The following is a 56866-nucleotide window of genomic DNA, read 5'->3' as shown; positions in this document are numbered from 1 at the left end:
TGCGCGACGCCTATGCGACCTGGAAGCGCCTCGCGGCCGCCAAGAACATCGTGCTGGAGTAATTGAGCGACGGCCCTGCCCGCCAAGGCGCGGCAGCGGCCGGGTCGTCAGCGACGGACCGCGCGGGACCGGGCGCCGCCGCGGGTCTTGGGCGCCGGCGCCGCCTCGGCAGCATCGCCCGGCGGCGGCGCATCGTCCGCTGCGGGGCTGCCTGCCGTCCCGCGCCCCCAGGTGCCGGCGCGCTCCAGCGAGGCGATCAGGTTCTCGGCGCCGCTCATGATGTGGCGGAACATCAGCGAGCGCACCGCCTCCGCATCCTTCACCCGCATCGCATCCAGGATGATCGGGTGGTACTGCAGCGTGTCCGACACCTGGCCTTCGATGCTGGCGTAGAACTGCTTCGGCAACTGCCGGGCCAGTGTGCCCAGCAGCAAGGCCAGGCGCGGCGAACCCGCCGCCAGGTTGATGAAGCGGTGGAACTCGTAGCCGAGCTGGACGTGGTTGTCATCGCCGGCCTGGAACGCCTTGTCGTGCTCGCAGTCGAGCTGCTGCAGCTTGGCGAAGTCCTCCTTGGACATCCTGGCGGTCGCCCGCGCGGCCAGCTCGGCGCCGATGACCGCCTGGGCCCAGAAGATGTCGCGCAGGTCGTCCGGGGTGAAGCTGTTGACCACGAAGCCCCGGCGCGGCAACAGGCGCACGAAGGATTCGCTCTGCAGCAGCAGCAGCCCTTCGCGCACGGGCGTCGTGCTGACCCCCATCTCGCTGGCGATGGCATCGATGCGCAGGAAATCCCCCGGCTTGAGCTGGCCGGAAATGATCTTCTCGCGCAGGTGCGACGCAACCGAGCCGGACAATTGCAGGCCCATATCCTTGGGTCGGCGAGAAATGTCGAGATCCAACGCGGGGTGCTCCAGGAAATATGATGGATCATATCGCAGCGATCTTTTCCGGGCCTGGCGGCACTGCCCTGCGCCGCCGGCCGGAGATCAGATCGCGCCGGCGCCTTCCAGTGCGGCGATGTCCTGCAGGCCGAAGCCCCAATCCACCAGCACTTCCCGCGTGTGCTGGCCGACTTCGGGCGGCGGGCCCTGCACGGCCGGCTGGCTGCGGCTGAAACGCGGCGCCGGTGCCGGCTGCACCACCCCCGCGCACTGGACGAAGTTGCCGCGCGCGGCCTGGTGCGGATGCCGGGGCGCCTCCGCCAGCGACAGCACCGGCGAGAAGCAGGTATCGGTCCCGTCGAAGGCCGTGCACCATTCGTCCCGCGTGCGGCTGCGGAACGCGCGCGCGAAGGCCTCGCGCATCGCCGGCCAGCCGGCACGCTCGTGCTGCCCGGCGAAATCCTCCTCGCGCAGGCCCAGCACCTGCAGCGTGTTGCGGTAGAAGCTGGCCTCGGTGCAGCCGAGCGCCACGTGCCGGCCGTCGCTGGTCTCGTACACGTCGTACCAGGGGGCGCCGGAGTCCAGCCGGTTCGCGCCGCGCTCGTCCTGCCAGTAGCCGGCGGCGAACAGGCCGTAGACCATCGCCATCAGCGAACCCGCGCCGTCCACCATGGCGGCGTCGACCACCTGGCCGCGCCCGGAGGACTTCGCCTCGTGCAGCGCGCACAGGATGCCGAACGCCAGGTACATGGCGCCGCCGCCGAAATCGCCCACCAGGTTCAGCGGGATCTGCGGCGGGCCGCCCTCGCGTCCGATCGCGTGCAGCACGCCGCTGAGCGCGATGTAGTTGATGTCGTGGCCGACCTCGCGCGCCAGCGGCCCGCTCTGGCCCCAGCCCGTCATGCGGCCGTAGACCAGCCGGGGATTGAGCCCCAGGCAGACGTCGGGGCCGAGGCCGAGCCGCTCCATCACGCCCGGCCGGAACCCTTCGATCAGCACGTCGGCGCCCTGCAGCAGGCGCTTGACCGCGTCGACCGCCTGCGGCTTCTTCAGGTCCATCGCCAGCGAACGCCGGCCGCGGAACATCACGTCGAAGCGCCGCTCCACCGGCAAGCCGCTCTCCGACGCGTGCTTGCGGTCGATGCGGACCACCTCGGCCCCCATGTCCGACAGCAGCATCCCGCAGAACGGCCCCGGCCCGACGCCGCCGACCTCCACCACCTTCAGGCCGGCCAGCGGCCCCGTGTGCGCTTTCTCATTCGCCATCTTCACCTCCGCCTGCTGGTTGATTCGAGAGCCGTGCTTTCATGGATGGATCTCCTGGAACAGGTGCATCACTGCGGATCGATGCCGGCCTTCTTGAGCACGCCGCGCCACAGCTCGGCCTCGTCGAGCTGGAACTTGCTCATGGCGTCGCCGCAGACGACGTGGACCGACAGCCCGCGCTTTCCGACGTTCGCCGCCGCCACGGGCGTCTGCATGGCCTGGGCCATGATCTCGCGCAGCCGCGCCACCGTCGCCGGCGGTGTCCTGGCAGAGGCATAGACGCCGAACCAGGGCTGGATCTGATAGCCGGGCACGCCGATCTCCGCAGCGGACGGCGTATCCGGCAACGCGCGGATGCGCTCGGAGCCCGACACCACCAGCGGCCGGAGCTTGCCGCTCTGGTAGAACGGCGCCGCCGAGACGTCGTCGATGAAGAACAGGTCCACCTGGCCGCCGGCGGCGTCCGTCAGCCCGGCCGAAGACGCCTTGTACGGAACGCCGGTCAGCTTGATGCCGGCCGCTTGCTGGAACAGCTCGCCGGCGAGCCGCGTCGTCGCGGACGAATAGGCGAAGGTCAGCTTGCCGGGCTGGCTTTTGGCCGCCTCGATCAGTTCGGCGGCGGACTTGATCGGGCTGGAACCCGTGATGTTCACCACGTTGCTGGTACGCCCCACCGTGCAGATCGGCGTGAAGTCCTTGAGCGGATCGAACTGCATGCCCTTCTTCATCAGCGGGTCCAGCACCGGGATGGAGCTGCTGGTGAACATGACGACATGGCCGTCCGCCGGCGCATGGAGCACCGCCATCGCACCGATGACACCCTCCGCGCCGGCCCGGTTGTCGATCACCACGGGCTGGCTCATCACGCTGCCCAGCGCCTGGGCGAAATCGCGGCCATTCACATCGACCGCGGTGCCGGCGCCGAAGGGAACGATGATCGTCACGGGACGGTCGGGGAATGCGTGCGCGACACTGGTCACGGACGAGAGCAGGCAGCCGACGACCAGGCAACAGGCTTTCAGTTTCACGAAGGTCTCCTTGAGAGTCATGGGGACGCCGTCTCTATGCGAGATCGACGTGGGCGGTCTCGCGCAGCGAGGCGGCGGTGAATGCCGACACCAGCGCGGCAGCGATGACGTAGAAGGTCGGGGACAGCGGCGAGCCGGTCGCCGCGATGAGCCATGCCGAAAGAAACGGCGCGAAGCCCCCGAGAACCGCGGTCGCGAGGCCGAAGCTCACCGAAATCCCTGTCGTCCGCAGCGATGTCGGGAACAGTTCGGACATGGTGGCCGGTCCAACGCCGGCGAACACGCCTACCAGCACCCCGGCAGCGACGGCGACCAGATAGACCTGCGCCAGCGACGGTGAATGCACCAGCAGCAGGAACGCCGGATACGGCGCCACGATGCAAAGGATCGACGCGACCAGCATGGGCGGCCGGCGGCCGATCCGGTCGGACAGCCATCCCCACGCCGGGATGCTGAACATCATCGCGGCCAGGCCGGCCGTGCTGGCCCACAGGGCCTGCGCGGAGGACAGCTGCGCATGCTTCGGAAGAAAGCTGGGCAGATAGATGAGAAACACGTAGTACGAGACCACCCATGCGCTGGTCAATCCGATCGTCTGGAGCCCCAGGCGCCAGGGCGATGGCGCACCGCCCGGCGGGCAGCCATCCTGCGGGGCCGCCTTTCCCTGGTACACCGGCGTCTCTTCGACCTTGTGGCGCAGGAACAGGCCCAGCGGCGCGATCACCAGGCCGCCGACCAGAAACGGCACCCGCCAGCCCCAGGACTCCAGATCGGCCGGCGAAAGCACGCTGGAGAGCAAGGCCGCGCTGCCCGAACCCAGCAGCGTGCCGAGGATGACGCTGCCTTGCTGGAGACTGCTGTAAAGCGCCCGCCGCCGGGGCGGCGCCCATTCGAGCAGGAACGCGACCGCGTTGCCGAGCTCCCCTCCCGCGGAGAAACCCTGCAGCACACGCCCCAGCACGAGCAGGATCGGTGCGGCGATGCCGATGGAGGCATAGCCGGGCGTGAGGCCGACGATCAATGTCCCGACGCCCATCAACGGCATCGCGATCAGCAGCGCGAGCTTGCGGCCCGACCGGTCGCCCAGGCGCCCGAACACGATCGCCCCCAGGGGGCGGGCCACGAAGCCGACACCGAACACCGCGAACGAACTCAGCAGCGTGACGGCCTCGTTGCCCGGGGGAAAGAAATGCCGACCGATCAGTGCCGCCAGGAAGGCATAGGCGGCAAAGTCGAACCACTCGAGCGCATTGCCGATCACCGTGGCCACGACCGCCCGCAGCCGCGGGGCGGCCACAGTGCCGGGCGCGACGTCCCGGGCGGCGGCATGCGCAGGTGGAAACCGGGCTGAAGTCATGTGGGCGCTTCCTGCTTCTGTCGTCGAGACGCCGGTGGCATGGCAGCGGGTCCAGCGCCCGTCAGCGCGGGCCCGCCAGCAGCCCGCGGCCGATCACCTGCGCCTGGATCTCGGCGGCGCCCTCGAAGATGTTCAGGATGCGCGCATCGCACAGCACGCGGCTGATCTCGAACTCCAGCGCATAGCCGTTGCCGCCGTGGATCTGCAGGCCGTTGTCGGCGTTGCTCCAGGCCACGCGCGCGGCCAGCAGCTTGGCCATGCCGGCCTCGACGTCGCAGCGCCGGCCACGGTCCTTCTGCTCGGCGGCGAAGTGCGACAGCTCGCGCACCAGCACGGTCTCGGCGATCATCATGGCCAGCTTGTCGGACACCCGCGGGAACTCGACGATCGGCCGGCCGAACTGCCGGCGCTCGTTCGCGTAGCGCCAGGCCAGCTCGAACCCGCGCCAGGCCACGCCCACCGCGCGCGCTGCCGTCTGGATGCGGGCGCTCTCGAAGGTCTGCATCAGCTGGCGGAAGCCCTGTCCCGTGGCGCCGCCCAGCAGCCCCTGCGCGCCGACCTCGAAGCCGTCGAACGCGAGGTCGTATTCCTTCATGCCGCGGTAGCCCAGCACCGGGATCTCGCCGCCGCGCATGCCGCGCGCCGGGAACGGATCGGCCGTGGTGCCGCGGGGCTTGGGCGCGAGGAACATGCTGAGCCCGTTGTGGTCGGCGGAGCCCGGCTCGGTGCGCGCCAGCAGCGTCATCAGGTCGCTGCGGGCGGCATGCGTGATCCAGGTCTTGCTGCCGTCGATGCGCCAGCCGCCGCCGGCCGTCGGCGTCGCGCGCGTGCGCAGCGCGCCGAGGTCGGAGCCGGTGTCGGGCTCGGTGAAGACGGCCGTGGGCAGGACCTCGCCCGACGCGATCCGCGGCAGCCAGTGGCGCTTCTGCGCGTCGGTGCCGCCGCCGTTGATCAGCTCGGCCGCGATCTCCGAGCGCGTGCCCAGCGAGCCGGCCGCGATCCAGGCGCGGCTCAGTTCCTCGGTGACGATGCACATGGCGCGCTTGCCCAGGCCCATGCCGCCATGCGCGGCCGCGATGCTGACGCCGAACACGCCCAGTTCGCCGAGCTGGGCGACCAGCTCGTCCGGGATCAGCGCGTCCGCCAGGTGCCAGGCATGCGCCTTCGGGATGATCTCCCGGTCCGCGAAGCGCCGGAACTGCGCGCGGATCGCGTCGAGGTCGCTGTCGAACGCGGTCTCCGCCACGCCACGGCCGCCGCGGAAATGCTCGACCAGCGCACGCCGCGTGTCCGGCGCCGCCGCCTGGGTCATCAACCAGCGTGCGCCGGCCTGGCCGGCGAGCTCCGCCGCGGCCGACTCCAGCCCCAGCTCGGCCGGGCGGAAGGTCTCGCTTTGCGACATCGGGATGCCGCCGGCGAGCTGGGCCAGGTACTCGCCCACGCCCAGCGTCAGCACCAGCTCCTCGCCCGCGTGCAGCTGGCCGTCCGCGGCCAGCCGCTCGCACCAGGCGGCAGCGCAGGCGATGGCCTCCGTGGTGGTCGCGATCCAGGCCAGGCCGTGCAGCGCGCGCTGGTGCTGCTGCAGCAGCGCCGGCTCGGCGCGGCCGCCGGGCGCGCAGCGCTGCGACACGACGCGCTGCGCCGCGGCGAGGAAGAGGCGCGCGGCGGCGGTGGCGGCCTGCAGATGCCGGGCCAGGTGCGAAGTCTTGCTCATGGATCGTGCTTTCAGGAGGAATCAGGCCGACGCGACGATCTTCGCGTCGTGCAGCTGTCCGATGCGCGCCGGCGACAGCGACAGCACCTCGGCCAGCACCGCGTCGGTGTGCTCGCCCAGGCGCGGGGCCGGCACCGCCGGCTGGCGCGCGCTGGCGTGGAAGCTGGCCGCCGCCCCTGGCGCGGGATAGCGCAGCCCGCTCGGGTGCTGCAGCGTGGAAAACAAGGGCTCGTCCAGCGACAGGCGCGGATCGCCCGCGACGGCCTGGCCCAGCGTCTGGTAGACGCTCCACAGCACCGCATGGGCCTCGAAGCGCTGGCGCAGCGCGGCCAGCGGCAGGGCGCCGATGGCCCGCTCGAACAGCGGGAACAGGGCCTCGCGGTGCACGAAGCGCTGGCCCTCGTCGGCCTCGAACGCGACGCCGAGCGCGGCCTCCAGCGCCGCCACCGCCGGCGCCAGCTCCAGCGCCTGCACCAGGCCGCTCCACTGCCGCCCGGTGATCGCCACCACCATCACCTGCCGGTCGTCGGCGGTGCGGAAGTTGCGGCCGAACGCGCCGAACAGGGCGTTGCCGTAGCGCGGCCGGTCGCCCTGGGACAGCACTTCGGCGATCTGCCCGGTATGGCCGAGCGAGGCCAGCGCCACGTCGGACAGCGGCACCGTCACCTCCTGCCCCTGGCCGGTGCGCTGGCGGTGCCGCTCCGCGGCCAGCGTGGCGAACGCGGCGTAGGCGCCGGTCATCAGGTCCCAGGCCGGCAGCACGTGGTTCACCGGGTCGTCGCCGTTCCCGGCGCCGCCCGTCATGTAGGGCAGGCCCAGCGCGGCGTTCACGGTGTAGTCCACCGCCGGCGCGCCGTCGCGCCAGCCCAGCACGCGCACCGTCACCAGGTCGGGGCGCTGCCGGCTCAGTGCGGCATGGCCGAGGAAGCCCTTCTGCGGATGGTTGGTGACGAACACGCCGGCGTCCGGGCCCGGCGCGGTGATCAGGTCCACCGCCAGCTGCCGCCCCTCGGGCCGCGACAGGTCGATGGCCACGGAGCGCTTGCCCTTGTTGAGCCCCTCCCAGTACAGGCTGTCGCCCTGCGGCGTGACCGGCCAGCGCCCGAAGTCCATGCCGCCGCCGACCGGGTCGATGCGGATCACTTCCGCACCCAGCTGGCGCAAGTGCAGCGCGCAGGAGGGCGCGGCGATGAAGGAGGCGCATTCGACGACGCGCAGGCCGCTCAGGATCGGGAACATCGGTTGCGCTTCCTCGTGCCGGCGGCGTTCACTGCACGCGTTCGAACAGCGCGGCCAGCCCCTGGCCGCCGCCGATGCACATGGTCTCCAGCGCGTAGCGCCCGCCCCGCCGGTCCAGCTCGCGCAGCATGGTGGCCAGGATGCGCACGCCGGTGGCCCCCACCGGATGGCCCAGCGAGATGCCCGAGCCGTTGACGTTCAGGCGCTCGTAGTCCCCCGGCTGGAACTTCAGGCCGTAGGTGCAGGCCAGCACCTGCGCGGCGAAGGCTTCGTTGAGCTCGATCAGGTCCAGGTCCTTCAGCGCCAGGCCGGTGCGCTGCAGCAGCTTCTCGACCGCCGGCACCGGGCCGATGCCCATGCGCTCCGGTTCCACCCCGGCCACCGCCCAGTTCACCAGGCGGCCGTAGGGCTTGAGGCCCAGCGCCGCGGCCTTCTCGGGCGTGGTCACGATGCAGGCCGCGGCGCCGTCGTTCTGGCCGCTGGCGTTGCCTGCGGTCACCGTCGATTCCGGCTCCTGCTTCAGGCGCACCGGCGTCAGCCCGGCCAGCATCTCCAGCGTGGCGTCGGCGCGCGGGTGCTCGTCGACCGTGACGTTCTGCACGCCCTTGCGGCCCTTGACCGGCACCGGCACGATCTCCTCGGCGAAGCGGCCGCCCTGCTGCGCCGCCACGGCGTTGCGCTGCGAGCGCAGCGCCAGCTCGTCCTGGGCCGCGCGCGACACCTTGTAGTCGCGGCGCAGGTTCTCCGCCGTCTCCAGCATGCCGCCCGGCACCGGGTGGTGCCTGCCACCGGAGGTGATGCGCCCGCGCGCGATGCGGTCCCAGAACGGCTGCGAGTCGCCCTTCAGGCCGAAGCGCCCGCCCAGCACGTAGTGCTCGGCCTGGCTCATGCTCTCGGCGCCGCCGGCGATCACCAGGTCGCAGGCGCCGGTCTGCACGCGCATGGCCGCGTCGATCACGGCCTGCAGCCCCGAGCCGCAGCGCCGGTCGATCTGCAACCCCGGCACGCGGATGCCCAGGCCCGCGTCCAGCGCGGCGATGCGGCCGATGGCCGGCGCCTCGCCGTTGGGGTAGCACTGGCCGAAGATCACGTCGTCGACCTGGGCCGGGTCCAGCTGCGTGCGCCGCAGCAGCTCCCGGAGCACCGTCTCGGCCAGCGTGGCCGCAGGGATGTCCTTGAAGATGCCACCGTACTTCCCGACCGGCGTACGGATCGGTTCGCAAATGACTGCGTCCTTCATGATGGTTCTCCTTTGTCCCGCTCGGGGATGCCTTGCAGGGGCGTGACGAAGTCCATCGGCGACAGGCCGCCGCAGGCTTCGCCGAGGTGGCGCGCGCGGATCGCGCACCGCGTGGCCTTGCCGTTCCCGGTGCCGGGCAGCGTGCCCGCCACAGGGAGTCCGCGGGTCTTCATTCCGGCCTCACGCCGGCCGCGCGCAGCAGTTCTCCCCATTTCTGCCGTTCGCTTTCTATGAAAGGGGCGAACTCCGCCGACGGTGCGTAGTTGATGTCGAAACTCAGCGACTGCGCCTGCGATTTCAGCTCCGGCGTCGCCAGCGCCGTCTGGCAGGCCTGGGACAGGCGGGTCACGATGGGCGCCGGCGTTCCTGCACGCACCATCAGACCGACCCAGCCTTCCAGCCGCGCGTCCTTGTAGCCCAGCTCCTCGAGGGTCGGGACATCCGGCAGGGAATCCACCCTGCGGCCACTGGTGACGACCAGGGGAATGAGCTTCCCGCTGCGGATGTGGGGCAGCAGGGGCGCAGGCGCTTCGAACAGCGCCTGCGAATGGCCGGCCAGCGTATCGTTGATGGCGGGGGCCGTGCCCTTGTACGGCACGTGCAGGAAGGAGGCGCCCACGCGCACCTTGAGCATTTCCTGGGCCATGTGCGTGGAGGAGCCCTGGCCCGCGGAGGCGATGCTCAGTCTCTCGGACTTCGCACGGGCGAGCAGTTCCGGGAGAGTCTTGACGCCGAGCGAAGGATTGACGACCAGGACATAGGCGCTGCCGCCGATGCGGCAGACCGGGGTGAAATCCTTGGCCGGGTCGTAGGGAAGCTCCTTGTGCATGTGCGGGTTGGCGGCGAGAGCGGCGGACGATGCGACGCCCACCGTATAGCCGTCCGCCGCCGACTTCGCGATCGCGGCGGTGCCGACGATCGAACCGGCGCCCGGCTGGTTCTCCACCACCAAGGCCTCCTGGAGCGTCGCACTCAGGCTGGGCACCATGGCGCGGACGATCATGTCCGTGGCGCCCCCGGGCGACATGGGCATGATCAGGTGAATCGGCCGGCTGGGGTAGTCCTGCGCCATCACCGCCGGCGGTGCGACCAGCAGCGCCAGAACGGCGACGGCCCGGGTAGGGAATTTCATGGTGCTTCTCCTCCATCAACCCGCGAGACCGCGGTCCTTCACCGCACGGTCCTCGTCCACGCGCGGCGCCCGGAACAACGGGATGCAGCGGTCATGGGAACGCTTCGGGATCTCTCCGGGAACAGCGATGGCGCCGATGGACTCGACGACCGTCTGCACGACGTCGCCACGGCGGGCGAAGTAGGTACTGGCGGCGAGGGTCGCGGCGTCGTGGACCTGCGCGGCCGCGATGCCCAGGCCCTGGAGCCTGTCCAGCGCATCCTGCACGGCCATGGCCGCCACCCAAGCCGCGACCCCCTCCTCCGTCTCGCCCGCCGGCACGCTGCGCACGTCCACCATCACCCAGTGCCGGTCCGCGCAGCGCATCGCGCGCAGGGTCGCCTTCCGGCCCGACGCGCCCCAGCCGTAGGGATCGTTGGTTCCCTCCCGGCACGGCGGGCGCCCGATGCGCTCGTGCAGCGCCAGCTGGCATTCGCACATCCTGAACAGCGACTCGAACAGCGCCAGATCGATGCGCGCACCGCCACCGCCGAAGACGTCGCGCTGCAGCAGCGCGAGGGCCACGCCGAAGGCGCCCATCAGGCCGGTGGTGGTGTCCGCCACGCTGAGTCCCATGTTCATGGCCTCCCCGTCGGGCGTCCCGCACAGTTGCACGATGCCGCTGAAGGCTTCGGCAATCCTTCCGAAGCCCGGCCGGCCGGCGTACGGGCCGGTGCTGCCGTAACCCGAGACGCTCAGCATCACCAGCCGGGGGTTGATGTCCTTCAGGATGTCCCAGCCGAGGCCCAGGCGATCCAGCACGCCGGGGCGGTAGTTCTCCAGCAGTACGTCGGACTCCCGGGCCAGCGACAGGAAGACCTGCCGGTCCGCGTCCGACTTCAAGTCCAGCGCGATGCATCGCTTCGCCCGCGCCGAGATGCCCCACCACAGCGGAATGTCGGCGGCACGCACGCCCATCTGGCGCGCGGGGTCGCCCGCACCCGGTTGCTCGACCTTGATCACCTCGGCGCCCAGTTCCGCCAGCAGGCTTCCCGCGAAGGGCCCGGCGATCACGATTCCGGCCTCGAGAACACGCAGGCCCTCCAGCGGGCGACGGGCAGGCCGTGGCCCCGCGGAATCCGGCGACGGGGCACCCACGGACGCACCAGAAGCAGCGTTCTTTCGTGACGGCGGTGTGGAGGCATGCGCCGGCTGGCCCTCCAGCGCCCACAGCGCGCCCTCCTCCCGCAGGGCCTGCACCTGCTGCGCGCCCATGCCCAAGCGTGCCAGCAGCGCGGTCGCCCCGTCGCCCGGGCGTGGGCCCGGATGGCGCACGGCGCCGGGCAGCGCATCGATCCTGGGCAACGGCGCGGGCATGGCGATCCGCCGTCCCGTGGCGTCGGCGATGCGCACGATGTCGCCGCGCGCCAGGACCTGCTCGTTGCGCAGCAGGTCCGCCGTGTCCAGGATGAGGCCGGCAACGACATCGACCTCCTGCGCCAGCCGCAGGACCTCCTCGGCATCATGCGCATGCATCCATTGCGCAATGACCGCGTCCAGGGCATCCATGTTCGCCCGCCGCCCCTGCGGCGTGGCGAAACGGGGATCGCTGCACAGGGCCTCCCCGCCGACGAGGCGCATCAGCCGCTCCGCGACCGAGGCAGTGGCCGCCGAGATCGTGACGAAGCGCCCGTCGCGCGTGGGGTACAGGTTGGCGATGCTCCAGTTCATCGGAAAGCGGTTGCCGCAGCGTGGCTCCGCATGTCCCTGCACCGAGGCGACCGGCAACTGCCACTCGTTCATGCGCAGCAGGGTTTCGTGCAGGCCCAGGTCCACGCGCTGCGGCCGTTGGTCGGCCAGCCGGCCGTGCCGCAGTTCCACCAGCGCCAGCAGCGCCGCCATCGTGCCGCTGGTCGCGTCGGCCAGCGGGAACTCGGGCTGCAGCGGCGGCCCGTCCTGCGCGCCGGTCAGGGCGACCAGGCCCGTGGCACAGGCCGCGAACTCCGGCCGCGTGCTGCCACGCCACGACGCCGGCAGGTCGGCTCCCGGCGCGAACACGCGCGTGAGCTGGCCGCCCAGCTGCGCGGCTGCGGCGATCTCCTGCACGGCCCGCCCCTGCTCGGAATCGTCGACCAGGAGGATGTCGGCCTCGCGAACGGCGGCCGCCAGCACCGCCTGCGCCGACGGCCGCTGCACATCCAGCGCGAGCGAGCGCTTGTTGCGCCCGATGATGGGCCACCAGACTTCCTGCACCGCGGCGCTCCCGAGCCGGCGGATCGCCGAGCCGCCGGGCGGTTCCACGACGGTGACCTCCGCGCCGAAGTCCCCCAGGAGCGCGGCCCCGAAGGCGGCGGCCGGTGTGTCCGTCGCCTCCAGCACCTTCAATGCCAATGCCATCGCGGATCAGCCCGGGTTCGACAGGAGGCTCGTTCGCTCGCAAGCCACGGCGTCGCGCATGGAAGTCCTCTTTCGGCTCAGTAGGACTTGGGCAGGCCGAGGACCTTGTCGGAGATGAAGTTGAGCACCATCTGCTGGCTGATCGGCGCGATCTTCAGGTGCCGCGCTTCCATCCAGAAGCGCGAGACGTGGTATTCGGTCGACATGCTGAACCCGCCGTGGAACTGCATCGCCCGGTCCGCGGCCTCGAAGCCCGCCTCCGAGCCGAGGAACTTCGCGGCGTTCGCCTGCGGCCCGCAGGGCTGGCCTTCGTCGAACAGCCGGGCCGCCTTCTGCGTCATCAGCTCGGCCGCTTCGAGCCGGATCCAGCTGTCGGCGAGCGGGTGCGCGACCGCCTGGTTCTTGCCGATCGGGCGATCGAAGACGATCCGGTCCTTGGCGTACTGCACGGTCAGGTTCAGCGCCCCGCGGCCCAGGCCGATGGCGGTGTAGGCCACGGCGATCCGCTCGGGGTTGAGGCCGTCGAGCAGGCAGCGGAAGCCCTTGCCCTCCTCGCCGACGATCTCGTTTTCGAACACTTCGAAGTCCTCGAAGACCATTTCGTTGCTGTCGACCGCATTGCGCATGATCTTGTCGATGCGGTTGATCTCGACGCCTTTCTTGCCCTTGAGCCGGGTCAGGAACAGCGTCATGCCGTCGAAGGGGCGCTCCGGGTTGCGCGGGCTGGTGCGGGTCAGCAGCAGGATGCGGTCCGCGTTCTTGGCATTGGAGATCCAGACCTTGCGGCCGTTCACCAGGTAGCGCTTGCCGTCCTTCTTCGCGAAGGTCTTCAGGCGCGAGGTGTCGACGCCGTTGTCCGGCTCGCTCACCCCGAAGCACATCATCTCCTCGCCGCTCGCCAGCCGCGGCAGGAACTCCTTCTTGATCTCCTGCGACGCGTGGTGGATGACCGGCCCTGGAGGGAACACGTAGTACTGGAAGACCGAGTTGCCGTTGAAGCCGCAGCGCTGGCCGAGCTCATCCAGGACGACGCCGACCTCGCTGAGGCCCAGGCCCATGCCGCCGTACTGCTCGGGCATGAAGATGCCCAGCCAGCCGCCCTTGGCGAGCGCATCCTTGAAGTCCCACGGGTACTCCTTGTCGCTGTCCATGCGGCGCCAGTAGTCGAGGCCGAACTCGTCGGCGATCTTGCGGATCGAGTCGCGGATCATCTGCAGGTCGTTGCTGTCGGCGGTGGTCATCGTTCGGTTCCAGTCAGGGTTGGCGGGGCGTGGAGGGTTCAGGCCCGCGGGGGAATCAGTTCGAGCGGCGTCAGCGCGTCCTGGGCCGACAGGTCGCCGAGCTTCTCGCCCAGGTAGCGGCCGCGGATCGCGCGGCGCATGATCTTTCCGTTCTTGGTCTTGGGCAGGCCCTCGACCACGACCACCCGGGCCGGCGCCATGGCCTTGCCCAGCAGCCTGGCGACGGCCGCGATCAGCGTGTCGGCATCGGGCTTGCCGGCACCCGGCCGCGCCACCACGAAGGCCACCACGCTCTGGCCCTTCATCTCGTCGGGCACGCCGATCACGGCCGCCTCGGCGATCCCGGGCTGGGCCACCAGGGCGGACTCGATCTCGGACGGGCCGACGCGCCGGCCGCCGATCTTCAGCGTGTCGTCGGAGCGGCCGTGGATGTGCCAGTAGCCGTCGGCGTCGATGCTGGCCAGGTCGCCATGGACCCAGGTGTCGGGCCAGCGGCTCCAGTAGGTGTCCAGGTAGCGCGCGTCGTCGCGCCAGAAGCTGTGGGTCATGCCCACCCAGGTGTTGTGCACCGCCAGCTCGCCGATCTCGTCCGTCGGCCGGCCGTCGCCGTCGAGCACGTCGACGTTCATGCCCGGCAGCGGGCCGCAAAAGGAGGCCGGCGCCTGCGGCAGGATCGTGTAGCACGACAGGATGCCGCCGCCGGTCTCAGTGCCGCCCGAGTAGTTGAGGATCGGCAGGCGGCGCTCGCCGACGGCCTCGAACAGCCAGTGCCAGGTCGGGTCGTCCCAGGCCTCGCCGGTGGAGGCGAAGGCGCGCAGCGAGGACAGGTCCGCCCGCGGCCGGGCGCCGTCGCTGCGGGCGCGCAGCCCGCGCGCCGCGCTCGGCGCGATGCCCTGCACGGTCACGCCGTTGCGCTCGACGATCTGCCACAGGCGGTCGACCGAAGGGTGGTCGGGCAGGCCTTCGACCATCACCATGCCCGACCCGCACTGCAGGCATCCCAGGATCATCAGCGGGCCCAGCATCCAGCCCATGTCGGCGATCCAGCCCAGCATGTCGCCGGGCTGCAGGTCGAAGGCATAGCCGAAGTCGATCGCCGCCTTCAGGGCGAAGCCGACGTGCGAGTGGACGATCCCCTTGGGCAGCCCGGTGGTGCCCGAGGTGTAGATGATCATCAGCGGATGGTTCGGGTCCAGCGCCAGCGGCGGTGGCGGCGCCGTGCCGTCGGCCAGCGGCGCGGCCACGTCCTGCCACCAGTGGTCGCGCCCCGGTGCCATGGCGACGGGCTCGCCGCTGGCGCAGATCACCACCAGGTGCCGGACGGAGGGCGACGCGGCCACGGCGCCGTCGGCGATCTCCTTCATCGGCACCGGCTTGCCGCGGCGCGTGGTGCCGTCCACGGTGACCAGCACCTTGGCCTCGGCGGCCTGCAGCCGCGTCGCCAGCGATTCGCTGCCGTAGCCGGAGAACGCCGGCACGCTGACCGCACCGATCTTCGCGCAGGCCATGACGGCCACCGTGGCCTCCGGCACCACCGGCAGGAACAGGCCGACGCGGTCGCCCTTGCCCACGCCCAGGCGCTCGAGGCCGGCGGCGAAGCGGTCCACCTCCACCTTAAGTTCCGCGAAGCTGAGGCTGCGGCGCTGGCCGCCGTCGCCCTCGTAGACCACGGCCGTGCGCTGCGCCTGCGCGGGATCGGCGGCGTGGCGGTCCACGCAGCTTTCGACGACGTTCAGCGTGGCGCCCTGGAACCACTGCGGGAAGGCGTGGCCGCGCGCGGCGTCGCGCACCTTGGCGACCGTGCCATGCAGGGGGATGCCCAGGTCTTCGGCCGCGGCCGGCCAGAACCATTCCGGGCGGTCGACCGATGCCCGGTGCAGGGCCGCCACGGAATCGAAGCCCCAGCGCCGCATCGCCTTCGCGAGGCGGCTGCGGGCGACATGCTGCGGGCCGGGCCGCCAGATGGCGGTGCCGGAGCCGCCGAAGCGTGCTCGACCCTGCATGGGCTCAGGCCTGCTGGGCGGCGGCCTGGCGGGCCGCGGCCGATTCCGCCTTGATCTTGGCCTGCAAGGCTTCGTAGTCCGCGCGCTTGAGCATCAGGCCCGCGCGCTTGCACTCGCAGACGATCTCCTCGCGCTGGTTGTAGCCGGTGTGGCGGAACCAGACGATGCCCGAGTCGGTGCGCTTCTTCGACTCGCGGCGCTCCAGCACTTCGGTCTGCACGTGGATGGTGTCGCCGTGGAACACCGGCTTGGGGAACTTGATCTCCTCGTAGCCCAGGTTGCCCAGCGTCGTGCCGATGGTGGTGTCGATCACGATCACGCCGTTGACCAGGGCCAGCAGGAACATGCTGTTGACCAGGCGCTGCCCGAAGATGGAGTTCTTCGAGTATTCGGCATCGATGTGCAGCGGCGCGCAGTTGTAGGTCAGCGCCGAGAACAGGGTGTTGTCCATCTCGGTGACGGTGCGGCGGATCGGGTGATCGATCAGCAGTCCGGGGGTGAGGTCTTCGTAGCAAAGTCCGGCCATGGCGTGGCTCCTCGTGTGGTGGTTGGCGGGGGGAATCAGGACGCGTTCTGGGCCAGCGCGCGGTGCAGTTCGATCACCTGGCGCGCCGTCTTGACGTGGGCGTAGTCGATGTGCTGGCCTTCGTACAGCACGGCGGCGTTGCCCTGCGCCTCGGCCTGCTCGAAGGCCTCGATCATTCCGCTGTAGAAGATCACGTCCTGCTCGGAGGGCGAGAAGACCTCGTTGGCCACGGCGATGTGCGACGGATGGATCATGACCATGGTGGTGAAGCCCAGCTGCCGGTTCTGGACCGCGAAGGCGCGCGCGCCGTCCGGATCCTTCAGGTCCTGCCACAGGCCGACCCAGGAGAACTGGCGGCCCGCCGCACGGGTGGCCAGCAGGGCGCGGCTGCGCAGGTACAGCGTCTCGGTGCCGTGCGCCGTGAACTGAAAGCCGATGGAGCGCGAGACGTCCGCGTCCTTGGCGGTGCCGGCGAACAGCGTGGCCACGCGCGGCGTGGCCGCCAGGATGTCCTCGCAGTGGGCGTAGGCCTGGGCCGTCTCCAGCGAGGCGACGATCTCGATGCTGCCCGGCGCGACGCCGTTGCGGCGCTCGAAATGCGTGATCAGCGCGTCGAGCCCGATGAAGTCGCGCGGGCCGTAGTTCTTGGGCAGCAGCACGCCGCTGAGTCCGGGCACGACGACCTTCTCCAGGTCGTCGCCGGTCATGCCGGTCTCCAGCGCGTTCAGGCGCACGTAGACCCCGACCTTGCGGCTGCCCGCCGCCAGCGCGCCGATGGAGCGGGCCACCGTCTCGCGCGCCTCGGCCTTCATCGCCAGCGGTACGGCGTCCTCCAGGTCCAGGATCACCCCGTCCGCACCAGCCGCCACGGCCTTGCCGGGCCAGCCTTCCTTGTGGCCAGGTACGAAAAGAACGGATCGCATGGGACGCATCGGGATCTCCTTTACAGTTTGTGCATCATACACAATGCATTATTTATCGGCAAGCACGGCAACCCACTTCGTCGAACGTGCGGGCATGAAATCTCGGGAAGGGAATGCAGCGGCGCCCGGAGGGGCGGCGGGCCTCACGACGGGAACGCGCCCGCCTCGGGCAGCCGGCCGGGAACGGTCAGCGCCGCGCGAGCCGGGGCGCCTGTCCCGCGCTCTTCAGGGCGGCGCCCGATCGCAGACCGAAACGGTCGCCCTTCCCCACAGGAATGGGCTGCGAAACCGCGAGAAGCCTGTCGGCCGCGGCCTCTCGCGCACGATCACAGCGTCGTGGCCAGGCCTCCATCGACAGGCACCATGGCGGCCGTCAAGTACGCGCCGGCGCGCGACGCGAGGTAGATCGCCGCGCCCGCCATGTCGGACGGTGCCGTCAGGCGCTTGAGCGGGATCGGTTCGAGCAGCGTGTCCAGGCCCTTCTTCTCCAGCGTGCCGGCCAGCATCTTGCTGGGGAACTGCCCCGGCGCGATGATGTTCGCCGTGATGTGGCGCGGCGCCAGCAGCCGCGCGAGGTGCCGGGTGAGGTGGTGCAGCGCCGCCTTGGAGGCCGGGTAGGCGTAGGTCTCGTGGCTGGGCGTGTGGAAGGCGTCGATGGAGCCGATGTTGATGATGCGCGCCGGGTCCTCGTGGGTGCCGGCCGCCTCCAGCAGCGGCACCAGTTCCTTCGTGATGAAGAAGCAGCCCTTGACGTTGAGGTCGAACACCTTGTCCCAGCCCGACTCGGGATATTCGGCCAGCGGCGCCGCCCACAGCGCGCCGGCGTTGTTGACCAGCACGTCCAGCGCCGACTCGTGCTCGCGCAGCCGCGCCACCATCTGCCGGCGCTGCTCGGCCGAGGCGATGTCGCAGGGCAGCGCCGTGCAGTGCCCGAAGCGCCGCAGTTCCTCGGCCGTGGCCTCGCACTTGGCCGCGTCGCGCGAACAGATGTAGACGCGTGCGCCGGCCTTGACGAAGCCTTCGGCGATGGCCTGGCCGATGCCGCGGCTGGCGCCCGTCACCAGCACGCGCTTGCCGGCGACGCCGAACAGTTCCTGGATGATGTTCCCGGAGGAGGCTTGCGATTCCATGTCTGTGTTTCCTTTCTGCTCAATCTGCCGCGAAGGCCTTGCCGCCGGCCAGCAGCGCGTCGATCTCCTGCTCGGAGCGGATCTCGCGCAGCACCTGCCGCGTGTGCTGCCCGACCTGCGCCGTGGGCTCGGCGCGCGACGGCCGGTGGCCGTCGAAGCGCCAGGGCGGGCGCACCAGGGTCTGCCCGCGCGGGTCGCGGTCCAATAGCTCCAGCCACTGGACTTGCGGATGGGCGGCGAGCTCCAGCATGCCCAGCACCGGGGCGAAGGGCACGTCGGCGGCGGTCAGCCGCTCCTCCCAGACCGCGCGCGGATGCTTGAGGAACTCCTGCTCCAGGATGGCCGCCAGCGCGTGGTAGTGGGCCGGCACCATGCGGTCCGCATAGCGGCGAAAGCGCGGATCCTCCAGCAGGTCCTCGCGCCGCACGGCGCGCGCGAGCGCGGCCCAGAACTTCTCCGAGCTCGACAGGTGCATCGTGATGGCACCGCCCGACGCCGTGTTGAAGCAGAAGTTCTGCGCCTGCGGATGGCGCGACTCGCGCGTCGGGCTCTCGCCGGTCTCGAAGGCCTGCGTCATGGCGTCGACGGTCAGCAGCGAGATGGCCTCCATCAGCGAGGTCTCCACCAGCGCGCCGCGGTGCTGCGGCGCGCCCCCGCGGCCCACCAGCGCCGCCAGGATGCCCATGGCCATGCTGACGCCGGTGGCCAGGTCCGCGATGCAGGTGCCGGTCAGGCGCGGCCGGTCGGGGTCGTTCATGACCGAGTAGATGCCGCCGTAGCTCTGGCCGATGCTGTCGTAGGCGGGGCGGTCGCGCAGCGGGCCGCCGCTGCCGAAGCCCGAGACGGAGGCATAGACCAGCCCCGGATGCAGCGCGCGGCAGGCCGCCGCGCCCAGGCCGAGCGCGTCCATCTTGCCGGGCCGCATGTTCTCGATCAGCACGTCGAAGCGCGGCAGCAGCGCGCGGACCGTCTCCAGCCCCTCGGGGGACTTCAGGTCCACGGCGATGCTCTTCTTGCCGGCGTTGTACTGGACGTAGTAGTGGCTGTCGATGCCCACGTTGCGGCGGAAGGCGTCGCCCTCGGGCGGCTCCACCTTGACCACGTCCGCCCCCAGGGCGGCCAGCAGCGACCCTGCGTACGGCGCGGAGATGTAGGCCCCGACCTCCAGCACACGGATTCCGTGCAGCGGCTTACCCTTCATGTTCTTGCGTCCCCTCTCGAGTTGCGCCGGACCTGCCGGGCTCCAGGCGTGACGCCTGGCAGGTCAATGGCCTCGGTTATTATGCATTATGTATTCTGTTGGAGACAAGCCGCTGCCAGTGCAATGGTGCGGAAGCATCAGCATCGTCGACCGTCACGCTGAAGTCCATCGGCCGAGCCATGATCCCGCCGCATCCGGCACGGCCGACCCGCCGGTTGCAGCGCCGTCGCGCCCCTTTTCCGGAAACGACCGGTGCGTCATGCAGCCAGCTCTCCCGATGTTTGCTTGGAAATCGATAATGCATTATGCTTTTCCAAGCAGCGCGTGACGGCAGCCCTTCGCCGCCGCAGCGCATCCACAACGAGGTGACAACCATGCTCAAGCCCCTGCTGGCCCTGGCCAGTGCCACCCTGCTCGCCGTCGGCCTGCCCGCGGCCGCGCAGCAGCCGCCCCTGCCTGCGCTGATCCGCATCGTCGTGCCCGCGGCCCCGGGCTCCAGCACGGACGCCTTCGCACGCGCCATCGCCAACGATCTGGGCACGCGCACCGGCCGCAGCATCATCGTCGAGAACAAGCCCGGCGCCGGGACGATGCTGGGCTCCGCGGCAGTGGCCAAGGGGCCGAAGGACGGCTCGCAGCTGCTGATCAACTCGACGTCCCTGGTGTCCACCGCCGCCACCATGAAGAGCCCGCCGCTGGACGTGGTCAACGATCTGGTCCCGGTCGCGCTGCTGGAGCAGAATCCCCTGGTGATGGCGGCATCGGTCAGCAGCAACATCAAGACGCCTGCGGAACTGGTGGCTGCCGCGCGCGCCGGCTCCGTGACGCACGGCACCACCGGCGTGGGCTCCATCGCCCACATCGGGCAGGAACTGTTCGCCGACGCGGCCAAGGTGCCGATCCGGCACGTGCCCTACAAGGGAACGGCGCTGGCCGTGATGGACATGGCGAGCGGCGTCATCGACACCGTGATGGCGACCTGGACCACCGTGGCCCCTGGCGTGAAGAGCGGCCGCGCGCGGCTGATCGGCGTCTCCTCGCTCGAGCCCAGCGCCGCGTTCCCGAACGTGCCGACGCTGGCCTCCGTGGCGCCCGGCTTCTCCCTGGACCTCTGGCTCGGCATCTTCGCGCCCGCGGGCACGCCGCCGGCGGTGGTGCAGTATCTCAACCACGAGATCAACGAGATCTCCCGCAGCGAGAAGCTGCGCGAGATGTACGCGGCCGACGGCGGCGTGCCGCTGCAGCTCACGCCCGAGGAGATCCACGCGCGCATGCGCAGCGACTTCGCGACCTTCAAGAAGCTCGCGGTCGACAAGAACATCACCGTCGAATAACCCGCCTCCACCTGAACACGGAAGGACAGACATGCGCTTCGGCATCGCCACCTACGGTTTCCGCCCCGACCACATCGTGCCGCTGGCACGGCACGCGGAATCGCTCGGCTTCCACGGCATCTGGCTCGGCGAACACATCCTCGAGCCCAAGGAATTCGAATCGGAGCACCCCCACGACGAGGGCAAGGCGGTGGTGCCGGTGCACACGCGCGCACGCACCATGTACGACATGTGGACCATGGTGGGCGGCATCCTGGGCGCCACCAGCCGGCTCACCGTCACCACCGGCATCTACCTGCTGCCGCTGCGCCATCCAGTGGCCACGGCCCGCGCCGCGATCACCGCGCAGCAGATCGGCGGCGGCCGCTTCAACCTGGGCATGGGCGCGGGCTGGTGGAAGGAAGAGTCCGAGAACCTGGGCATGCCGTTCGAAGGCCGCATGAAGCGCTACAACGAATCGCTGCGCGTGCTGCCCAGGCTGTTCGCCGGCGAATGGGTCGCCAACGAGGGCCCGGCCTTTCCGTTCCAGACGCTGCGCGTGACCGAGGAGCCGGTGCACATCCCCATGATCTTCGGCGGCACCGCGCCCAAGGCGCTGGACCGCGCCGCACGCGCGGGCGCCGGCTGGTACGGCCCGATGGTCAAGCCCGAGGAGTCCATCGCGCTGATGAACCAGATCCGCGAGCGCCGCGAGGCGATGGGGCTGACCACGCCCTACTCCTACCAGGCGCGCGTCTGGGGCGAGCCCACGCCGGAGCTGATGCAGCCTTACCTGGACGCGGGCTTCGACACGCTGGTGCTGCCCTGCGAGACCTTCCAGGGCAGGCTCGCCTTCGACATGACGCTGGACCAGAAGTACCGCCGCCTCGAACAGATCGCGCGCGACATGAAGCTGCAGGCATGACCACCCCGCCCGCGACCGGCATGGACGAAGCCGCGCAGCTGGCGCAGCAGTTCGAGGCGCAGCCCCTGCCCGCGCTGCTGGCGCAGGCCCGCGCGCTGGCGCGCTCGGCGCACGGCGCGCTGGTGAGCTACTCGCGCAAGGTGTTCATCCCGCTCACGCGGCTGTGCCGCGACAGCTGCGCCTACTGCACCTTCGCCACCGTGCCCTCGCGGCTGCCGCGCGCCTTCCTCACGCCCGAGCAGGTGCTGGAGATCGCGCGCGCCGGCCAGGCCGCGGGCTGCCGCGAGGCGCTGTTCACGCTGGGCGACAAGCCGGAGCTGCGCTACGACAGCGCGCGCGAGGAGCTCGCGCAGCTGGGCTACGCCAGCACCGTCGACTACCTGGCCGCGATGTGCGCGCTGGTGCTGCGCGAGACCGCGCTGCTGCCGCACGTCAACGCCGGCGTGATGCCGCGCGAGGACATCGCGCGGCTGCGCGAGGTCTCGATCTCGCAGGGCCTGATGCTGGAGTCGGTCTCCGAGCGGCTGTGCGCGCGCGGCGGCCCGCACTTCGGCTCGCCCGACAAGCAGCCGGCCGCGCGGCTGGCGATGCTGGAGGCCGCCGGCGAGCTGGCCGTGCCGTTCACCACCGGCATCCTGATCGGCATCGGCGAGACGCGTGCCGAGCGCATCGCCGCGCTGCTGGCCATCCGCGACCTGCACCGCCGCCACGGCCACGTGCAGGAGGTGATCGTGCAGAACTTCCGCGCCAAGCCCGGCACGCGCATGGCCGGCTGCGAGGAGCCCGGGCTCGACGACCTGCTGTGGACCGCCGCCGCGGCGCGCCTCGTGCTGGGCGCCGCGGCCAACATCCAGGTGCCGCCGAACCTCTCGGACCGCCACTACCCGCGGCTGCTGGAGGCCGGCATCAACGACTGGGGCGGCATCTCGCCCGTCACGCCCGACCACGTCAACCCCGAAGCCGCCTGGCCCGCCATCGCGGCGCTGGCGCGCAGCACGCGCGACGCGGGCCTGACGCTGGTGGAGCGGCTGGCCGTGTACCCGGCCTACTGCGGCGACGCCGACCGCTGGCTGGCGCCGCCGCTGGCCGCGCGCGTGCGCCGCGAGGTCGATGCCGAAGGCCTGCCGCGCAGCGATGCGTGGGTGGCGGGCGATGCCGCGGCGCCGCCCGCCCGGCCGCGCGCCGCCGCGCGCGGAACGGCCGATGCCTGGTCGCCGCTGCGCAGCGCGATCGCCCGCGCGCAGGACGGCCAGCGGCTGGACGAAGCGCAGATCGCCCGGCTCTTCTCCGCGCGCGACGACGCCTTCGACGCCGTCTGCGAGGCCGCGGACGCGCTGCGCCGCGCCACCGTCAGCGACACCGTGGGCTACGTCGTCAACCGCAACATCAACTACACCAACATCTGCCAGCACGCCTGCCGCTTCTGCGCCTTCGCCAAGGGCCGCGGCGCCGAGGACCTGCGCGGCCAGCCCTACGACCTCGACGCCGCGGAGATCGCGCGCCGCGTCGCGGAGGCCTGGCAGCGCGGCGCCACCGAGGTCTGCATGCAGGGCGGCATCCACCCCGCCTACACCGGCGACACCTACGTGGAGCTGTGCCGCATCGTCAAGGGCGCGCAGCCGTCCATGCACGTGCATGCCTTCTCGCCGCTGGAGATCCTGCACGGCGCACGCACCACCGGCATGGGCCTGGCGCCCTACCTGCGCCGCCTGCGCGAGGCCGGCCTGGGCACGCTGCCCGGCACCGCGGCCGAGATCCTGGACGACGAAGTGCGCGCGGTCATCTGCCCCGACAAGCTGAACACCGCCGAATGGCTGGAGGTCATGGAGACCGCCCACGGCGTGGGCCTGCGCAGCACCGCGACGATGATGTTCGGCCACGTGGAGCGCCCGCTGCACTGGGCGCGCCACCTGCTGCGCATCCGCGACCTGCAGCAGCGCACCGGCGGCTTCACGGAGTTCGTGCCGCTGCCCTTCGTGCACCGCGAGGCGCCGATGCACCGCAAGGGCCTGTCGCGCCGCGGGCCGACCTGGCGCGAGGCCGTGCTGGTGCATGCGGTGGCGCGGCTGGTGCTCCACCCGCTGGTGCCGCACGTGCAGGCCTCGTGGGTCAAGATGGGCCGCGACGGCGTGCGCGCCTGCCTGCAGGCCGGCGCCAGCGACCTGGGCGGCACGCTGATGAACGAAAGCATCTCGCGCGCGGCCGGCACCGTGCACGGCCAGGAGCTGCCGCCCGCGGACATGGAGGCGCTGATCCGCGCCGCCGGCCGGCAGCCGCGCCAGCGCACCACGCTGTACGCCGACGCCCCCGCCGGCCAGCGCGAGACGTCCTACGCCGCGGCGCCGCTGGCGGCCGTGGTGCTCACCCCGCCGCGCCGCCGGTCCAGCGCCGCGCCGGCCACCGACCGCACAGGAGTTCCCGCATGAGACACCGCACCACGGCCCGCAAGGGCGGAGCCATCCAATGAGCACGGAGAAGCACACCATCGCCGTACTCGGCGGCACCGGCGCGGAAGGCAGCGGCATCGCGCTGCGGCTCGCGCACGCCGGCCACCACGTGATCCTGGGCTCGCGCGATGCGGACAAGGCCGCGCGCGTGTGTGCCGAGCTGCGCCAGCGCTCGCCCGCCGCCAGCCTCGCCGCCGCCCCGAACGCCGAGGCCGCCGCGGCGGCGCAGATCGTGTTCCTGACCGTGCCGCACGCCGCGCAGCAGGCCACGGTGCGCGAGGTGCAGGGCGCACTGGCCGGCAAGATCCTGGTGGACGCCACGGTGCCGCTGGTGCCGCCCAAGGTCGCGCGCGTGCAACTGCCCGAGGGCGGCTCCGCCGTGGCGGCCGTGCAGAAGCTGCTGGGCGAGGCAGTGCGCGTGGTGGCCGCCTTCCAGAACGTGTCGGCGCACCACCTGCGCGACCTGGCGCACGCGCCCGACTGCGACGTGCTGGTCTGCGGCGACGACCCCGAGGCGCGCCAGACGGTGATCGGGCTCGCGGCCGACATGGGGCTGCGCGGCGTGCACGCCGGCGTGCTGGCCAACGCGGCGGCAGCCGAGGCCCTGACCTCGGTGCTGATCGCCATCAACATGCGCTACAAGGTGCCGGGCGCCGGCATCCGCATCACCGGGCTGGCGAGCACCTGACCCGCAGCACCACGCCATGAACCCGGACGCCGCCGCGCATCCCCCCTGCTCGCCGTCCACCGGCGACGGCGAGTTGCGCCTGCGCGCGCTGCGCGGCATCCCGGAAGTGCGGCCCGGCGACGACCTGTGCGCGCTGGTGCTCCGGGCGCTGGCCGACAGCGGCGAAACCCTGCGCGACGGCGACGCGTTGGTGCTGGCGCAGAAGATCGTCTCCAAGGCCGAGGGCCGCCTGATGGACCTGGCGACCGTGCGCCCCGGCGCGCGCGCCGAGGCCCTGGCGGCCGAGGCCGACAAGGACCCGCGGCTGATGGAGCTGGTGCTGCAGGAGTCGCGCGAGGTGCTGCGCTGCCGGCGCGGCGTGGTCGTCGTCGAGCACCGGCTGGGCTTCGTGATGGCCAACGCGGGCATCGACCAGTCGAACGTGGCGCAGCACGGCGCAGGCGTCGCGCTGCTGCTGCCGGTGGACCCCGACGCCTCCTGCGCGGCGCTGCGTGCGGGCCTGCGCGCGGCCACCGGCGCCGACGTGGCGGTGCTCGTCATCGACAGCCACGGCCGCGCCTGGCGCAACGGCGCCGTCGGCGTGGCCATCGGCGTGGCCGGCATGGCGGCCGTGGCCGACCTGCGCGGGCAGGCCGACCGGCACGGCCGCGCGCTGCGCGTCACGGAAGTCGGCGCGGCCGACGAACTGGCGGCCGCGGCGTCGCTGCTGATGGGGCAGGCCGCCGAAGGCCGCCCCGTGGTGCTGGCGCGGGGCCTGCCCTGGCCCCGCGGCGACGGCCGCGCGCGCGACCTGGTACGGCCGCGGGCGCAGGATTTGTTCCGCTGAAGGAAAGGACGGGAGTCATGATCATCGCGCTCGCAGGCGGCGTCGGCGGTGCCAAGCTCGTGGACGGGCTGGCCGCCGTGCTGCCGCCCGCGGAGTTGCTGGCCGTGGTGAACACCGGCGACGACTTCGACCACCTGGGCCTGCGCGTCTGCCCCGACCTGGACACGGTGATGTACACCCTGGCCGGCCGCGCCAACCCCGAGACGGGCTGGGGCCTGGCCGGCGAGAGCTGGCAGTTCATGCAGGCGCTGGAGCGGCTGGGCGGCGAGACCTGGTTCCGCCTGGGCGACCAGGACCTGGCCACGCACGTGCGCCGCACCGGCCTGCTGGCGCAGGGGCGGACGCTGTCGGAGGTGACCGCGTCGCTGTGCGCCGCGCTCGGCGTCGCGCACCGCGTGCTGCCCATGTCGGACGACCCGGTGCGCACCATGGTGCGCATCGACGAGGGCGAGATCGGCTTCCAGGACTACTTCGTGCGCCGGCACTGCGAGCCCGTGCTGCGCGGCCTGCGCTACGCCGGCGCCGAAGCGGCGCGGCCCGCGCCGGGCCTGCTCCAGGCGCTGGGGGACGCACGCCTGCGGGCCATCGTGCTGTGCCCCTCCAATCCCTACCTCAGCATCGCGCCGCTGCTGGCCATGCCCGGCATGCGCGAGCGGCTGCGCGCCGCGCGCGTGCCGGTGGTCGCGGTTTCACCGATCGTCGGCGGCCAGGCGATCAAGGGGCCGGCGGCCAAGATCATGCGCGAGCTGGGGCACGCGCCTTCCGCGCTGGAAGTCGCGCGGCACTACCGGGGGCTCGTCGACGGCTGCGTGCTGGACCATGCCGACGCCGCGCTGTCGGAAGACGTCGCCGCGCTGGGCATCGCGCCGCTGGTCACGGCCACCGTCATGCACGCGCGCGAGGACCGCGCGCGGCTGGCGCAGGAAGTGCTGGCCTTCGCGCACCAGGTGGCCGCGAACCCGCCGGGGGCGCGGTGAATCCACTGCTGGTACTGCCGGTGAAGTCCCTCGCGGGCGGCAAGAGCCGGCTCGCGCTGCACCTGGCCCCTGCGCAGCGCCGGTCGCTGAATGCCGAGCTGCTGGCGCGCACGCTCGCGCTGGCGGCGCGCTTTCCTTCGCTGGAGCACACGCTCGTGGTGAGCCGCTGCCCCGAGGTGCTGGCCATGGCGCGCGCGCGCGGCGCGGCCGTCCTGGTGGAACAAGGCTGCGGGCTCAACACCGCCGTCGCGCAGTCGCTGCAGCTGCCCATGCATGCGCAGGACCGCCCCGGCAGCCGGGTCCTTGTCCTCTCCTGCGACCTGCCGCTGGCCAGCGAGCAGGACCTGCGCGCCCTCGCCGCCCACGACGGCGTCGTGCTGGCCACGGACCGCGCCGGCACCGGCACCAACGCGCTGGGCCTGCCCCGCGGCCTGCCCTTCCAGCCGCACTACGGCCCAGCCAGCCGCCAGCACCACACGGCCGAGGCGGCGCTGCGCGGCCAGCCCTGCCGCGTGCTGCACCGGCCGGGGCTGGCCTTCGACCTGGACACGTGGGACGACTACCGCGAATGGCAGCGGCAGCCGGAAGGGCACGCCCGCGGCGAGACGCCGCGCCTGGCGGCCTGAACGCCGCTCAGGGCTGCAGCAGCCGCACCAGCGCCGACACGTCCGGCAGCGACTCCAGGCCCTCGACGGCGGCCGCCAGCCGCGTGGCCGTGTCCGCCGCCAGCGGCCGCACGGCCAGGCTCGCGCAGTCGGCCGCCTTGGCGGCGAACTCCGCGGCCGACATCGGGTTCTCGGGATGGCCGCGCGGCAAGTCCACGCGCGCCTCCAGCCGGCGGCCGTCGCGCAGCACCAGCACCACGTGGGCCGGCGTGATGGAGCGGCCCCAGCCGCGCTCGATCGCCTCGTCCACATGGGGCCGCACGCGTGCGGCCAGCGCGCGCACCTCGTCGCGCTGCAGCGCCTCCGGGCCGAAGTGGCCCAGCCGCAGGCCACCGTCGATCCAGGCCGCCGCGACGCAGTACGGGATGCTGAATTGCGCGTCCACCACCGTGCGCGGGCTGGCGCGCACGGCCTCGGGCACGCAGACCATCTGGTAGCCGGACTGGTTGACGCCCACGTGCACGGCCTCGACCTCCGCGCCATCGCCCGCCTGCGCGCGCAGCTGCAGCACCGCATCCACGGCCGAGTGCGTGTTGCGGCAGCTGGCGTAGGGCTTGTAGCTCAGATTCAGCAGTTCGAAGCGGCGCCCCAGGTCCTCGCGCGCGGCGTCGGCGTGCGCCTCGCCGCGCAGGTACAGCGGGAAGAAGCCGTAGTCGCCCTCGAACACGCCCTGCACGCCGTGGATGCCCTTGCGCGCCATCTGCACGGCCACCAGCGCGGCCTGCGCGGCCATGCCCGGCAGCACGCGCTTCATCAGCGAGGCCTCGCGCGTCACCTGCAGGTTGCCGGCCACGGCGCTGTAGACGATGCCCAGGGCGTCGCGCAGCTGCGCCTGCGGCAGGCCCAGCGCCCTGCCGGCCGCGGCCGTTGCGCCGAAGTAGCCCAGCAGCGCCGTGTAGATGAAGCCGCTGCGCATCACGTCCATGCGGATGGCCGTGCCGAGCCGGCAAGTCACTTCCAGCCCCGCGGCGACGGACGCGACCAGTTCGTCGCCCGGCAACCCGCCGCGCAGCTGGGCGGCCGCGAGGGCCGCGGGCACGGCGGTGATGCCGGCGTGCAGGATGGCCGCGTCGTGGGTGTCGTCGAAGTCGCGCGCATGCGCCATCGCGGCGTTGGCCCAGGCGGCATGGTGCGCCGGGTAGCGGCCACCGAAGGCGAGCAGGCCCGCCTGCGGCGCGCCGCCCCACTCCTGCACCAGGCTCGCGACCTCGCCGATGGCCGCGGCCGAGGAACCCGCCAGCGCGCAGGCGAGGGTGTCGAGGATGTTGGTCTTGACGGCCGCCACCACGCGCGCATCGAGCTGCGCCGCCTGCAACCCGGCCGCGAAGCGCGCCAGGTCGACGGCCAGGTCGGACCGCTCGGAGGATGGGGCCGTACCGGATGCAGACGCAGCAGGCATCGGGAGTTCCGCAGCCATGTCGCTACTGCCGCACGATGCCGGCCTTGTCCAGCACCTGCTGCATGACGCCGATTTCGTCCTGCTGGGCCTTGCCGAAGGCCTCGCCGCACAAGGGGTACGGTATCAATCCGCGCTTGTCCATGCTGGCCAGAGAAGCCGGCGACGCCAGCGCCTGGCCCACCGCCTCGCGCACCTGCGCGAGCACGGCCGGCGGCGTCTTCGCCGAAGCGTAGACGCCGAACCAGGGCAGCAGGTTGTAGCCCGGCACCCCGGCCTCGCTGGCCGAGGGAACGTCCGGCAGCTCCTTGATGCGCTGCACACCCGCGACGGCCACCGGCCGCAGCTTGCCGCCCTGGTAGAACGGCGTGGCCGAGATGTGGTCGATCATCATCATGTCGACCTGCCCGCCGCCCACCTCGGTCAGCGCCGTCACGCTGGAGCGGTACGGCACCCCGGTGAGCTTGATGCCGGCGGACTGCGCGAACAGCTCGCCGGCCAGCCGCGTGGTGGCGCTGGCATAGGCGAAGGTCAGCTTGCCGGGCTGCGCCTTGGCCGCGGCCACCACGTCGGCCACGTTCTTCCACGGCGCGCTGCCCGTGATGTTCATGACGTTGCTGGTGCGGGCCACGGCGCAGACCGGCGCGAAGTCGTGCACCGGGTCGTAGGGCATGGTCATCTTCATCAGCGGATCCAGCACCGTCAGCGAGCTGCTGGTAAACAGCAGCGTGTGGCCGTCGGGCGCGGCGACCAGCAGCGCCTGTCCGCCGACGGTGCCCTCGGCGCCGACGCGGTTCTCGACGGTCACCGGCTGCTTGATCTGCGCCGAGAGCGCCTGGGCGAAGTCGCGCGCATTGACGTCGGTCGTGGTGCCTGCGCTGAAGGGCACGATGACGGTCACGGACCGGTCGGGGAAGGCTTGGCCGGCGCACGCGGCGGTCGCCAGCAGCACGGCGGAACACAGCTTCTTGAACATGGACGGTTCTCCGCGATTGAATGTCGGCCGGTCGTGGGTTGCACGACCCACGACTCCATCAATAATGCATCATGCATTAACTTTTCGACTATGCCATACTCCCATGCGATGGTCACGGAGGTCTTCCCTGTGTTCGTTTATTAATGCATGATGCATAATCTGCCATGACTACGCCCACCCCCAGCTTCGCCGCCTCGCTGCCGCCGCTCGAGCGCGCCGTCGTGCAATTCCTGCTCGACTTCGACCGGAACGCCATCGATCCCGCGTCGATGGCCGCGGCGCAGGCGCTGCTGAAGGACCAGCTGGCCGTGCAGGTCGGCGCCTCGCAGCTGCCGTGGTCGCGCGACGTGCGGCGCTTCCTGCGCAAGCCACGGCCCGGCGCCGCCACAGTGGTGGCGGAAGCCGCCACGATGGACGCGGCCGACGCCGCCTACCTGAACGCCACCTACGGCCACGGCTTCGAGTACGACGACGTGGCCGGCAACGCGCATCCGGGCTGCTGCGTGGTGCCGGTGGCGCTGGCCGTCGGCGAGGAACTCGGCGCCAGCCTCGGCCAGGTGGTGGAGGCCATGGTCGCCGGCTACGAGGTCTATGTGCGGCTGGAACGCCTGGCGGCGCCCGAACTCGTCAACATGGGCTGGCATCCGCATGCCGTGATGGCCAACTTCGGCGCGGCCGCGGTGGCCGCGAAGCTGCACGGGCTGGACCTGCAGACCACGCAGCACGCGCTGGCCATCGCCTTCAGCCACGCCTCGGGCTCGACGGAGTTCACCGCCACGGGCGGCTCGATCAAGCGTGCGCATGCCGGCATCGCGGTGCGCAACGGCATCGAATCGGTGGAGCTGGCGCGCACCGGCATCACCGGCCCCACGCACTACCTCAGCGGCCGCAAGGGCTTCTACCGCACCTTCATCCGCCGCGAGGCCGCGGCCGACGCGCCTGCCGTCTTCGCCCCCGGCGCGCCGCTGCGCATCGGCGGCACCTGGTTCAAGGCCTACTGCTGCTGCGGCGCGCACCATGCCTACGTGGACGCCATGGCGCAGGTGCGCGGCCACGCGGCCGAGATCGAGCAGGTGGATGCGCGCATCCAGGCCATGACGGCCAACCTCGCCGGCTCCCCCGACGCGCAGCAGCGCGGCCCGCGCAACATCGAGGAACTGCAGTTCTCGCTGCCGCTGCAGATGGCGCTCTCGGCACTGGGCCTGGGCAACGGCTACGCCACGCACATGGCGTGGATGCAGGGCAGCCTGCCGCTGGACGCGGACTCCGAGGTGGTGCGCCTCGCACGCCGCATCCGGCTGCAGCACAGCCCCGAACTGGACCAGCGCCATCCGCGCAGCTTCGTGGGCGACGTCACCGTGCACTTGCGCGACGGCACGCGGCGCGACATCTTCGTCGACTGCGCCAAGGGCATGCCCGGCAACCCTTTCACCGTGCAGGAGCACCGGGCCAAGCTCGACGAGCTGACGCACGGCGTGATCGGCGCCGCGAACGCGGAGCGCCTGTTCAACCTGATCGACCGGCTGGATGCCGACCAACCGGTGCGCGAGCTCACCGCGCTGCTGCGCGGCTGAACGCCTCTTTCCAACCACCTTCACGGAGACCCACCGGATGCCCACCTCACCGAACCCCGAAGCCGTCCAGCGCCTGCTCGACAAGGAAGAGATCCGCGACGCGATCTGCCGCTACGCCCGCGGCGTGGACCGCGGCGACATGGCGGCCGTGCGCACCGCCTACCACCCCGACGCCTGGGACGAGCACGGCGCGGACTTCGCCGGCCGCGTGGACGACTTCATCCCCTGGGTGGAAAAGCGCCTGGCCGGCAACGACAACTCCATGCACTTCCTGGGCCAGACCCTGATCGAGTTCGCCGGCCCGGACCTCGCCGTGGCCGAGACCTACTTCGCGAGCCGCCGCCTGCTGCATCCCGTGCCCGAAGCCTATGCCGGCATCGTCGGCGCCTCGGACGCCGTCGCGCGCGAAGGCTGGGGCCGCTACGTGGACCGCTTCGAGCGGCGCGACGGGCAATGGCGCGTGGCCCACCGCACGGTGGTCATGGAGGCCTTCTCGCACTCCATCGCCCTGGGCGGCAAGCGGCCCGCGCAGGGCGGGACCTGGGGACGGCGCGACCAGACGGACCGGGTGTACGCACTGCGGGCGGAAGTGCTCCAGGCGGACTGACGCGGGCTCACGCCGGTGCGGCTGCCGCGCCGGCCTGCGGAATGTCGGCGAAGCCTGCCACGCCCTGCCGCGCCAGCCTCACGATCAGGTGTTCCGCCCCGCGCACGATGTGGCGGAACGTCGGCGAGCGCGTCCGGCTCTTCATCCCGCAGACGCAGGACCGAGACGATGATCGGGTGGTACTGCACGGCACACTGCAGCCGGCCCTCGATGCCGGCATGGAAGCCGGTCGGACAAGTGCCTGGCCAGGCTACCCAGCATCTGCGCAAGCCGCGGCGACTGCGCCGACAGGTTGAACCTGTGACGGAGCTCGTGACCAGGCAGGCGATCGGCGCCTGGTCGCCAGCGACAGCGACGCACTCGTGCCGCGCCTGCAGCGCACGCAATGGCACGTGTTCCGCCCCGGCCATGCACGGCGCGGCATCCGCTGCACGAAGGACGCGCCCTGCAGCATGACGGCCGCCGCCTTGGAAGAGGCACAGGCGATGCGCTCGCGCTTGGCCATCGAGCCGACGGTGAAGGCGATGTTCACGCAGGCGCCCCCGGCCGCTCGACGCGATGCCCTGCTGCAGCGCGGCATACGTGCATCACGCCGTTGAGCCTGGAAACGGTGGTCGGGTATCCGCAGAAGCAGATGCCATGAACGGTCCATCGATCAGCACCATCACCCAGGCATGATGCATTGTGCATAAAATTCACCACTTCGCGACGTATCCGCGACCGGCCATTTGAGCAACACCAGCGTAGGGATGCCCATGAACACGACCATCGCCCCCGACATGCAGCGCGAGGAACTGCACCTGCGCCGCATCGAACTGCGCGGCTTCCGCCGCGGCGACGGTCTGTTCGAGGTGGAAGGGCGCATCGTCGACACCAAGCCCTTCGACTTCGCTCCGCCCAGCGGCGCGCGCATGGCCCGGGCGGGCGAGCCGATCCATGATCTTGGGGTGCGCCTGGTCTTCGACGCCGACATGGTGGTACGCGAGGTCCACACCGCCAGCGACGCCTACCCTTACCGCGACTGCGCGCAGGGCGGGCTGCAGCTGCAGGCGCTGGTCGGCCTGCGCATCGGCGCCGGCTGGAACAGCGAGGTGCGCCGGCGCCTGCCGCCCGCCGAGACCTGCACGCACTTGCGCGAACTCCTGATACCGATGGCCACCGCCGCCATGCAGGCCCTCGGGCCGCTGCGGATCGACCAGTTGAACGCAACCGACGCCCAGGACCGGCCCCTCAAGCTCGACAGCTGCTATGCCTATGGCGCCTCGCGCGAGATCGTGCTGCGGCGCTGGCCGGCCTTCCACCGGCCCGCGTCCGAAGGCGCGAGCAGCGCGCTGCTCGGATGATCGACCGACCGGATTCCGGCGACCTGCCATTCGCAGCCCTCACGGACCTGCACCGCCCGCAATGATGTCACCGCAGACCCACATGCAAGCCGTCGCCTTCCACGCCTTCGGAGGCCCGGAGGTGCTGCATATCGTGCAGCGCCCGATGCCGGTACCCACCGCCGACCAGGTGGTGGTGCGCGTCGTCGCCGCCGCCGTCAACCCCACGGACCTGCTGATGCGCGCCGGACTGCAGGCGGCCAGCATGCACGGCCTCGCCCCGCCCTTCGTTCCGGGAATGGAGTTCGCGGGCCACGTGCACACCACCTGCGCCGGCGCGCCGCACCTGCATCCCGGCCAGCCCGTCATGGGCATCGTGCACCCGCGCCAGCCGCAGGGCGGCTGCCACGCGGAGTACGTCGCCGTGCCGGCCGCCTCGCTGGTGCCGGTGCCACCGGGCATCGCGCTCGACGCGGCCGCCACCGTGCCCATGAACGGGCTCACGGCGAGGATCGCGCTGGAACTGCTGGCCCTGCCCCCCGGTGCAAGCCTGCTGGTGACCGGCGGCACCGGCGCGGTGGGCAGCTGCCTGATCCCGCTGGCGCGGCGCGCCGGCCTGCGGGTGGTGGCCGACGCACATCCGGCCGACCGCGCATTGCTGGCGCAGTTGGGCGCGCAGGACATCGTCGCCCGCGGCCCGTCCATGACCGCGGCCGTGCGCGCGCTGTACCCGCAAGGCGTGGACGCACTCGTGGACGGCGCGCTGCTGGGAGAAGCGGCGGCAGCCTGCGTACGCGACGGCGGAGGTGCCGCCCTGCTGCGCAGCCAGCCGCCACCACCGGACGCGCTGCGCGACCGCCTGCACCTGCACCCCGTCCAGGTACTGTCGCGCATCATGTCCACGGCCGAGCTTGCGGAGCTGGCCGAGCGGTTGCAGGACGGCACGCTCAGGCCGCGCATTGCGGCGCGCCTGCCATTCACGCAGGCGGCCGAAGCCCACCGGATGCTGGAACGTGGCGGGCTGCGTGGGCGCGTGGTGTTGCTCTTCAGCGACGCCGTGGCTGCCAAGGCGCCGCGGCAGCCTGCGCCACCATGAATGGCCCGGAATGAAAAAAGGGGCGTAAGCCCCTTTTTTTCAAAGCCCTACAGGCGCCGACGGACGCCTGCAGGCCATAACTTGGAGCGGGAAAACGGTCTCGAACCGTCGACCTCAACCTTGGCAAGGTTGCGCTCTACCAACTGAGCTATTCCCGCATTTTCCAACCGGATGCAGCACCCGGTCAGAACGAATCGGAAGACATGAACTTGCGCTACAGCGCCAGGCCCTGCCCCGACTTCCTCTACCCTGATGAGTGAGAGGAGCTTTGCATTATAGCCAGATTTCAGTGCCCTGGACAAGCGCCCGCATGTGCGGCCCGTTTTGTGTGGTCTCCAGCGTCAGGCTGATGCGCAACCGGCGGGACAGGAACACCCGCAACCGCTCGGCGATCCTCGCATGCAAAGTGCCCCGCAGCGTGACGATTCCCGGCCACACCACCAGTGCCGCCCAATCCGGACCGGCCCGCCGCACGCTCCGGGCAGCCGGCGCAGCCGCCCTCCCTGAACACCGCTCCTACGTTCCGACCTGGGAAGCCCTCTACGTCCGCACCCGACGCGCGCCCCTCGCAGAAGCCGATTCGAGTCCCCCGAGAAGCCGGCCCGAGTCCACCGGCCAGAACGCCCCGGCGTATGGACGGCGACAGACGATGGGCCGCCGCGCCGACTCCAGCGGCAGCATGGCGCACGCCCATGCGCACCTCGCTGGCGGGCCGCGGCGGCAGCAGGCGCTACGCGCTCGCGGCGGCACCGAATCAAGGCGACCGCACCCTCTGCAAAAGCACGCAGGCGCTACGCGCCCGCGGTGGCGCCGCCATCGACCGGCAGGATCGCGCCCGTCACGAAGCTGGCATCGTCGGACAGCAGGAAAGCGATGGCGGCGGCCACCTCACCGGCCTCGCCTTCGCGGCCGATCGGGTGCGCCCGGCGGATGCGCCGGACCGTTTCCGGGTTCTCGAAGCTCCTGGCCGTCATCGGCGTGCGGATCATGCCTGGCGCCACCGCGTTGACGCGGATGCCGAGCGGAGCGAGCTCCAGCGCCATGGAGCGCGTCAGGCCGGAAACGCCGTGTTTGGACGCCACGTACCCCACCCGGTTGGCGACGCCCGTGAGGCCGCAGACGGAAGAGACGTTGACGATCGCCGCCGGCGTCCCGCGCTCCCTGGCTGCACGGGCAAAGGCCTGGCAGATGTGGAACGTGCCGTCCAGGTTGACGGTCATCTGCCGGCGCCACGCCTCGGGTTCGATGTCGAGCAGGTTGTCGACGCCGCGGATGCCAGCGCAATGCACCAGCCCATGCAGGTCGCCACGACGTTCGACGGCCGCCGCGACGAGCGATGCGACCTGCTGCCGGTCGGTGACGTCGGCGCACACACCGACGATCCGCGCGCCATCGCCGAATTCCGAGACGATGCTGTCGAGGGAGGGCTGGCTGACGTCCGCCGCAACGATCGCCGCGCCCTCGTCGATGAGACGCCGGACACACGCGGCGCCGATGCCGCTGCCCGCGCCGGTCACCAGAATGGTTCTGCCTTCGAAGCGCTTCATGGAACCCCTTTGCCGTCCGGCGTCACGCCAAGCCCCCAGGCTGCAGACACTGCGCACAGAAGAAGAGATCTGCACTGGCTGCAGGCCGGATCGCCGCCGTTCAAGAATCGAGAGATATTCTCGAATTCTTCATGCATCATATATTGTTCATTGCTAGTGGCTGCTCTTCACCACGGCCACCGAAGCCCATCGTCCGTCAGCCGCCCGGCGGGGCCAGCGCGCCGCCCGCATCCGCCAGCACCTCGCGCAGGCCGGCGATCAGCAACTGGATCAGCGGGTCCGTGCGCCGTACCGCGGCGTAGCCGAACTGCAGCGCCGTGCCGCAGGTGGACCCGGGCACGGTGCACAGCGTCCCCAGCGCCACGCCCTCCTCGGCGAACTCGCGGCGCACGAAGCCCAGGCCCAGGCCGCTGGCGACCATCGCGCGCACCAGCATCTCGTTGCCGACTTCGAGCACCGGGCGGATGCGCACCCCATGCGGCTGGAACAGCCGCTCGGCGATCTCCGCATGCGACGTGCCCGGCGGCGTGACGATCCATGGCAGCGCCGCCAGGGCCGCCCAATCCGCGCCGGCCAGCTGCTCGCGCCAGGCAGCCGGCGCGGCCACCATGAACTCCCGCGTCCCGACCTCGAAGCCCTCCATTCCCGCGCCCAGCACGCGCTCGACGAAAAAGCCGGCCTCGAGCTCGCCGGCCAGGACGCCCTGGCGTATGGACGGCGAGATGCGCGCCTCGATGCTCAGTTCCACCAACGGGTAGTGCTGCTGGATCCAGCGGACCAGCGCAGGCAGCCACGCCAGCAGCTGCGGATCCGCGATGGTGCCCACCACCAGCCGGCCGGCGGGACTGCCGCGCAGCTCGCGCGCCAGGCTGGCCAGCTCGATGGACGCGCCCAACAGCCGGCGCGCGCCCTCGGCCAGGCGCATGCCCGCCGCGGTGGGCGCCAGCCCGCGCGCGGTGCGGGTGAACAGCGGCAGGCCGAACTGTTGCTCCAGTGCGCGGATATGGTGGCTGGCCGCCGGCTGGCTGATGTGCAGCCGCTCGGCAGCGCGCGTGAGATGGCCCTCCTGCATGACGGCCACGAAGGTACGCAAATGGGTCAGGTCAAGCATCGTCGGACGGGGTGATCGCGAACCGCAGTCGACGCCATGTGGGGCCGGGCCGCTTCCGGATTCCCGAAGCGCCCGGCCGTCGATGCGCCAAGCACGGGCATGCGCCGGCCATCGGGCACGGGCCACAGCACCATCGCCCCGCCACGATATTCGCAGCCCGAATCGCCGTCATTCGGAATCACCATTGGACGATGTCTTTCCATATTTCATACATTGTGCATGGATCGATGGAGGCCGCAGCCGGATGCGATCGGCCGCCGGGGACACGGCATGACAACGGCGATACGCAAGGAGAGTCGAATGGGGACACGCAGTTTGCGCGACGACCGTGCAGGCGAAGGCGACATCGAAACCGACCTGCTGGTGTTCGGCAGCGGCGCAGGAGGACTGTCGGCCACGCTGTTCGGCGCCCGTGCCGGCCTGGACGTGCTGCTGTGCGAGAAGCGCACCCACGTCGGTGGCACCACGGCCACCTCGGGCGGCGGCATCTGGGTGCCCGGCACGCAGGCCGGGCTGGCCGCCGGCGACTCCATCGAGCGCGCCACCGCCTACCTGCGCGGCGAACTGGGCAGCCACTACCGCGCGGACCTCGTCGAAACCTACCTGGCCCAGGGTGCGCGCGTGATCGAATCGCTGAACGCGCAGACCGAGGTGCGCTACGAGCTTTCCGCGTGGCCGGACTACCACTCCGACGCGCCGGGCGGCGTGCGCAAGGGCCGCACGCTGTTTCCCGCGCCGTTCGACGGCCGCCTCCTGGGGCCGGACTTCGCGCTGGTGCAACCGCCGATGCACCGCCTGATGGTGCTGGGCGGCCTGATGCTGGGCGCCAACGAGATCGAGGATTTCCTGCATCCGCTGGCATCGGCGGCCACGGCCGGCCGCGTGGCGCGCAAGGTGGCCCGCTATGCGCGGGACCGCCTGCGCCACGGGCGCGGCACGGACCTGCGCTTCGGCAACGCGCTGGTGGCCCGGATGCTGTACAGCATGCCGCGCGAGCGAGTGTCGATCTGGACCGAGGCGCCGCTGGTCGAACTGCTGCGGGACGGTGAGAGGATCTGCGGCGCGGTGGTCCTGCACCGCGGCACGGCGCGCAGGGTGCGCGCCCGCCGCGGCGTGGTGCTGGCCACCGGGGGATTTCCGCACAACCAGGAGATGCTGCGCACCTACGGGCCGGCCTTTCCGCACCGCCACAGCCTGGGCTGCCCCGCCAACGTGGGCGAAGGCATCCGCGCCGCGCAAGCGGTGGGCGCGGCCATGGACACCGCACTGGCCAGCGTTGCCAACTGGACGCCCGCCTCGGTGGTGCGCGACCGCCAGGGACGCGAGACGCCCGTCATCTACGGCTACCTGGACCGCGGCCGCCCGGGCGTGATCGCCGTCAACGCACAGGGCCGGCGCTTCGTCAACGAATCGAACTCCTACAACGACATCGTGAGCGCGATGTTCCGCGACGGCGGCGGCCGCGAGGCGGCGTTCCACTTCGTGTGCGACCACGCCTTCGTGCGCCGGCACGGCCTGGGCCTGGTGCGACCCTGGCCGTGGACGCGCTCGCTGGCGCCCTATGCCCGCTCCGGCTACATCACCGTGGCCGATTCGCTGCCGGAGCTGGCCCGGCGCATCGGCGTGGATGCGGCCAGCCTCGTGCAGACGGTCGAGCGGCACAACGGCTACTGCCGCACCGGCGTCGACCTGGAGTTCGGCAAAGGCTCGACGGCCTACAACCGCATGTTCGGCCACCCGTCCGCCGCGCCCAACCCCAATCTGGCGCCCATCGAGGCGGCGCCCTTCGTGGCCCTGCGCATCCACGCGGCCTCGATCGGCACCACCATCGGCCTGAAGACCACCGCGGACGCGCAGGTGGTCGGCACCGGCGGCGATCCGATCCCCGGCCTCTATGCCTGCGGCAACGACCTGGCTGCAATCATGCGCGGCGGCTATCCCGGCGGGGGCACCATGATCGGCCCGGCCATCGTCTTCGGCTGCCTGGCCGTGGAACACATGCTCCAGGCCAGGGCGGCGACGCGGCAGGCGGCGCAGCCCCGGGTCGCGCAGCCGGCCTGATCCGCCCCCCATCGCACGCCCCGGAGGACCGCCATGGACGCTCTCCCCGTCATGCATCCGAGCGAGCTGACTGCACACATCGAGATCCGGCAGGCGCTCGCGCGCTACTGCCGCGGGCTGGACCGCGGCGACTTCGACCTGATCTGCAGCGCCTACCACCCCGGCGCGATGGACCGCGGCCGCCTGACCGGGGACGGCCCCGCGGAGGCCTTCGCCCGCTTCGCCGTGGACAAGCTCGACCAGCCCCGCATCGTGGGCCAGCACCACCTCACCAACGTGCTGGTGGAGCTGGACGGCGACCAGGCCCGCGTGGAAAGCTATTTCCTGCTGTACCGGCCGCAGACGAATCCCACCACCGGAGACAGCGAGCTGGTGCCCGCAGGCGGGCGCTACCTCGACCTGTTCACCTGCCGCGGGGGGCGCTGGCGCATCGCCGAACGCCGCGTGGTCATGGACTGGGTCCGGCAGCCGCTGCCCGGCTCGCAGCTGTCCAGCGAAGTCCGCGGCCCTGCGCCCGGCCGGCGCGAGCAAGACCCCTCCTGGCCCTTCCTGCGCCGCACCCCGCCGGACTGAACCGCCGGCGCGCCGCATCGCACCAACGGCGCCGAAGAGCTGCCGTCGCCTTCCACCACCCTCCAGGAGACACCATGCCACACGCCTTCCCCCGCCTGCTCGCCACCTTCGCGCTCGCCGCCGGCGCCCTGGCCCCGCTTGCGGGCGCCGCGCAGTCGTCCTTCAAGAGCCCCATCCGGGTCATCGTGCCCTATGCGCCTGGCGGCGGGGCGGACGCCGGCGCCCGCCTCCTCGCCCCGGGGCTCTCGAAGGAGCTGGGACAGAACATCTTCATCGAGAACAAGCCCGGCGCGAACGGCCAGATCGGCACCCAGCTGGTCCAGCACGCAGCGCCGGACGGCACGACGCTGCTGTTCACGGTGGACCACTCGCTGATCGTCGTGCCGCTGACCACGCCCGGCGTCACCTACGACGCGAACCGGGACTTCGTCGCATTGGGCCAGGCCTTCCGCAGCCGATGGACGCTGACCATCCCCGCCAACGCGCCGTACAAGGACTTCGCGCAGTTCGCCGAAGCCGCACGCAAGGACCCGCTCATCCGCTCCTACGGCGTGTCCTACATCGGCGGCGCGCCCGGCGCCGTGGGCGACGCGATCGGCAAGTACCTGGGCGTGGAGATGGTCGCCGTCCCCTTCCCGGGGTCCGCGCCCGCGATGCAGAGCGTCATGGGCAACCAGGTGCCCTCCGTCTCCACCGGCATGCCCGAGGCGGTCAAGGCGCACCACGCCGGCAGGGTCCGGGTCGTGGCCCTGACGGGCCCCACGCGCTCCGAACTGCTGCCCGAGGTGCCGACCTTCAAGGAACTGGGTGTGCAGGATCTGGAGACCGTGCGCACGCTCATCGGCTTCTTCGCGCCCAAGGGACTGCCGCCGGCGATGGCGCGGGAATTCAACGCGGCCCTGCGCAAGGTGCTGGCGACCCCGCAGGTCCACGAAGCCTTGCTGCAGATGTCGCTCGAACCGGCGAACACGACGCTGGAGGAAGCCGCCAGCGAGATCGAGGAGGCCGGCCGCTTCTGGAAGCAGAAGGTGGGCGGCCCGCGCTGAGAGGCCATGTGGCGGATGGCCACGGAAAGGACAGGCACGATGCCCGAAAGTTCTCGTGAAGTCGATGTGGTGGTGCTGGGCTGCGGCGCCGGCGGCGTGGCCACGGCGCTGGGCGCACGGCGCCGCGGCAGCGAGGTGCTCATCGTCGAGCGCCAGCGCCCCGGCAAGCACACCCCCAGCGTGCGCATGTCCGGCGGCTGGCTCATGACGCTGACCTCGGCGGCCGAAGGTGCGGCCTACCTGTCCGCCTGCGCGGGCGGGCAGGTGGACGAGGCCCTGTTCCGGCCCTGGGCCGAGCGCAACGTGCACCTGCAGCGCTGGCTGGAGGACATCGGTGTGCAGCTGATCCTGGCCGATACCGAGACCTGGGGCCTGTCGCGCGAGGAGTACGGCGCGCAGATGTGGGCCGAGCATCCCCACCTGCCGGGCGCGCAGTCCGTGCGCGTCTGGCGCACCGCGACCACGCTGCCGCCGCGCCTGCCCAGCCAGGGCGGCATGACCGGCGACACCGGCCTGGTGCAGGGCGGCGAGGCGATCTATCGCGGCCTGATGCAGGCCGTGCAGGACCACGGCATCGGGCTGCAGTGGAACGCGCGTGCGCAGAAGCTGCTCGTCGAGCACACCGCGCAAGGCCCCTGCGTGCGCGGGGTGCGCATCGACACCCCGGAGGGCCCGCAGGAGATCCGCGCGCGCCGCGGCGTGGTGCTGGCCACGGGCGGCTTCGGCGGCAACCCCGAGTACGTGCGGCAGTTCCTGCAGGTGCCCGACACGCGCTTCTACGGCAACCCCGACAACCAGGGCGACGGGCTGCGCATGGCCATGTCGGTGGGCGCCGACCTGGTGCGCATGACGCGCATGGTGGGCCGCGGCATCATCAGCTTCGACGTGCCGGACCAGGGCCAGACCGGCTTCCTGTTCGTGATGAGCGGCGGCGGCTACGTGATCTGCGACCAGGACGGCAAACGCTACGCCGACGAGTACGAGCAGGCGCAGCAGCAGCACACCTTCTACTACCGGATGCAGGACTTCGACCCGCGCCGCGTCGGCTACACGCGCTCGCCCTCGTACTGGATCTTCGACGAGCGCCGCCGCCGCGCCGGCCCCCTGCCCTTCACCGACCGCGCGGCGGTGGCCGTGGGCCTGTACGACTGGAGCGCGGACAACCAGCGCGAGATCGACGCCGGCTGGATCGGCCAGGGCGCCACGCCCGGCGCCGCCGCCGCCGCGGCCGGCGCGCAGGAAGACCCGGCACGCTTCGATGCCTCGGTGGCGGCCTACAACGAGGCCTGCCGCCAGGGCAAGGACGCGTTCGGCCGGCCGGCCTCCACACTGGTGCCGCTGGACAGCCCGCCCTACTACTGCGTGCCGCTGTACCTCGGCGGCCCCTACACGCACGGCGGGCCGCGGCGCGACCTGCAGGGGCGCGTGATCTCGGTGGAGGGCCGGCCCATTCCGGGGCTGTTCAGTGCCGGCGAGATGGGGCAGGCCGTGGGGCTGATGTACCCGGCCTCGGGCGCGTCCATCGCCGAAGCGCTGTGCCTGGGCGAACTGGCCGGCGAAAGCACGATGGCCTGAACAGGCGGAAGGCGGACCCGCCGCCGCCCGGCGGTTGCCATTCCCATTCCAGAACCGAACCCAGGAGACACCGGCATGGCTTCATCCAATTTCGACAACATGCGCCGCCGCTGGCTGCGCACCGTGCTGGCCGCGGGCGCGGCGGCGTCCGGGCTGGCCGCCGGCGGCGTGCAGGCGCAGCCCCAGGACTGGCCCACCCGTCCCGTCCGGCTGATCCTCGGGTTCGCGGCCGGATCCTCGGGCGACCTGCTGGCGCGCATGATCGCGCCGCGGCTGGAAGCGCTGTGGAAGCAGCCCGTCATCGTGGAGAACAAGCCGGGTGCGGGCAGCGTGATCGCGACCGAGTACGTCGCCTTCTCCAACGACAACCATGTGTTCCTGGTGGGCTCCCTGAGCAGCCTGCTGCCCAAGTACACGACCAGGAACCTGCGCTACGACCCGGTGACCGACCTGGTCCCGGTCTACCGCCTCATCGACTACGAGTTCGTCATCGTCACCAACGCGAAGACGGCCGAGCGCGCCGGCACGCTCCAGGAGATGAAGCGGCTGGGCCAGTCCACGCAAGGCGTGTTCTTCGCGGGGACCGGGCCGGCCTCGATCTTCAACCTGTCGATGGCGGTGGTGAACCGGTCGCTGGGCATCCGCTACGCCACCATCGACCACAACAACGTTCCCGCCATGACCATGGCGGTGCTGCGCAACGACGCCCAGCTGATGGTCAACGCCCCCGGCGCGATCAGGCAGTACTTCGATTCCGGCGAGCTGCGGCCGCTGGCCGTCTTCGGCAGGGAACGCTACCCGAGCATGCCCGACGTGCCGACCGTCTACGAGGCCGGCTACAAGGGCGACTTCCTGCCGCTGTCCTGGCACAGCCTCTTCGCGCCCAAGGCGATGCCGGCCGCGATCGTCGAGCGCGTGGGAAGCGACCTGCGCACGGTCCTGAGCGACGCGGAGCTCAGAAAGTCGATCGAGACGCGCCTGACGGGAACCGTCCCGGCGTCGTCGCCAGCGCAATTCCGCAAGGAGTACCTGGAGGACGCGAAGGCCTGGCAGGCGGCGTTCATCGCGCTGGACTACAAGCCGGAGTAAGGAGCCGGAAGCACACGGGCGCGCACCAGCGCAGCGCCTGCGGCAAGACAGAGCACCGCAGGCCGGCCGAAGTCGCATCCCCGCCTCGGCATCCCTACCGGTTCGACAACGACCCTCACTGGAGACCTACATGAAACCCCTGCAATTCGACCACGGGCGCCGCGCCTGGCTGCGCCACGCCCTGTACGCGGGCGCTGCCGCGGGCACCTCCCTGCTGTCCGGCACCGCAGCGGCGGCCGCGGGCGACTGGCCCACGCGGCCGGTGCGGCTGGTCGTGGGCGTGGCCGCCGGCTCGACCGGCGACACCATGCTGCGCATGCTCGCGCCGCGGCTGGAAGCGGTCTGGAAACAGCCCGTCATCGTGGAGAACAAGCCGGGCGGCGGTGGCGTCGTAGGGCCCGAGTACGTGGTCAATTCCAGCGACGGCCACACCTTCCTGCTGGGAACCCTGAGCAACGTGCTGCCCAAGTACACCGTGAAGAACCTGCGCTACGACCCTGAGACGGACCTGATCCCGGTCTACCGCGTCATCAACTACCAGACGGTGTTCTTCGCCACACCCGAGACCGTCGAGAAAGCCAGGACGCTGCCGGGGATCGTCGCGCTCAGCCAGTCCTCGCCGAACGGCCTGTTCTTCGCGGGCACGGGACCGACCTCGATCTTCAACATGATGATGGCCGTCGTGAACCAGACGCTGGGCATCCGCTACACCTCGGTGGACTTCAACAGCGTGCCGAACATGACGCTGGCCCTGCTGCGCGGAGACGCGCAGATCGCGATGAACGCGCCCAACAACGTCAAGGCCCAGATCGAGACCGGCAAGCTGGTTCCGGTCGCCGTGGTCGACCATGGGCGCTACCCGAACCTGCCCGACGTGCCCACGATCGTGGAAGCCGTCGGCTACACGGGCTACATGCCACTGTCGTGGGGCGGCATCTTCGCGCCGAAGAACACGCCGCGCAGCGTGGTCGACACCATCGCGCGCGACCTGCAGGCGGTGCTGCTGAACCCGGAATTCAAGAAAGACCTGGAGACCAAACTCGGCGGCGAGGTGCTGAAATCCTCGCCCGCCGAGTTCGCCCGCGACTTCACCGAGGACATGCGGATCTGGAAGGGCGTGGTGCAGTCGCTGAACATCGTTCCGCAATGACGCGGCCGGGAGTGCTCACATGACGGATTCGAACCCACGCGTCGCCCTGGTCACCGGCGGCGCACGCGGCCTGGGCCGCGCGATCGCCGAGCGCCTGGCGGCCGACGGCATGGCGGTGGTCCTCGGCGACGTGCTCGCCGAGCTCGCCGCGCAGGCGGCGACCGACATCGCCGCCAGGCACGGCGTCGACGCGATGGCGCTGGAGCTGGACGTCTCCGACGAGGCCGCGGTCCAGCGGGCGATCGCGCAGGTCGACCGGCGCCACGGCCGCCTGGACGTGCTGGTGAACAACGCCGCGGTGCTGGGCCGCGTCAACGGCGAACGCCTGCCGCTGCTCAAGCTACCGCTGAGCGCCTGGCAGCAGGTGCTGGACGTCAACCTGACCGGCGCGTTCCTGATGTGCCGCGAGGCCATCCCGCTGATGCAGCGCGGCAAGTGGGGGCGCGTGGTGAACATCTCGTCGCGGGCCGCGCGGGCCAAGCCGATCGCCATCAACGGCCACTACGCCGCCTCCAAGGCCGGCATGCTGGCGCTGTCGCGCGCGCTGGCCGCCGAAGTGGGCCGCGACGGCATCACCGTCAACTGCGTGGCGCCTTCGATGATGGTCAGCCCCATCAACACGGCCGAGCCCAGCGCCTACTTCGCCACCGGCGTGGCCGACACGGTGCTCGGCCGCCTGCCGACGGTCGAGGAGATGGCCCACGTGGTCGCCTTCCTGTGTTCGGAGCAGGCCGGTGCCATGACGGGGACCATCATGGACGTCAACGCCGGGGCCTTCATGCCGTGACGGCATCCAGGCCGGCCCGGCGCTTTTTTCCCAGAGCGCGAGCACATTCGGAGAACGCATGACGGATAGACCGCAAGCATGGGACGAGGAACGCGACGTGGTCGTGATCGGCAGCGGCTGCGCCGGCATGGTGTCCACGCTGCTGGCGTCCAAGAAGGGACTGGACGTGCTGCTGTGCGAGAAGTCCTCGCAGGTCGGCGGCACCACGGCGAGCTCGGGTGGGGTGGTGTGGATCCCGAACTCCCGCGAGGCCCGCGCCGCCGGCGTGGCGGACTCGCCCGAGCGCGTGAAGGAATACCTGCGCCACCTGCTGGGCCGCTACTACCGCGCCGACCTCGTGGATGCCTACGTCGAGTCCGCGCCGGCGGCGGCCGCCGCCGTGCAGGAGGGCACGCAGATGCGCTTCAAGCTGATGCCCGCCATGTCGGACTACCAGGCGTCGCTGCCCGGCGGCATGGCGGGCGGGCGTTCGCTGGAGCCGGAGCGCTTCGACGGGCGCCGGCTCGGCAAGGACTTCGAGCTGGTGCGTCCCCCCATCAAGCGCCTGATGCTGCTGGGCGGGCTGTCCGTCGACAAGCGCCGCATCGACGAGTTCCTCAACCCCTTCGGCTCGCTGCGCAACTTCTTCAACGTGGCCGGCACGCTGGCGCGCTATGCGATGGACCTCACGCGGTACTCGCGCGGCACGGACATCGGCGCCGGCAACGCGCTGATCGCCCGCGCGCTGCTGAGCCTGCGCGAGCGCCATGTGCCGGTCTGGCTCGACGCCCCGCTGGTGTCGCTGGTCGGCGATGCGCACGGCGGCGTGCAAGGGGTGGTCATCCAGCGCGACGGCAAGCCGGTGCGGGTGCGTGCGCGCCGGGCGGTGGTGCTGGCCGCCGGCGGCTTTCCCCGCAATCCACGGCTGCGCGAGGAGTTCGCGAAGGACTTCCCGCACGACCAGAGCGTGGCCTACAAGGGCAACGTGGGCGACGCGCTGGAGGCCGCGCGCCGCATCGGCGCGGCCGTCGACACCGAGCTGGCCTCGCCCTGCTGGTGGACACCCACCTCCAAGTACCGGGAACGCGACGGCAGCGAGTCCACGATCCTGTACGGCTACCTGGACCGCAGCCGCCCGGGCATGATCGCGGTCAACGCGGCCGGCAAGCGCTTCGTCAACGACTCGAACTCCTACCACGACATCGTCTACGCGATGTTCAAGGACGGGGTGCACGAGAACAGCCGCTTCTACCTGGTCTGCGATCGCCGCTTCGTCTGGCGGCGCGGCTTCGGCAACATGATCCGCCCGTACCAGCCCTTCCTCGGCCGCTACGTGCGCAACGGCTATGTCGCCCGCGGCCGCACCATCCGCGAACTGGCCACGCGCATCGGCATCGACCCGGATGCGCTGGCGGCGACGGTCGAACGGCACAACGGCTTTTGCAAGACCGGCGTGGACCTGGACTTCGGCAAGGGATCGGATCCGTACAACCGCATGTTCGGCGATCCCGCCGTCAAGCCCAACCCCAACCTGTCGCCCATCGCGCATGCGCCGTTCTTCGCGCTGCGCATCCATCCGGCCAGCCTGGGCGCCACCGTAGGCCTCAAGACCACCGCGGACGCGCAGGTGGTGGGCACGGACGGTGCCCCCATCCCCGGCCTGTATGCCTGCGGCAACGAGATGGCCTCCGTGTTCCGCGGCTTCTACCCTGGCGGCGGCTCCACCCTGGGGCCGGGACTGGTGTTCGGCTTCCGCGCGGTGGAGCACCTGGCACGCGCCCAGCGGACGGAAGAAACGCGCACGGCAATGGCCGCCTGATGCGCGCCGCCTGGTACGACCGCCACGGGCCCGCGCGCACCGTGCTGCAGGTCGGCGACCTGGCGCCCCCGGAGCCCGCCGCGGGCGAGGTGCGCGTGCGCATCCACTGGTCGGGCGTGAACCGCTCGGACGTGAAGCGGCGCGCACGCCCCGGCGCGCAGGACGCCGGCTTCACGCGCCTGGTGCCCCACATGGACGGCAGCGGCGTCATCGACCGGGTGGGCCGCGGCGTGGACCCGCAACGCATCGGGCAGCGCGTGTGGCTGCACCGCGCGGCCTGCAGGCGCGCCTTCGGCACCGCGGCCGAGTACACGGTGGTGCCGCAGCGGCGCGCCGTCCCGCTGCCGCAGGGCGTGGACCTGCAGGCGGGCGCCACGCTGGGCGTGCCCGCGCTCACGGCGCACCGCGCCCTGCTCGGGCTGGGGCCGGTGCGCGGGCAGACGGTGCTGGTCACGGGCGGCGCCGGCAGCGTGGGCTTCTATGCCATCCAGCTGGCCCGCTGGGCCGGCGCACGGCAGGTGCTGGCCACCGCCAGCGGCGACGCGAAGGGCCGGCAGGCCTTGCGCGCCGGCGCGCACGCGGTAGTGGACCGCCGACGCGAGGACGTCGCCGCGCGCGTGCGGGCGCTGACCGGCGGCGCCGGCGTGGACCACGTGGTGGAGGTCGACTTCGGCGGCAACCTGCCGCACACCCTGCAGCTGCTCAAGCCGCACGGCAGCATCGCCAGCTACGCCTCGATGGGCGAACCGAATCCGACGCTGCCCTTCTACGAAGTCATGCCGCGCAACTGGCGCATGCTGTTCGTGGCGCTGTACGAACTGCCGCAGGACGTGCAGGACGCGGCCTGCGCCGACCTGACCGACTGGCTCCGCGCCACGGACCTGCGGCTGCCCGAGCTCCATGTGTTCGGGCTGGACGAGATCGCGGCGGCGCACGAGCGGGTGGAGGCCGGGGCGCCGGGCAAGGTGCTGCTGCGGATCGCAACCGAGGCCTGACAGGAGCACCGTCCTTGGCACGGTAGACGCTGTACCAGGGCGCGCCGGAGTCCGGCCGGTTCGAGCCGCGCTCGTCGGTCCAGTAGACGTCGGCCAGAAGCCAGAAACTCATAGAGCATCGCCGTCAGCGAGGCGGAGCCGCCCACCATCGCGGCGCCCACCACCTGGCCTTGGGCGGAGCTGCGCGTCTCGAACAGCGCAGCCGCCCCCCCAATCGCCAGGCCCATCGCGCCGCCGCCGAAGGCGTCGATCGGGTCCAGCAGCCACCGAGGGTGGCTGCGCAACGCCACCCCGAAGCACCGGCCCACGGGAAAACCGCATGTCGGCGGCATGCAGCCGGCCGATGCGAACCACCTCCGCGCCCAGGCCGGCGAACAGCATCACGCAAAAGAGCGCGGGGCCGACGCCGCCGACCTCGCCGATCTTCAGCCGCGCAGCGGGCCTTGTTGGGAATCCTTTACGTCGCGCATTCCCGGATTCAGAGGAGTGACAGGGTCTGGCCGCCGTCGAGCTGCACGACCTGGCCGGTGATGAAGCCCGCCTGCCGCGAGGCCAGGAAGGCCACCACGGCGCCCAGCTCTTCGGTGGTGCCGGGGCGCTTGAGCGGCACGGCCTGCACGCGCGCCTCCAGGTTGTGGTGCTGGCCGAAGGTCGGCGTCACGATGGTCGCTGGCGCCACGGCGTTGACCGTCACCCCCTGGCTGGCGACCTCGTTGGCCAGGTGCTTGAGTGCCGCATGCAGTCCCGCGCGGAAGATGGTGGACATCGCGTGCCGGGCCATCGGCTGCTTCACGCTGGCAGAGGTGATCGCCACCACGCGGCCCCAGCCCTTGCCCAGCAGCAGCGGCGTGAGCAGGCGCAGTACCAGCAGGCCGCCGTGCAGCTGGTCCTGGTAGGCGCGCTGCCACTTGTCGTCGTCGTCCTCTGCGAGGAACTCGCGCATCGGCTGCGGCGGCCGCGGCACGTTGGGCACGAGGATGTCGGCGCCGCCGCGCGCCGCGACGGCTGCGGCCAGGGCCTGCACGTCCTGCTTGCGCGTGATGTCGCCCGCCACGCCTTCCACCGCCACACCGAAGCGGGCCTGCAGGTCCTGCCCCACTTCGTCCAGGCGCTGCCGGCTGCGCGCGAACAGCACCAGATCCGCACCCTCGCGCGCGAGGGCCTCGGCCGAGGCCAGTCCCAGGCCGGAGGTGCCGCCGGTCACGACGGCGCGTTTGCCTTTGATTCCCAGGTCCATCGAAAGAATGCTCCCCAATGCAGGCAAAAGGGCCCGATGCGGCGTCCCAGGGACCTTCGCGCCATCAGCGGCAGCGTGAAAGCTTGTCGGAGCCGCTGGAGGCCGCGGCGATAGCGATGCCGCTCAGCCGACACGTCCGGGCGCGTCCACGGCGAAGATGTCGACCGGCATGCCCACGATCGGCCCCGAGCCCACCGCGGGGCCGTGGATCGCCGAGACCACAGGCTTCTTGCAGTTCGTCATGCAGGGAGTCTCTGCTGCACCGGATCGACACCCGCCGGTTCAGCCCGGCGATGACGCACTGGCCGAGCGGCTGAACCGAGGCCGCGCGTCAGGCCTTGAGATCCTCGACCGTCTTGCCGCTGGCCAGGGCCTCGGTGAACCAGCGCGGCTTCGGCCCGAATCCGGACCAGGTGTTGCCTGCGTCGTCCTTGAACCTGATGCGGCCGGCGCCGGCGCGCGGCTTCTTGGCCGGCGGCGCCGCCGCGGCCGGCTCCTTCGCCTTGGTCGACTTGGGCTTGGGCTCGGCGGCCTTGCCCAGGCCCAGGTCGGCCACGGTGATGCCGTAGTAGGCGATGGCTTCCTTCATGCGCACGATCACGCTGGCTTTCTCGGCCGCGACGATCGCCGCCGCCTGCTCCTGGAGCTTGGCGATCTCCTGGTCGATTTCCTTGAGGGTCACGGTCGGGTCGGTCGTGGTGAACTTTGCTGCAGCGCGGCGAGTCTTCATGGGAAAGATTGAAGTAGCGGATACGGGCTACCAGTCTAAACGAATGACTGGATGAGCGGCGAATGCGATGAATGACTGCCTCGAATGCCGGCGGCCAGGCACGACTGCATGTGCCGATCATGCCCGCATGGCATCCAATGACACCCCAGGACGAATGAGCCGCTCTGCCCCCAGGGTCTCGTTCACTGCCGCATGCGCCATCTCATGCGGTTCATTCCACAGTCGCCTCGGCCGACCAAGGACGCTATGCCCATCCTGCGCATGCGGCCGGCAGCCACCGGGCGAGTTCGCCGGTCATTCATCTCGTATGATATTATTTCATACGTAATAATGACAAACGCACCGATGAGCCTACGATCCCGCCGCGAGCGCCTGCTGGCCGGCAAGCCCCCCATGCTGCAGGCGTGCGTCGCCGCCTCGCGCGAGTTGCAGCACGCCGCCCACTGGCTGGAGCGCAGCATCGACGCCGCACTGGCCCCGTGCGGCCTGCACATGCGCGAATACCTGGCGCTCCGCCTGCTGTCGGACAGCGCGCACGAGCCCTTGCGCCCCACGACACTGGGCGTGACGCTGGATGCCACGCGCACGCAGATCACCCGCCTGCTGGATGCGCTGGAGGCGAAGGGCCTGATCGCGCGCGCACCGCACGCGCACGACCGCCGCAGCCTGCAGATCACGCTGACGCAGGCCGGCGCCGATGCGCTGGAACAGGCCGTGCCGCTGGTGCAGGCAGCCTACGCGGTCGCCTGGGCGCCGCTGGCCGACGGCGAGGTGCAGACCCTCGCCAGGCAGCTCGCGCAGGTCCACGCCCACCTGCGCGCCAGCGCCAAGAACGCGGAGGCCGCGCGATGAAGACGCATCCGTTGCACCAGTGGCAGCACCGGCAGAAGCAGCGCCTGCTGATCGCGCTGATCTGCGGGCTCGTGGGCGTGGAGTTCCTCGAAAGCGGGATGTTCGTGTTCGCCGCGGCCCCCATCATGAAGGCCATCGACGCCGCGCCGCAGAAGTTCGCGCTGGTGCAGATGGCCTTCGCCGTGGGCAACATCTTCATGGTGGCCACGCAGCAGTGGATGACGCGGCACATGGGCTACCGCCGCTACCTGATGCTGGCGCTGGTGCTGTTCGGCCTGGGCGACGTGGGCTCGGCGCTGGCCACGAACCTGCCGGAGATGGTCGTGGCGCGCATGCTGCAGGGCATGGGCGGCGGCGCGTTCTTCCTCAGCACGCGCGTGCTGATCCCGCTGCTGTTCTCGGTGCCGATGCGGCCGCTGGCCTCGCGCTGTTTCCTGCTGACGATCTTCGGCATGGGCGTGGTGGCGCCAGCACTGGCGGCCGTGCTCGTGGACGCCTGGGGCTGGCAGTGGATCTTCTGGATCCAGGCGCCCATCGTGGTCGTGCTGGCCGTGGGCGTGCAGCGGCTGATGCCCCGCCACCTGGGCAAGAGCGCCGAGCCGGTGCGCTGGTCGCTCATTCCCATCGTGCTGCTCCTGCTGGCCGTGGGCCTGGTGCAATGGGTCTTCTCGGAAGCCGACCACGGCCTGCTGGAGCAGCCCCAGCATCTGGCGCTGGCGGCCATGGCCGGCATCACGCTGCTGGGCCTGTTCAGCCTGCACCAGTGGCGGCACGACGAGCCCCTGCTGCACCTGCGCGACCTGGCCAACCCCGGCTTCATGGCCGGCATGGGCCTGTTCGCCGCGTACTACTTCATCGTCAACTTCAACAACTACCTGTTCCCGCAGTACGCGGAACGCGGGCTGGGCCTGCCGGTGGTGACCACGGGCTGGCTCAACAGCTTCTCCGGCCTGGTCACCTTCGTCGCGGTGGTGATCTACAGCCGCTACTCGGCCCGTGTGGAGAACAAGCGGCCCATGATGATCGCCGGATGCCTGTGCATGGCCGCCTCGGCCTGGTGGATGGCGTTGCTGCCGGTCGACGCGCCCATTGCCGCGCTGTGCGCGCCGCTGGCCGCCAAGGGGCTGTTCGGCGTGCTGATGATCCTGCCGGTGTCGGCGCTGACCTGGCGTGCACTGGGCGACACCCATTTCGCCAAGGGCTACCAGGCCAAGAACATGATGCGGCAGATGATGATCTCGCTGGCCTCGGCCGCCGCCGCCGTCGCGCTGCACAGCGAAAGCACGGCCCAGCACGCCCGGCTGGCCCAGGCGGGCGCGGGCGCCCCGCCGGCCCCCCACCTGGGCGCCCAGGCGGTCTTTCTCGCCGGCCAGGACCTGTACGTGTGGATCGCGGTGATGGCCCTGCTGGCGGCGGTGGTGGTGGCGACCCAGAAGCGCCTGCGCTGAATGCGCGGCGGCGGCCCGCTGCGCCGCCGCCACATCCTTGCCGAAGTACGGAATGGGCCGCCACGGTCCGTTGACCGGCTGCCGGCGGCCCGCGATGCTTTGCCCGCTGCGCACCTGTGCATCCGGGCAGCGAGCGCTTGGCGAGGCTCGACCGACGTGCCGCCAGGGCCTTCCGACAGACCACGTCCTTCGAGGAGATACAGACACCATGCATGCCGGCACCCTGCTGCGCGCGCTCTGCGCCACCGCCGCCTTCGCCGCGCTGTCCGCCCATGCGGACGGCTACCCGAATCGCCCGATCCGGATCATCGTCCACTCCTCCGCCGGCGCGCTGCTGGACGTGACGACCCGCGTGGTCGCCCAGGAGATGGCCAAGGACCTCGGCCAGGCCATCATCATCGAGAACAAGCCCGGCGCCGACGGCGCGCTCGGCATCCGCGCCGCCAAGGCCGCGCCGGCCGACGGCTACACGCTGCTGGCCGCGGCCAACACGGTGGCGCAGCTGCCGGCCTTCAAGAAGGATCCCGGCTACGACCTCGCGAAAGACTTCACCGGCATCGGCATGATGAACCAGGCGCCATTCCTGCTGGTGGGCGCGCCCAGCCAGCCCAGCCGGACGCTGGCCGAACTGATCGCCAACGCCAAGGCGCGGCCCGGCGATCTGATCATGGCCCACGCGGGCAAGGGCACGAGCGTGCACATGGCCTCGGCGCTGTTCTTCCAGCAGACCGGCACGCGCTTCCTGGACGTGCCGTACAAGGGCGCCGCGGCCGCACTGCCCGACGTGGTCGGCGGCCGCGCCAACGTGATGTTCGACGGCGCCAACTCCTCCGGGCCGCTGGTGCAGGAAGGCAAGCTGCGCGCCTTCGGCATCACGTCGACCACGCGCTCGCCGGCCTTCCCGGACATTCCGACGCTCGCCGAGCAGGGCCTGCCGCACTACAGCTTCTATGTCTACCTGGGCCTGCTGGCGCCGGCCAAGGTACCGCCGGAAGTCGTGCCGCGCCTGGCGAAGGCGCTGCGCACGGCGCTGGCCAGCGACACCGTGCGCGAGCGCTTCCGCCGCGACAGCGCCGAGCCCGGCAAGATGAGCCCCGAGGAGTTCACCAAGTTCCTGCACGACGACGCCGCGCGCACGCTGAAGGTCGCCGCCGACCTCGGCTACGAGAAGGAATAGGCCGGAACGCGCCCTCTTCCCCGTCTCATCCCACCAAAGCACCGCCATGAAGAAAACCCTCGCCGTGGCCCTCGCCGGCCTGGCCCTCCCCCTGTCCCCGGCCTTCGCGCAGAGCAGCGTGACCCTGTACGGCCTCGTGGACGCCGGCATCTCCCGCATCGAGAACGGCGGCGGCGACAGCTCCACCCACGTGCGCAGCGGCAACGCCTATTCCTCGCGCCTGGGCTGGCGCGGCACGGAAGACCTGGGCAACGGCCTGAAGGCGATGTTCACGCTGGAGGCCGGCGTGAACATCGCCACCGGCGCCACCTCCACGCCGTACTTCAACCGCCAGTCCTGGGTCGGCCTGGCGTCCAGCGACTGGGGCCAGCTGACGCTGGGACGCCAGCTGCCGTCCATCGCCGACGCGTTCATCCCGATGCTGAACGCCTCGTACTTCGGCAACCACGCGGCGGCCATCGACGGCGCGGCCATCGGCTCCGGCTCGTCGGTCGCGCGCTTCAACAACATGATCGGCGGCACGCGGGTGGACAACGCCGTCAAGTACCAGAGCCCCATCCTGGGCGGACTGAAGCTGCATGCCATGGCCACCTCCAAGGAGCCCGGCACCACCGTCGGCCGCATGCTGTCGCTGGGCGCGACCTACAGCTCCGAGCACATCGACGCCGGGCTGGTGGTGCACGACCGCCGCTGCGCCGAGGACGGCGGCTGCCCGGCCGGCAAGGCCAAGGACAGGATCTGGGGCCTGGGCGCTTCCTACAAGCTGGACGGCGCCCGCTACGGCGTGATCTACACCCGCCAGAAGAATGCGCTGACCGTGCAGGGCAACGACGCCGACGTGATCGACCTGCTCGCCCGCGTGCCCTTCGGCGCCTGGATCCTCGCCGCCGGCTACCAGTACCTGAACGACCGCACCGCGCTGAACCAGGACACCCGACAGCTCAACCTGGGCACCACCTACGTGCTCAGCAAGCGCACCTCGCTGTACGGCATCTTCTCGCGCCAGACCGCCAAGAACGGCGGCAAGGCCGGCATGTATTCCGTCACATCCACCAGCGGCCGGCAGAATCAGCTCAGCGTCGGCATGGTGCACACCTTCTGAAGACCGGCGCTCCGAACGGCGAATCCACGCCGGACCCGTCGACGCCGTGGGCGCCGCTGCGCGACCCCGGCTTCCTGCGGCTGTGGAGCGTCTGGCTGATCGCCAACCTCTGCATGTGGATGGGCGACGTCGCAGCGGCCTGGCTGATGACCTCGCTCACCAGCAGCAAGCTGATGGTGGCGATGATCCAGACCTGCACGACGCTGCCGGTGTTCCTGCTGGCGTTGCCCGGCGGCGCCGTGGCCGACGTGGTGGACCGGCACCGCGGCCTGCTGGTGGCGCAGGCCTGGTCCGCCGCGGCTGCGGCCGTGCTGGCGGCCACGGCCCTGGGCGGCCAGCTGTCGGCCCCGCTGCTGCTGGGGCTGACCTTCCTCGCCAGCATCGCGACCGCGCTGCGCTGGCCCGTGTATTCCGCGCTGGTGCCCGACGTGGTCGGCCGCGAGGCGCTGCCCGCGGCCATCGTGCTGGGCGGCATGGCGGTCAACGCCTCGCGCGTGCTGGGGCCGCTGGCCGCCGGCCTCGTGATCGGCCTGGCCAGCGGCGCCTGGGTCTTCGTGCTGACGACGGCGCTGTCGCTGGCCTCGATCGCGCTGCTGTGGCGGCCGCCCCCGGCGCACGCGCCGCGGCCGGCCCAGACCTCGCAGGGCCTGCTCGCCGCCATGGCGGCCGGCCTCGCGTTCGCGCGGCGGAACCGGCCGTTCCAGGCGGTGCTGCTGTGGTCCTTCTGCTTCTTCCTGTGCGCCACGTCGCTGCTGGGCCTGCTGCCGCTGGTCGCGCGCGGGCGCGGCGCCGGCAGCGCACAGCTCTATACGCTGCTGTTCGCCTGCCTGGGCAGCGGCGCCGTCGGCGTGGGCTTCGTGCTGCACCACGCGCGCCGGCGCTGGAGCGTGCAGGCCATCGTCAGCGCCGGCACGGCGCTGCTGTCCGCCTGCGTGGCCTGCATGGCGTTCGACGGGCCGGCATGGCGCTCCGGCACCGTGATGTTCCTGGCCGGCGCGGCCTGGCTGGCCGTCGGCAACACGCTGAGCATCGCGGCCCAGCTGGCGCTGCCGCCGGCCCTGCGGGCGCGCGGGCTGTCGATCTTCCTGATGGCGGTCATGGCCGGCGGCGCCGCTGGCGCGGCATTGTTCGGCACCGTCGCCGAAGGGTTGGGGCTGCGGGCCGCGCTGCTCACGCTCGCGGCCACGGGCTTCGCCGTCGCCGCGGTGCTGGGCCGGCGCTGCCGCCTCGGCTGAACCCGCCAAAGTACGGAACGCAGACCCGGGCCGCTTGCCGCACCGGTTCGCGGCCTCCAAGATTTGGCCCGCACCAACCAATCCCGGCGAGGCCGTCATGCGCTACGAAGATTTCCAGTTCCTCCTGTTCGACCGCCAGCCCGATGGCGTGCTGCTGGTCACGCTCAACCGGCCCGAGGTCATGAACGCCACGAACAACCGCATGCACTGGGAGCTGACGCAGATCTGGAGCATCGTGAACGAAGACCCCGCCGTCAAGGTGGTGGTGGTCACGGGCGCGGGCGAGCGGGCGTTCTCCGCCGGCGGCGACCTGTCCGTGGTGGAAGAGATGGCGAACAGCCAGGAAGCCACCCTGCGCGTGATGAAGGAGGCGTCCGACCTCGTCTACAACATGCTGGCCTGCGACAAGCCCATCGTCTCCGCCATCAACGGCACGGCCGTGGGCGCGGGCCTGACGGTGGCGATGATGGCCGACATCAGCGTGATGGCGGAAGACGCCAAGCTCACCGACGGCCATGCGCGCCTGGGCGTTTCCGCCGGCGACCACGCCGCCATCATCTGGCCGCTGCTGTGCGGCATGGCCAAGGCCAAGTACTACCTGATGACGGCCGACTTCATCGACGGCAAGGAGGCCGAGCGCATCGGCCTGGTGAGCTTCTGCGCGCCGCGCGCCGAAGTGCTGGCGAAGTCGCTCGCGATCGCCGCCAAGCTGGCGCGCGGCAGCCAGGCCGCCATCCGCGCGACCAAGAAGTCGCTGAACAACTGGATGCGCCAGGCCGGGCCGATCTTCGACAACTCGCTGGCCATGGAAATGCTGTGCTTCCTGGGGCCGGACGTGAAGGAAGGCCTGGCCGCGGTGCGCGGCAAGCGCGCCCCCGACTTCCCGTCGGCACGGCTGCCGCAATAGCCATCGGGCACGCCGCATGCCCCGGGCTGCATGGCGCGCCCACCACCTCGACAAGCACGCGCCGGCCGTCGGCGGCGATCGAAGACACAGGAAGACGCAGGAGACATCCATGACCAGCGACATCGCGCTCAAGCGCTACGAGCATCTCTACATCGACGGCGAATGGGTCCAGCCCATCGACGGCGAACTCGTCGAGAGCATCGATCCCGCCACGGGGCAGCCCTGGGCCATCGCGCCCATGGGCGGCGCGCAGGACATCGACCGCGCCGTCGCCGCCGCGCGCCGGGCCTTCGCCACCTGGAGCCGCAGGCCCGGCCACGAACGGGCGGCCCTGCTGCGCCGCTTCGCCGACCTGTTCGCCGCCGCCATCCCGGAAC

51 protein-coding genes and 1 tRNA gene (2 of these 52 cut by a window edge) are annotated in these 56866 nt (G+C 71.3%); 29 read left to right on the top strand and 23 right to left on the bottom strand.

What is annotated here, in order from left to right:
• Window positions 1–62, top strand: the final stretch of a protein-coding gene (locus QM782_RS20825) for a tripartite tricarboxylate transporter substrate binding protein (RefSeq protein ID WP_415204786.1). It extends 907 nt beyond the left edge of the window; only the last 62 of its 969 coding nucleotides appear in the window; the start codon falls outside the window, past its left edge; its stop codon occupies window positions 60–62.
• Between the two features lie 45 nt (window positions 63–107).
• Here QM782_RS20825 and QM782_RS20820 read toward each other — a convergent pair whose 3' ends face one another.
• The 16 genes from QM782_RS20820 to QM782_RS20745 all read right to left on the bottom strand — a co-directional run bounded on the left by QM782_RS20820 (window position 108) and on the right by QM782_RS20745 (window position 19257).
• On the bottom strand, window positions 108–854 hold the full coding sequence (locus tag QM782_RS20820; protein WP_415204785.1) for a GntR family transcriptional regulator: 747 nt from the start codon (window positions 852–854) through the stop codon (window positions 108–110).
• 132 nt (window positions 855–986) lie between these two features.
• Window positions 987–2147, bottom strand: a complete 1161-nt coding sequence (locus tag QM782_RS20815) for a CaiB/BaiF CoA transferase family protein (RefSeq protein WP_415204784.1) — start codon at window positions 2145–2147, stop codon at window positions 987–989.
• Between the two features lie 68 nt (window positions 2148–2215).
• The gene (locus tag QM782_RS20810) at window positions 2216–3175 is read right to left on the bottom strand and encodes a Bug family tripartite tricarboxylate transporter substrate binding protein (RefSeq protein ID WP_415204783.1); all 960 of its coding nucleotides are present in this window, start codon (window positions 3173–3175) and stop codon (window positions 2216–2218) included.
• A gap of 34 nt (window positions 3176–3209) precedes the next feature.
• Window positions 3210–4532 carry an MFS transporter gene (locus QM782_RS20805; RefSeq protein WP_415204782.1) on the bottom strand — a complete coding sequence of 441 codons (1323 nt, stop codon included), beginning with the start codon at window positions 4530–4532 and terminating at the stop codon, window positions 3210–3212.
• A gap of 61 nt (window positions 4533–4593) precedes the next feature.
• Window positions 4594–6246, bottom strand: a complete 1653-nt coding sequence (locus tag QM782_RS20800) for an acyl-CoA dehydrogenase family protein (protein ID WP_415204781.1) — start codon at window positions 6244–6246, stop codon at window positions 4594–4596.
• Between the two features lie 21 nt (window positions 6247–6267).
• Window positions 6268–7485: a CoA transferase gene (locus tag QM782_RS20795; RefSeq protein WP_415204780.1), complete on the bottom strand. Its 1218-nt coding sequence runs from the start codon at window positions 7483–7485 to the stop codon at window positions 6268–6270.
• 28 nt (window positions 7486–7513) lie between these two features.
• A complete protein-coding gene (locus tag QM782_RS20790) occupies window positions 7514–8725 on the bottom strand; it encodes an acetyl-CoA C-acetyltransferase (RefSeq protein ID WP_415204779.1) in 1212 nt (403 codons plus the stop codon).
• Complete coding sequence (locus QM782_RS20785) at window positions 8722–8898, bottom strand: hypothetical protein (protein ID WP_415204778.1); 177 nt, start codon at window positions 8896–8898, stop codon at window positions 8722–8724. The genes QM782_RS20790 and QM782_RS20785 overlap by 4 nt, the downstream gene beginning before the upstream one ends.
• Entirely contained in the window at window positions 8895–9857 is a 963-nt protein-coding gene (locus tag QM782_RS20780; RefSeq protein ID WP_415204777.1) for a Bug family tripartite tricarboxylate transporter substrate binding protein, read from the bottom strand. The genes QM782_RS20785 and QM782_RS20780 overlap by 4 nt, the downstream gene beginning before the upstream one ends.
• 15 nt (window positions 9858–9872) lie before the next feature.
• Complete coding sequence (locus QM782_RS20775; RefSeq protein ID WP_415204776.1) at window positions 9873–12233, bottom strand: CoA transferase; 2361 nt, start codon at window positions 12231–12233, stop codon at window positions 9873–9875.
• A 77-nt stretch (window positions 12234–12310) separates the two neighbouring features.
• Window positions 12311–13474, bottom strand: a complete 1164-nt coding sequence (locus tag QM782_RS20770) for an acyl-CoA dehydrogenase family protein (protein WP_415204775.1) — start codon at window positions 13472–13474, stop codon at window positions 12311–12313.
• 38 nt (window positions 13475–13512) lie between these two features.
• Entirely contained in the window at window positions 13513–15477 is a 1965-nt protein-coding gene (locus tag QM782_RS20765) for an AMP-binding protein (protein ID WP_415204774.1), read from the bottom strand.
• Between the two features lie 4 nt (window positions 15478–15481).
• Complete coding sequence (locus tag QM782_RS20760) at window positions 15482–16003, bottom strand: MaoC family dehydratase (RefSeq protein WP_415204773.1); 522 nt, start codon at window positions 16001–16003, stop codon at window positions 15482–15484.
• Window positions 16004–16038: 35 nt separating this feature from the next.
• Window positions 16039–16926, bottom strand: a complete 888-nt coding sequence (locus QM782_RS20755; RefSeq protein ID WP_415204772.1) for an HpcH/HpaI aldolase/citrate lyase family protein — start codon at window positions 16924–16926, stop codon at window positions 16039–16041.
• A 326-nt stretch (window positions 16927–17252) separates the two neighbouring features.
• The gene (locus QM782_RS20750) at window positions 17253–18056 is read right to left on the bottom strand and encodes an SDR family oxidoreductase (RefSeq protein WP_415204771.1); all 804 of its coding nucleotides are present in this window, start codon (window positions 18054–18056) and stop codon (window positions 17253–17255) included.
• Window positions 18057–18075: 19 nt separating this feature from the next.
• Entirely contained in the window at window positions 18076–19257 is a 1182-nt protein-coding gene (locus QM782_RS20745; protein ID WP_415204770.1) for a CaiB/BaiF CoA transferase family protein, read from the bottom strand.
• A 374-nt stretch (window positions 19258–19631) separates the two neighbouring features.
• Here QM782_RS20745 and QM782_RS20740 point away from each other — a divergent pair, with 374 nt between their 5' ends.
• Genes QM782_RS20740 through cofC form a run of 7 tightly spaced genes read left to right on the top strand, consistent with a single transcriptional unit; the run spans window position 19632 to window position 27059 of the window.
• Window positions 19632–20591, top strand: coding sequence for a tripartite tricarboxylate transporter substrate binding protein (locus QM782_RS20740; protein ID WP_415204769.1), 960 nt, complete (start codon window positions 19632–19634; stop codon window positions 20589–20591).
• A gap of 31 nt (window positions 20592–20622) precedes the next feature.
• Window positions 20623–21495 carry an LLM class flavin-dependent oxidoreductase gene (locus QM782_RS20735; RefSeq protein WP_415204768.1) on the top strand — a complete coding sequence of 291 codons (873 nt, stop codon included), beginning with the start codon at window positions 20623–20625 and terminating at the stop codon, window positions 21493–21495.
• Window positions 21492–23921, top strand: a complete 2430-nt coding sequence (cofH, locus tag QM782_RS20730; protein ID WP_415204767.1) for a 5-amino-6-(D-ribitylamino)uracil--L-tyrosine 4-hydroxyphenyl transferase CofH — start codon at window positions 21492–21494, stop codon at window positions 23919–23921. The genes QM782_RS20735 and cofH overlap by 4 nt, the downstream gene beginning before the upstream one ends.
• Before the next feature lie 37 nt (window positions 23922–23958).
• Window positions 23959–24630 (top strand): NADPH-dependent F420 reductase, encoded by a 672-nt coding sequence (gene npdG, locus QM782_RS20725; protein WP_415204766.1) that lies wholly within the window; start codon window positions 23959–23961, stop codon window positions 24628–24630.
• 16 nt (window positions 24631–24646) lie between these two features.
• On the top strand, window positions 24647–25456 hold the full coding sequence (gene cofE, locus QM782_RS20720) for a coenzyme F420-0:L-glutamate ligase (protein WP_415204765.1): 810 nt from the start codon (window positions 24647–24649) through the stop codon (window positions 25454–25456).
• A gap of 17 nt (window positions 25457–25473) precedes the next feature.
• The gene (gene cofD, locus QM782_RS20715; protein WP_415204764.1) at window positions 25474–26433 is read left to right on the top strand and encodes a 2-phospho-L-lactate transferase; all 960 of its coding nucleotides are present in this window, start codon (window positions 25474–25476) and stop codon (window positions 26431–26433) included.
• The gene (gene cofC, locus QM782_RS20710; protein ID WP_415204763.1) at window positions 26430–27059 is read left to right on the top strand and encodes a 2-phospho-L-lactate guanylyltransferase; all 630 of its coding nucleotides are present in this window, start codon (window positions 26430–26432) and stop codon (window positions 27057–27059) included. The genes cofD and cofC overlap by 4 nt, the downstream gene beginning before the upstream one ends.
• A gap of 7 nt (window positions 27060–27066) precedes the next feature.
• Here cofC and QM782_RS20705 read toward each other — a convergent pair whose 3' ends face one another.
• Both QM782_RS20705 and QM782_RS20700 read right to left on the bottom strand, forming a co-directional pair.
• Window positions 27067–28497, bottom strand: a complete 1431-nt coding sequence (locus QM782_RS20705) for an MmgE/PrpD family protein (RefSeq protein ID WP_415204762.1) — start codon at window positions 28495–28497, stop codon at window positions 27067–27069.
• Window positions 28498–28519: 22 nt separating this feature from the next.
• Window positions 28520–29470, bottom strand: coding sequence for a Bug family tripartite tricarboxylate transporter substrate binding protein (locus tag QM782_RS20700; RefSeq protein ID WP_415204761.1), 951 nt, complete (start codon window positions 29468–29470; stop codon window positions 28520–28522).
• 164 nt (window positions 29471–29634) lie between these two features.
• On the opposite strand from QM782_RS20700, the gene QM782_RS20695 reads away from it, so the two are divergent.
• From QM782_RS20695 to QM782_RS20675, 5 genes are all read left to right on the top strand, one after another.
• Window positions 29635–31044, top strand: coding sequence for an MmgE/PrpD family protein (locus QM782_RS20695; RefSeq protein ID WP_415204760.1), 1410 nt, complete (start codon window positions 29635–29637; stop codon window positions 31042–31044).
• Window positions 31045–31081: 37 nt separating this feature from the next.
• On the top strand, window positions 31082–31651 hold the full coding sequence (locus QM782_RS20690; RefSeq protein ID WP_415204759.1) for a nuclear transport factor 2 family protein: 570 nt from the start codon (window positions 31082–31084) through the stop codon (window positions 31649–31651).
• A 362-nt stretch (window positions 31652–32013) separates the two neighbouring features.
• Entirely contained in the window at window positions 32014–32250 is a 237-nt protein-coding gene (locus QM782_RS20685; protein ID WP_415204758.1) for a hypothetical protein, read from the top strand.
• A 156-nt stretch (window positions 32251–32406) separates the two neighbouring features.
• A complete protein-coding gene (locus tag QM782_RS20680) occupies window positions 32407–32994 on the top strand; it encodes a DUF2889 domain-containing protein (RefSeq protein WP_415204757.1) in 588 nt (195 codons plus the stop codon).
• A gap of 82 nt (window positions 32995–33076) precedes the next feature.
• Window positions 33077–34069, top strand: coding sequence for an NADP-dependent oxidoreductase (locus QM782_RS20675; RefSeq protein ID WP_415204756.1), 993 nt, complete (start codon window positions 33077–33079; stop codon window positions 34067–34069).
• Window positions 34070–34151: 82 nt separating this feature from the next.
• Here QM782_RS20675 and QM782_RS20670 read toward each other — a convergent pair.
• The 3 genes from QM782_RS20670 to QM782_RS20660 all read right to left on the bottom strand — a co-directional run bounded on the left by QM782_RS20670 (window position 34152) and on the right by QM782_RS20660 (window position 36727).
• Window positions 34152–34227, bottom strand: a tRNA-Gly gene (locus QM782_RS20670).
• A gap of 633 nt (window positions 34228–34860) precedes the next feature.
• Entirely contained in the window at window positions 34861–35616 is a 756-nt protein-coding gene (locus QM782_RS20665) for an SDR family NAD(P)-dependent oxidoreductase (protein WP_415204755.1), read from the bottom strand.
• Between the two features lie 196 nt (window positions 35617–35812).
• A complete protein-coding gene (locus tag QM782_RS20660) occupies window positions 35813–36727 on the bottom strand; it encodes a LysR family transcriptional regulator (protein WP_415204754.1) in 915 nt (304 codons plus the stop codon).
• 300 nt (window positions 36728–37027) lie between these two features.
• On the opposite strand from QM782_RS20660, the gene QM782_RS20655 reads away from it, so the two are divergent.
• The 9 genes from QM782_RS20655 to QM782_RS20615 all read left to right on the top strand — a co-directional run bounded on the left by QM782_RS20655 (window position 37028) and on the right by QM782_RS20615 (window position 47801).
• On the top strand, window positions 37028–38788 hold the full coding sequence (locus tag QM782_RS20655; RefSeq protein ID WP_415204753.1) for an FAD-binding protein: 1761 nt from the start codon (window positions 37028–37030) through the stop codon (window positions 38786–38788).
• Between the two features lie 33 nt (window positions 38789–38821).
• Window positions 38822–39361, top strand: coding sequence for a nuclear transport factor 2 family protein (locus QM782_RS20650; protein ID WP_415204752.1), 540 nt, complete (start codon window positions 38822–38824; stop codon window positions 39359–39361).
• Between the two features lie 74 nt (window positions 39362–39435).
• Window positions 39436–40407 (top strand): Bug family tripartite tricarboxylate transporter substrate binding protein, encoded by a 972-nt coding sequence (locus QM782_RS20645; RefSeq protein WP_415204751.1) that lies wholly within the window; start codon window positions 39436–39438, stop codon window positions 40405–40407.
• A 39-nt stretch (window positions 40408–40446) separates the two neighbouring features.
• A complete protein-coding gene (locus QM782_RS20640; protein ID WP_415204750.1) occupies window positions 40447–41982 on the top strand; it encodes an FAD-dependent oxidoreductase in 1536 nt (511 codons plus the stop codon).
• A gap of 75 nt (window positions 41983–42057) precedes the next feature.
• The gene (locus QM782_RS20635; protein ID WP_415204749.1) at window positions 42058–43071 is read left to right on the top strand and encodes a tripartite tricarboxylate transporter substrate binding protein; all 1014 of its coding nucleotides are present in this window, start codon (window positions 42058–42060) and stop codon (window positions 43069–43071) included.
• A gap of 130 nt (window positions 43072–43201) precedes the next feature.
• Entirely contained in the window at window positions 43202–44221 is a 1020-nt protein-coding gene (locus QM782_RS20630; protein ID WP_415204748.1) for a Bug family tripartite tricarboxylate transporter substrate binding protein, read from the top strand.
• Between the two features lie 19 nt (window positions 44222–44240).
• Window positions 44241–45008 carry an SDR family NAD(P)-dependent oxidoreductase gene (locus QM782_RS20625; protein WP_415204747.1) on the top strand — a complete coding sequence of 256 codons (768 nt, stop codon included), beginning with the start codon at window positions 44241–44243 and terminating at the stop codon, window positions 45006–45008.
• A gap of 58 nt (window positions 45009–45066) precedes the next feature.
• Window positions 45067–46806 (top strand): FAD-dependent oxidoreductase, encoded by a 1740-nt coding sequence (locus tag QM782_RS20620; RefSeq protein ID WP_415204746.1) that lies wholly within the window; start codon window positions 45067–45069, stop codon window positions 46804–46806.
• Window positions 46806–47801, top strand: coding sequence for an NADPH:quinone reductase (locus QM782_RS20615; RefSeq protein ID WP_415204745.1), 996 nt, complete (start codon window positions 46806–46808; stop codon window positions 47799–47801). The genes QM782_RS20620 and QM782_RS20615 overlap by 1 nt, the downstream gene beginning before the upstream one ends.
• A 478-nt stretch (window positions 47802–48279) precedes the next feature.
• On the opposite strand, the gene QM782_RS20610 is transcribed toward QM782_RS20615, so the two are convergent.
• Window positions 48280–49038: an SDR family oxidoreductase gene (locus QM782_RS20610; RefSeq protein ID WP_415204744.1), complete on the bottom strand. Its 759-nt coding sequence runs from the start codon at window positions 49036–49038 to the stop codon at window positions 48280–48282.
• Between the two features lie 331 nt (window positions 49039–49369).
• Window positions 49370–49768, bottom strand: a complete 399-nt coding sequence (locus tag QM782_RS20605; protein WP_415204743.1) for an H-NS family nucleoid-associated regulatory protein — start codon at window positions 49766–49768, stop codon at window positions 49370–49372.
• A gap of 345 nt (window positions 49769–50113) precedes the next feature.
• Between QM782_RS20605 and QM782_RS20600 the strand changes: the two genes are divergently transcribed.
• The 7 genes from QM782_RS20600 to QM782_RS20570 form a co-directional block, all read left to right on the top strand.
• Window positions 50114–50620 (top strand): MarR family winged helix-turn-helix transcriptional regulator, encoded by a 507-nt coding sequence (locus tag QM782_RS20600; RefSeq protein WP_415204742.1) that lies wholly within the window; start codon window positions 50114–50116, stop codon window positions 50618–50620.
• The gene (locus tag QM782_RS20595) at window positions 50617–52068 is read left to right on the top strand and encodes an MFS transporter (protein ID WP_415204741.1); all 1452 of its coding nucleotides are present in this window, start codon (window positions 50617–50619) and stop codon (window positions 52066–52068) included. Before QM782_RS20600 ends, QM782_RS20595 begins: the two co-directional genes overlap by 4 nt.
• Before the next feature lie 208 nt (window positions 52069–52276).
• Window positions 52277–53245 carry a Bug family tripartite tricarboxylate transporter substrate binding protein gene (locus tag QM782_RS20590; RefSeq protein ID WP_415204740.1) on the top strand — a complete coding sequence of 323 codons (969 nt, stop codon included), beginning with the start codon at window positions 52277–52279 and terminating at the stop codon, window positions 53243–53245.
• 46 nt (window positions 53246–53291) lie between these two features.
• Window positions 53292–54347, top strand: coding sequence for a porin (locus tag QM782_RS20585; protein WP_415204739.1), 1056 nt, complete (start codon window positions 53292–53294; stop codon window positions 54345–54347).
• Window positions 54293–55582: an MFS transporter gene (locus QM782_RS20580; RefSeq protein WP_415205700.1), complete on the top strand. Its 1290-nt coding sequence runs from the start codon at window positions 54293–54295 to the stop codon at window positions 55580–55582. The genes QM782_RS20585 and QM782_RS20580 overlap by 55 nt, the downstream gene beginning before the upstream one ends.
• A 97-nt stretch (window positions 55583–55679) precedes the next feature.
• Window positions 55680–56489: an enoyl-CoA hydratase/isomerase family protein gene (locus tag QM782_RS20575; protein WP_415204738.1), complete on the top strand. Its 810-nt coding sequence runs from the start codon at window positions 55680–55682 to the stop codon at window positions 56487–56489.
• A gap of 109 nt (window positions 56490–56598) precedes the next feature.
• A protein-coding gene (locus QM782_RS20570; protein WP_415204737.1) for an aldehyde dehydrogenase crosses the window boundary here: on the top strand, window positions 56599–56866 show its start. Its footprint extends 1220 nt past the window's final position; the window shows 268 of its 1488 coding nt (coding positions 1–268); the start codon lies at window positions 56599–56601; its stop codon lies off the right edge, out of view.

It is taken from the genome of Pseudorhodoferax sp., from assembly GCF_047601025.1.
Lineage (GTDB): Bacteria > Pseudomonadota > Gammaproteobacteria > Burkholderiales > Burkholderiaceae_C > Pseudorhodoferax.
Note: the sequence above shows the minus strand (reverse complement) of the source record. Positions and strands in the feature narration are given on the sequence as shown.

Excerpts from the sequence above, each read along its gene's own strand:
- QM782_RS20805 (WP_415204782.1), bottom strand. The coding sequence starts at position 4,532 with ATGACTTCAGCCCGGTTTCCACCTGCGCATGCCGCCGCCCGGGACGTC.
- QM782_RS20650 (WP_415204752.1), top strand. The coding sequence starts at position 38,822 with ATGGACGCTCTCCCCGTCATGCATCCGAGCGAGCTGACTGCACACATC.
- QM782_RS20800 (WP_415204781.1), bottom strand. The coding sequence starts at position 6,246 with ATGAGCAAGACTTCGCACCTGGCCCGGCATCTGCAGGCCGCCACCGCC.
- QM782_RS20605 (WP_415204743.1), bottom strand. The coding sequence starts at position 49,768 with ATGAAGACTCGCCGCGCTGCAGCAAAGTTCACCACGACCGACCCGACC.
- QM782_RS20590 (WP_415204740.1), top strand. The coding sequence starts at position 52,277 with ATGCATGCCGGCACCCTGCTGCGCGCGCTCTGCGCCACCGCCGCCTTC.
- QM782_RS20760 (WP_415204773.1), bottom strand. The coding sequence starts at position 16,003 with ATGGCCGGACTTTGCTACGAAGACCTCACCCCCGGACTGCTGATCGAT.
- QM782_RS20770 (WP_415204775.1), bottom strand. The coding sequence starts at position 13,474 with ATGACCACCGCCGACAGCAACGACCTGCAGATGATCCGCGACTCGATC.
- QM782_RS20815 (WP_415204784.1), bottom strand. The coding sequence starts at position 2,147 with ATGGCGAATGAGAAAGCGCACACGGGGCCGCTGGCCGGCCTGAAGGTG.
- npdG (WP_415204766.1), top strand. The coding sequence starts at position 23,959 with ATGAGCACGGAGAAGCACACCATCGCCGTACTCGGCGGCACCGGCGCG.
- QM782_RS20610 (WP_415204744.1), bottom strand. The coding sequence starts at position 49,038 with ATGGACCTGGGAATCAAAGGCAAACGCGCCGTCGTGACCGGCGGCACC.
- QM782_RS20620 (WP_415204746.1), top strand. The coding sequence starts at position 45,067 with ATGACGGATAGACCGCAAGCATGGGACGAGGAACGCGACGTGGTCGTG.
- QM782_RS20740 (WP_415204769.1), top strand. The coding sequence starts at position 19,632 with ATGCTCAAGCCCCTGCTGGCCCTGGCCAGTGCCACCCTGCTCGCCGTC.
- QM782_RS20785 (WP_415204778.1), bottom strand. The coding sequence starts at position 8,898 with ATGAAGACCCGCGGACTCCCTGTGGCGGGCACGCTGCCCGGCACCGGG.
- QM782_RS20790 (WP_415204779.1), bottom strand. The coding sequence starts at position 8,725 with ATGAAGGACGCAGTCATTTGCGAACCGATCCGTACGCCGGTCGGGAAG.
- QM782_RS20795 (WP_415204780.1), bottom strand. The coding sequence starts at position 7,485 with ATGTTCCCGATCCTGAGCGGCCTGCGCGTCGTCGAATGCGCCTCCTTC.
- QM782_RS20700 (WP_415204761.1), bottom strand. The coding sequence starts at position 29,470 with ATGTTCAAGAAGCTGTGTTCCGCCGTGCTGCTGGCGACCGCCGCGTGC.
- QM782_RS20660 (WP_415204754.1), bottom strand. The coding sequence starts at position 36,727 with ATGCTTGACCTGACCCATTTGCGTACCTTCGTGGCCGTCATGCAGGAG.
- QM782_RS20695 (WP_415204760.1), top strand. The coding sequence starts at position 29,635 with ATGACTACGCCCACCCCCAGCTTCGCCGCCTCGCTGCCGCCGCTCGAG.
- QM782_RS20745 (WP_415204770.1), bottom strand. The coding sequence starts at position 19,257 with ATGAAGGGTAAGCCGCTGCACGGAATCCGTGTGCTGGAGGTCGGGGCC.
- cofD (WP_415204764.1), top strand. The coding sequence starts at position 25,474 with ATGATCATCGCGCTCGCAGGCGGCGTCGGCGGTGCCAAGCTCGTGGAC.
- QM782_RS20750 (WP_415204771.1), bottom strand. The coding sequence starts at position 18,056 with ATGGAATCGCAAGCCTCCTCCGGGAACATCATCCAGGAACTGTTCGGC.
- QM782_RS20665 (WP_415204755.1), bottom strand. The coding sequence starts at position 35,616 with ATGAAGCGCTTCGAAGGCAGAACCATTCTGGTGACCGGCGCGGGCAGC.
- QM782_RS20630 (WP_415204748.1), top strand. The coding sequence starts at position 43,202 with ATGAAACCCCTGCAATTCGACCACGGGCGCCGCGCCTGGCTGCGCCAC.
- QM782_RS20655 (WP_415204753.1), top strand. The coding sequence starts at position 37,028 with ATGGGGACACGCAGTTTGCGCGACGACCGTGCAGGCGAAGGCGACATC.
- QM782_RS20765 (WP_415204774.1), bottom strand. The coding sequence starts at position 15,477 with ATGCAGGGTCGAGCACGCTTCGGCGGCTCCGGCACCGCCATCTGGCGG.
- QM782_RS20680 (WP_415204757.1), top strand. The coding sequence starts at position 32,407 with ATGAACACGACCATCGCCCCCGACATGCAGCGCGAGGAACTGCACCTG.
- QM782_RS20780 (WP_415204777.1), bottom strand. The coding sequence starts at position 9,857 with ATGAAATTCCCTACCCGGGCCGTCGCCGTTCTGGCGCTGCTGGTCGCA.
- QM782_RS20635 (WP_415204749.1), top strand. The coding sequence starts at position 42,058 with ATGGCTTCATCCAATTTCGACAACATGCGCCGCCGCTGGCTGCGCACC.
- QM782_RS20625 (WP_415204747.1), top strand. The coding sequence starts at position 44,241 with ATGACGGATTCGAACCCACGCGTCGCCCTGGTCACCGGCGGCGCACGC.
- QM782_RS20690 (WP_415204759.1), top strand. The coding sequence starts at position 31,082 with ATGCCCACCTCACCGAACCCCGAAGCCGTCCAGCGCCTGCTCGACAAG.
- QM782_RS20705 (WP_415204762.1), bottom strand. The coding sequence starts at position 28,497 with ATGCCTGCTGCGTCTGCATCCGGTACGGCCCCATCCTCCGAGCGGTCC.
- cofE (WP_415204765.1), top strand. The coding sequence starts at position 24,647 with ATGAACCCGGACGCCGCCGCGCATCCCCCCTGCTCGCCGTCCACCGGC.
- QM782_RS20735 (WP_415204768.1), top strand. The coding sequence starts at position 20,623 with ATGCGCTTCGGCATCGCCACCTACGGTTTCCGCCCCGACCACATCGTG.
- QM782_RS20615 (WP_415204745.1), top strand. The coding sequence starts at position 46,806 with ATGCGCGCCGCCTGGTACGACCGCCACGGGCCCGCGCGCACCGTGCTG.
- QM782_RS20600 (WP_415204742.1), top strand. The coding sequence starts at position 50,114 with ATGAGCCTACGATCCCGCCGCGAGCGCCTGCTGGCCGGCAAGCCCCCC.
- QM782_RS20595 (WP_415204741.1), top strand. The coding sequence starts at position 50,617 with ATGAAGACGCATCCGTTGCACCAGTGGCAGCACCGGCAGAAGCAGCGC.
- QM782_RS20585 (WP_415204739.1), top strand. The coding sequence starts at position 53,292 with ATGAAGAAAACCCTCGCCGTGGCCCTCGCCGGCCTGGCCCTCCCCCTG.
- QM782_RS20775 (WP_415204776.1), bottom strand. The coding sequence starts at position 12,233 with ATGGCATTGGCATTGAAGGTGCTGGAGGCGACGGACACACCGGCCGCC.
- QM782_RS20645 (WP_415204751.1), top strand. The coding sequence starts at position 39,436 with ATGCCACACGCCTTCCCCCGCCTGCTCGCCACCTTCGCGCTCGCCGCC.
- QM782_RS20640 (WP_415204750.1), top strand. The coding sequence starts at position 40,447 with ATGCCCGAAAGTTCTCGTGAAGTCGATGTGGTGGTGCTGGGCTGCGGC.
- QM782_RS20675 (WP_415204756.1), top strand. The coding sequence starts at position 33,077 with ATGCAAGCCGTCGCCTTCCACGCCTTCGGAGGCCCGGAGGTGCTGCAT.
- cofH (WP_415204767.1), top strand. The coding sequence starts at position 21,492 with ATGACCACCCCGCCCGCGACCGGCATGGACGAAGCCGCGCAGCTGGCG.
- QM782_RS20755 (WP_415204772.1), bottom strand. The coding sequence starts at position 16,926 with ATGCGATCCGTTCTTTTCGTACCTGGCCACAAGGAAGGCTGGCCCGGC.
- QM782_RS20575 (WP_415204738.1), top strand. The coding sequence starts at position 55,680 with ATGCGCTACGAAGATTTCCAGTTCCTCCTGTTCGACCGCCAGCCCGAT.